The following is a 41,603-nucleotide window of genomic DNA, read 5'->3' on the forward strand; positions in this document are numbered from 1 at the left end:
AAATATTAATAAGCTAAAAACCAAAATTATTTAAAATGCACAACGGGTTAGATAACATATATTTTAAATATAAACCTCAACAGAAAACCTGTTGAGGTTTTTTTATGAACTAATATTTTAAAAATGTGGTTTATTTTTTAATAAAAACATCTATGCAAATAGACTGCACTGATGAGCTGTAAACTTGCAATAGAAATTAATTAGCGTTTAAAACTAAATTCACATAACGATGAAAAAAATTCTATCATTAGCTGTAGTTCTACTATCAATTAATATGTTGTATGCTCAAGAAAAAATCGAACAATTAACATATGAGAATACACAAGATATAAACTACTTTAATACCGTTAAAAATGGTACAGAAGTTACTCAATATATTACCAGTAGTAAAAATACTGTAAGTATTGGCGATACTTTAATTTTAGGTTCTCCTACGTCCGAAGAGATTAGAACAAAAACTGTAGCTGGTTCTTATGGTAATCAATTAAGAGGTGGTATAGGACAATCTAGAGGTGTTTCAAAAAAAACTTACGAATTTATACAAATGGGAAGACCTGCTGGTTTTGGTAATATAATGGCTGCAATGAATGGTGATGCTCCTAGTATGGCTGATAATAGTTTTAAAAATACGAAAGTCATTGTTAAAGAGATAAAAACGTTTCACAGAGGGAGTAAAAATAAACCTTTATATGTAGTAATGGTACTAGGTGAAATAAATGGAAGAGCATTTGGTGTTAATAAATATTTAAGTGTCATGGATTCAGAATTAGCAATAGAGTCTGGTGAAATACTATTAAAGAATAGAAAAATGACTCGTGAAGAAGCTATCGAAAAACTTAAAGAAGCTAAAGGATTAATGGAAATTGAAATGATGACGAAAGAAGAATTTGATCAATTAAAAGAAGAGTTAACTCCTATTATTAAACAATAAAAAATCATTACCAAACCTTAACTCCTTAGTTGAGGTTTTTTATTAATCCCCTAGTATAATTTTCATTCCCCATTAAAGAAATTTGTATCGAGAAGTAAGACGATAAACAGAATAAAATTATTTTTGAGTTATTTTATTGAGACAAAAAAAACCTCGAAAATAATTTTCGAGGTTTTGTATTTATTATTGAAATGATCTTCTTATTCTGCAATACTTGGAACTGAAATCAATTCGTTTGTATCAGCATCATAATCGATTTCATCAAAACTAAATCCAAACAATTGTAAGAACTCATCATGATAACCTTTGATATCAGAAATTTCTTTGATGTTCTCAGAAGTTACAATTTTCCATAAATCATCTACTTCTTTTTGTACATCTTCGCGCATTTCTAAATCATCGATACGAATACGTCCATTTTCATCCAAAGGAACTTCTCCATTTACAGTATACAAGCGCTCTGCAAACAAACGTTGCATTTGCTCTATTGTTCCTTCGTGAATTCCTTTTGCTTTCATTACTTTGTACAATAACGAAATATATAATGGCACAACTGGAATCGCAGAACTAGACTGTGTTACCAAAGCTTTGTTTACAGAAACGTAAGAAACACCATTCAAATCAGCTAATAATTCGTTGATAACAGGAACCGTTTTTTCTAAATCGTTTTTAGCCATACCAATCGATCCATCTTTGTAGATTCTATGCGTCAATTCTGGCCCTATGTATGAATAAGCAACAGTTTTTACGCCTTCAGCTAAAACACCAGCAGCTTTCAAATCTTCCATCCAAAATTTCCAATCCTCACCTCCCATTACAGCAATTGTATTATCAATTTCTTCTTGAGATTCAATCGGATCAATTGTAATATCGGTAACTTCTGCTGTATGAAAATCTACTGTTTTATTTGTAAATGGTTCACCAATTGGTTTAAGAACTGATGAATACGCAACACCTGTTTTTGGGTGTGTACGACGAGGCGAAGCTAAACTGTAAACTACTAAATCTACTTGACCTAAATCTTGTTTGATTAAATCAATCGTTTGTTGTTTAATCTCATCAGAAAAAGCATCTCCATTAATACTTTTTGCATACAAACCAGCTTCTTGTGCTTCTTTTTCAAAAGCAGCTGTGTTGTACCAACCCGCAGTCCCCGGTTTTCTTGGCGCAGCAGGTTTTTCAAAGAAAACACCTATTGTTGCAGCATTATATCCAAAAGCAGCTGTAATACGAGATGACAGACCAAAACCTGTCGAAGCTCCAATTACCAATACTTTTTTTGGTCCTTCGGCTGAAATATTTTTTGATTTTACGTACTCAATTTGATTGTGAACATTTTTTGCAGTTCCCTCAGGATGAGTCGTAATGCAAATAAAACCTCTTGTTCTTGGTTGAATAATCATTATACTTAATTTAGTCGCATAAATTTATAAAATAAATTCTATATAACGAAACGATCTTTTTGTACATAAAATCATTCTATTTTTGAGAAAATTAATAGAAATACAGATTTCGATTTACTACATTTACAACTACTCAAAACCTACTTACCTATGAAAGATATTCACATGGGCTATTTAATCAAAAAAAGAGTCGACGAACTTGGAATTGATATATCCCGTATCAAGGGCTTCTTCAAAACTTATTCTGAAAAGGAAATTAATGCCCAATATTTAAGCAAAAGTATACAAACAGACGATTTATTAAAATGGTCGAAGTTGTTGAAATATGATTTTTTTTAGAATTTATACACTGAAGAAAAAAAGAAATTTCTAATGAATACAATATCCCTAAAAACACTATTCATAATTGGATAAAAAACTCCTACCAAAAAATTAAATCTTATGATTTGAATTCTGTTCTAGAAATTTTAAAATTTCAGCAAAAAAATAATTATACCAATACGTATACTGCTGATAAGTTTAAAATCAGTCGAAACACTGTAGCTAAATGGCGTAAAATATATGAGTATAAAAAAACGGTTTCAAAAAGAAACCGTTTTTTTTATTTATCTATTATTTTTATCCTCTTTTATTACTTTATGTACCGCCAAAGTTGCAAACGGAATAAATGCGTACATCACATAAATAATAAAATCTTCATCGTCCCATTTATATATTCTTCTGACTCTAAAAAGTAAAATCAAATAAGCTGTAAACCAAAAACCGTGAAAACAACCAGCAAATGGCATTGGCAAAACATAACCGAATTGATATTTAATTGGCATTGTGACCAAAAATAAGAGCGTACAACTTATCGTTTCCCACACACATGATGTGCTAAACCATTTTTTTAACTTTTCGTCAGATACGTTTAACATTTTGCAAATTTAATCGTTTATTGATAGTAGAGGTATGATAATCATTAGTTAAAAAGTTTATTTTTACTCAATTATTGAAATAACTATTACTATTTATGATTATTAAACGTTATAATTATTACTATTCATGATAATTACACATAATAATTATCAATATTATTTATTAAATTTGTAAAAATCCAAAACCTTATAATTAATGCATGTAGATAATTTTATTTCAAAAAAATTCAATTTAGCTTTACCCTACTGGACAATTATCTGTCCCATTCTTGCCATTTTTTCATTAACAATAGCCGAAGGATTTAAAGATCAGATGTGGTTTTCTGGAGTCTTAGGAATCATTTTAATTTCAGCTGTTTTATCAGCTGTACATCACGCAGAAGTTGTAGCGCATAAAGTTGGTGAACCTTTCGGAACCATTATATTGGCTTTAGCTATTACAGTTATAGAAGTTTCGCTAATTGTTTCATTAATGATGTCCGAACCTACCGGCTTCCCTTCTGTTTTGGCAAGAGATACCGTTTTTGCTGCTGTAATGATTATTCTTACCGGAATTATCGGAATCTGTTTATTGGCTGGAGGAGTTCGTTATAGAGAACAGAACTTTATCAAACAAGGTGTTTCAACTGCTTTAATTACTTTAGTTGCAATATCTATATTGACCTTGGTTTTACCAAATTTTTTGACATCAGAAAAAGGAGGTGAATTCTCTTCTTCCCAGTTAATCTTTGTCGCAATTATTTCTCTTATTTTATATGGCGGATTTATTTCTGTCCAAACCATTCGTCATCGCGATTATTTCTTACCGCAAACTAGCAAAGATAATGTGACATCAGAATTACATGTCGAAAAACCAAATTTATTGACTACAATCTCGAGTTTAGTTTTATTATTAGTTGCTTTGTGTGCAGTTGTTTTATTATCAAAAAAATTATCGCCAACCATCGAAACAATTGTGATGGATTTAGGTGCTCCAAAATCATTGGTGGGAATTATAATTGCCGTAGTTATCTTATTACCAGAAGGTTTAGCCGCATATAAAGCCGCAAAACAAGACCGTTTACAAACAAGCCTTAACTTGGCTTTAGGCTCTGCTTTAGCATCAATTGGTTTAACAATTCCTGCGGTAGCAATTGTTTGTTATTTCACAGGATTAGAAGTCACATTAGGAATAGACGCAAAATCATCTATCTTATTAGTGTTATCCTTGTTCACCGTTTATTTATCATTAAATTCTGGTCGAACAAATATTCAGCAAGGAATTGTTTTATTAACACTTTTTGCGACATATTTATTTACAACAATAGTTCCTTAAAGGAAATTTAAAGACATAAAAAAACGACTCAAAATTTAATTTTGAGTCGTTTTTTCTATTATTTTTTTGGTAAAGAAACCATATTCGAATCTAACTTTTGATCTTTTTCTAAGAATATTTTTCCTCTCAAAATACTTTGAATTGTATTGATTAATTCTTTTTCGAAAGAATCTCTTAATTGAGATTGATGAAAAATTAACGAAACTTCGCGTGTTGGAACTGGTGACTCAAAGTTTTTGACAAATTTCTTATATTCTTGTGGCAAATCATCTGCAACCAAAGCAGGCAACAAAGTCATTCCGTATCCATCGTTCGCTAATTTAACTAAGGCTTCAAAACTTCCTGAATCTAACTTAATCGGACGATTTTTCAGATTAGAAGTATCACATAAAGCCAACACATTATTTCTGAAACAATGTCCTTCTTGCAAGATTAATAAATCAGAAGTGTTTAGATCATCTTCATTGATTTTATCTTTGTCAGATAAGCGATGCCCGTTTGGTACATAAGCCACCAATGGTTCATAATAAAGAGGTTTTTCGATAATTTGATCTTCGAAAAGTGGCGAAACCACAATACCAAAATCCAACGAACCATCTTTTATTCCTTTTATAATTTTATCCGTTTGCAATTCTTTGATAATAAGATTCGATTTCGGATTATTTTTCTGAAATGTTTTATAAAATAATGGTACCAAAGAAGGTAAAACAGTAGGAATAACACCAATAATGAAATCACCTTCTAACAAACCTTTTTCTTCGTTTACCAAGTGTTTCATTCGGTTAGCTTCCATTAAAATTGTTTTTGCTTGCGCAACAATTTTCTCTCCAATTTGAGTGATTTTGATTGGATGCGATGTTCTATCGAAAATATCAATATTCAATTCTTTTTCCAATTTCTGAATCTGCATACTCAATGTTGGTTGAGTTACAAAGGATTTATCAGCAGCAATTGTAAAGTTCTTATGCTCAGCCACTGCCAGCACATATTGTAATTGTACTAATGTCATATATAAAAATTGATATCTATAAATTTTTGTGATAAAGATATACATTATTATATTATCAATCTATATCTTAAATCATAATTTAATCCATAAAAAAAGCCCGAATAAATTCGAGCTTATCATTAAATATAAATTTAATTATTTGTTTAATTGTTTCTGAATTTCAGCTGTCCAATCTTGTAATTTTTTAGCATCTTCTGGTTTCAAAGTTTGAGTAAAACCTTGTAATTCTTTTTGAAAATCTACTGATTGTTTTGTCAATTCAGCTAATTTATTTGCATCACCAGCAGTTGCAGCTAATTTCATGTCAGCAGCCCATTTGTTGTATTTTCCAACAAATTCAGTAATTTTTGGATCAGAGAAAGTTGGTAAATCTTTTGCTACATCAGCAACTTTATCCATTGTCTCTTTTCCAGCTTCTACTTGCTCTTCTACTGTATTTGCTACATTTTCTTGCGTATTTTCTACTTTTGCATCTACTTTTTCTTTTTCAGATTTACAAGAAGATAAAGAAACTACACCTAATACTGCAGCAGCTAAAAATAATTTTTTCATTTTTAATTAGAGTTTTAAAGTTAATATTATTGATTGTTCAAGTTAAACAAATCTAACGATTTATTTCTGTTAAATTTTTAATTTTCTTTCGAGAATTGGACTTCATATAAATTGGCATAATAACCTTTCTGAGCCAACAATTCGCTATGTGTACCTTGCTCAACAATCATTCCATTATCCATCACAATAATTTTATCTGCATTTTGAATCGTCGCCAAACGATGTGCAATAATGATAGAAGTTCTACCTTGTGTTAGCTTATCCGTTGCTTTTTGTATCAATTCTTCCGACTCTGTATCAATAGAAGAAGTAGCCTCGTCCAACACCAAAATCTCTGGATTATAAATATATGCTCTCAAAAATGAAATCAATTGACGTTGACCTACAGAAAGTGTCGAACCACGCTCGCTTACCTCACTGTAATAGCCTTTTGGTAATGACATTATAAAATTATCAATTCCAATAATTTTCGCAGCATTTTGTACTTCTTCCAACGAAATATCTTTATTACCTAAAACAATATTGTCATAAATCGTTGTATTAAACAAGAAAACATCCTGCAAAACAACTGCAACGTGTTGACGTAAATTCTTCAATTCCATATCATGAATATTTACATCATCTATTTTAATTGTTCCAGAATCGATGTCATAAAAACGACTCAATAAATTAATTATAGTAGATTTTCCTGCACCTGTGGCACCTACAATTGCAATTTTTTCACCTGGTTTTGTCGAAAAAGAAATTCCTTTCAAAACCAAATTATTCGGAACATAAGAAAACTTCACATTTTCAAAATCGATTTTACCTTTTACATGATCCAATTTTATTGTTCCATTATCTGGCAAAGTTTGATCATCATCAATAATTTTGAACACACGATCCGCTCCTACCAACCCACGCTGAATCGTATTGAAACGCTCTGCAATTGCACGCATTGGCGCAGTTAACAACGTAACATATTGTGTAAAAGCAATCAAATCTCCGACAGAAACATCTCCATAAACAGCTGTTCTAAGCCCTCCAAACCAAATCAAACTTCCCGTTGCTAAAGCCGAAATAATATCGACAACAGGAAACATTAATGAAAAATAGAAAACTGTTTTTAGATAATTTTTCTTTAAATCATTATTAATCGAAACGAATTTATTGTATTCTGCTTGCTGACGATTAAAAACCTGAATAATATTCATTCCTGTTAATCGTTCTTGCACAAACGTATTTAATTTCGCCACAATTGTACGTTCTTCTTGGTAAACATTTTTCAATGCTTTTTGGAACAATCGTGTAATAATCATCATCAACGGAAGAATCACAATCACAACTGTTGCCAAAACCCAGTTCATCCAATACATCACAAAAACGATGAAAACGATTTTCAATACATCGCCTAACATCACTAAAATTCCGTCATTGAAAACCTCAGCAATCGTTTCAATATCAGAAACTGAACGTGTTACCAAAACTCCATTTGGCGTTTTATCGAAGTAACCAAGCTTGAATTTAATCAAATGATTATACAAACGAACGCGCAACAAACGGATAACTCGTTGTGCAACAACATTCGCTAAATAAACCATAAAAAAAGACAAAATTCCTTCGAAAACTAACACCAAAGATAGTTTCACGATTTGCATTTGAAGCCCTGGTAAATCTTTTGTCTGAATATAATCGTCGATGATATTTCCCGTTAAATACGGACGATAAACAGAAAAACACGCACTAAAAACCGCTACAAAAACCACCGACCAAAACATCACTTTGCTTTGTGCTCCGATTTGTAAAACACGTTTTAATCCATTAAAATCAAACGATGTATTCTCGTTATTTGAACTCATTTTTAAATAATTCTTTTGGATATTGAACATCTACCAAATACAATCCTTGCGCTGGTGCCGAAGCTCCTGCCGAAGAACGTTGTTTTTGTTCAATAATTTCTTCAAAATCGTGGATAGAAATTCTTCCTAATCCAACCTCAACCAATGTTCCAACAATTGCGCGCACCATATTTCGCAAAAAACGATCGGCAGTGATTTGAAAAACCAATTGTCCGTTTTCATTTTTGCGCCAAAACGCCTCTCTTACATCGCAAATATTTGTTTTCACATCGGTATGTAATTTAGCAAAACTTCCGAAATCTCCTTGCTTAATTAACAATTTTGCTGCTTCATTCATTTTTTCAATATCCAATTCTCGGTTAAAAATCCAAGCACTATCAAAAGCAAAAGGATCTTTGAAAGGTGAAATAAAATAATTGTACGAACGCGAAGTCGCATCAAAACGCGCATGCGCTTCATCATCCATCAAAAATAAACGATAAGCAGCGATGTCTTTTGGTAAAAAAGAATTTAATTTTTTGATTAAATCAACCGATAATTCATCTTCATAATCAAAATGAATAAACATCTTTTTCGCATGAACACCAGAGTCTGTACGCCCTGCACCGACAATCGAAATTTCTTTTCTTAAGATTTTAGACAATCTATCTTCAATAACTTCTTGAACCGAAATTTGATTGGGTTGAATTTGATAACCAAAATAATTTTTTCCGTTGTATGCTAATTCTAAAAAATATCGCAATTGTTGTAAATTTGAGCAACAAAAATACAACCTTTTGAAGAAAATTCTTTTACTTTCGGACACGCATTCTTATATCGACGATAGAATTTTGGAATATGCACAACAAGCAGACGAAATTTGGCATGCTGGAGATATTGGCGATATTTCTGTAACCGATAAATTGGCTGAAATAAAACCTTTGCGTGCTGTTTATGGAAATATTGATGATAATAAAGCTCGCGAAGAATTCCCGCTCAACAACAGATTTACGTTGGAAGGTGTTGATATTTGGATTACGCATATTGGCGGTTATCCAGGAAAATATAATCCTGCAATTCGAAAAGAAATCACAGAAAATCCTCCGAAATTATTTATTTGTGGACATTCACATATACTAAAAGTGATGCCTGATAAACAATTGGGTTTAATTCATATGAATCCTGGCGCAGTTGGTAAACACGGTTTTCAGAAAGTTCGTACGATGTTACGTTTTGAATTGAATAAAGGAAAAATTGAAAATTTAGAAGTGATTGAGTTTAAGAAATGATTTGCGAGGTTCGTAGCTCGAAATGCGAAATGCTGTAAGCGAAACTATAATTTTTTTGAATTATATTTAATGTAAAATGAATAAGCAAATTATTATAAACGGTTCTCACAATAGAGATGGTGACACAACGAAATTGATTCAAGAAATTTATCCTGAAATAGCTTGTTTAAAATTGATTGATTATACTATTGAACTTTATAATGATGATGAAACTTATTCTGACAAAGATCAATTCTTAGAAATCATTAATCAAATTATAGAATTTGAAGAAATAATTTTTGCGACACCGGTTTATTGGTATTCGATGAGTAGTTTGATGAAAATTTCTTTGATCGATTAATAAATTTAATTAGTTCTCAAGAAACAATTGGACGAAAATTAATGGGTAAAAAAGTACGTGTTATCACAAGTTCTATCGAAAATCATTTGGATGATAATTTCTTTTTACCTTTTATTGAAACTGCAAATTTTCTTCATTTAGAATATATTGGAAGAAAACATTATTTGAAGCAAAACAACGTATAATAACGAAGTTTGAATTACTATTTAGGAAATGAATAAGCGAAGTTCGCATTTCGAGTTTTGCACTTCTAACCTCCCTTTATTTGGCCAACTTGAATTCTTTCAGAATTGTAATAAACTTCGGATTAGTGATATATTCTCTAAATTCGTGCGAATCTTGTCCGGAAAAATCAGTTTCTTCTAAAAATGTATAATTTTTAGAAAGTTCATCAAACAAATCTTTTTTGTAACCAAAATCTGTCGCAATCAAACTTCGAGATAAAAATCCAATCTTTCCTTTCCCTAATACATAATCCGTGTCATTTATCGTGATATGCATACGTTTTAATTGAGGTGTAAACGTTTTTAATTGATTATTATCCAACGTAAAATCAACTTTTCCAATTGCAGGCGCCAACATAATACTATAAATTTTATTGTTATTTTCTAACAAAGTTTCTGCATTCGTAAAATCCACATGATGCGCATTTTCAGCACGTTTTATTTCACTTTCGCGTAACGAAGGATTCACAAGTGAACTCAAAACAACCGATGCGCCACGACTATGCGAAATCAAATAAACATCTTTGTTATGAATGACATTCAAAATTCTACGAAGTCCAAAAACGCCCGCCATTTGGCTATTTGTCGTTGCACTTACCCAAACTTTTGCTGCTCCAAAAAGACTTTCGTTCACCAATCCATCCCAATAAAAATTAATTACCTCATCATTCGAAGAATTAATATTCATATAAGTTTTGGCTTTGTTGTAATTTTTCAAGCTAAACATATAATCATTGTCAATTCCATGCACAAAAATGATGACACGTTTCTTATTTTTAACTCTTTTTTCGATATTTTTCAAACGCAAACTTTCATAAGAAGTTAATTGATTTTGAAAATTGCTTTCAGTCGCAATTTTCATTAATGAATAATCTCTACGACTTGCATTTTTAGGAGGTTTACCATACGATTTCAACCAATTATCTGGGTAAAAATTTCCGTTTTGATCCACAAAAGAACTTGTTGTATTTGGTTGAATAAAATTATTTGGATTCTGAGAGGTTGGCACATTATGTATTGCTGCACATGACGTTAAAAAACTAATCACGAAGATATAAAACAAGTTTTTCATATGATAAAAATTGGTATGCGAAGTAACTACAATTTTCTTTATTTCGCAATAGATTTTGTACCTTCAACCATAAGTTTAACAAGGTTTTAAGTGAAATATACAATCAAACAAATTTTAGCCGAAACAAATCATCGTGCTTGGCAATATCCTTCAAAATCGTGGAAATATTATCAAGAATGGAACAAAGCTTTATTTTTTCATTACAGAATTGACAAAGAAATTTTGAGAGAATTAGTTCCAAAAGATTTAGAAATTGATGAAATAAATGATTCTGCTTGGGTTTCGCTTGTCGCCTTTACAATGGAAAAAATTCGACCTCGCTTTTTTCCTGCATTCTCTCCTATTTCTGATTTTGACGAAATTAATTTGAGAACCTATGTGACAAAAGACGAAAAACCTGGCGTTTATTTTTTATCGATTGAAGCTGGAAAATTATTTTCTGCAATTTTAGCTAAATCATTATCAGGTTTACCATACGAAAAATCAAATATCAACAGAACCGAAAATTCTTATCAAGCCAATCATCCCAAACGAAATTTCTCTTTATTAACGGATTTCCATGTTGGAATGCAAGTAAAACACAAAACTGAATTGGATTTATTTTTGACTGAACGATATTGTTTGTATTTGGAAGATCACAATCAATTGTTTCGTTATGAAATTCAACATTTACCATGGAAAATCAATCAACTTGAATTAGATTTTTTAACGATTGATTACCAACTTCAAGATTTAAATATCCATTCGAGACCAGATTTAGTGCATTATTCAGAAGGTGTGCAAGTTGTCGCTTGGGAGAAAGAAAGAGTTTAACAATTAAATTTTCTTCTTCAACAAATGTTGCATTCCATTGAACCATTCACGTTGAGAACCGTCATCTATATAACCGACTTTTAGATACAAATCATATGCTGATTTATTGTTGAAATTAACCGCTAAAACCAATTCATCAATTGTAGGAAAATTATCTTTTACAAAATCATCCATCAAATTCATAGAAATTTTTCCGTAACCCTTTCCTTGAAATTCTGGATTTATCGATAAAGAACGCAACAACAACGAATTCGTATTATTCGTCATCTCCAATTTATCGTCACCATAATCTAACACAAAAAAACCAATTGGCACTTCATCTAACAAAATTGTAATTGGTTTTGCATGTCCATCTGTGCGTAATTTCAAACGCTCAAAAGTCTCGCTAGGCAAGGCTGTAAAAGGAATTTGGTCTTCTGGCAAATTGTATAACAAAGCATCGTGATGTTTGGTTTCTGTATGTTTGAGTTGAATTGTCGACATGCTAATTATTTTAATTAAAATTAATCAAAACATTCTAAATCTTATGTAAAAACAACAAGGTTTATCTATTAAATTTTAACGAATTATCAATAAAAATTTAAAATCATTCTAACTAAAATACTTTTTAAATTGTAGATAATTTCAATCTAAAATCTACAATTATGGATAATCAAAATAAGTTAAATATTCAAATCGGGACAACTCAAAATACAGATGGTATCTATGTAGAAGTCACAGAAAATGGACCTTATATCTTGCACGGAAAACCTAAAATTGTTCAGCAATTTATCGTTCCAAATCAGCAAGGAATTTCTATCAATTACCAAGAAGGAGAAGAATTTGAAGCAAAAGATGCAACTTATATTTGTCGTTGTGGATTATCCCAGCACAAACCTTATTGTGATGGTTCGCATAAAAAAGCAACAGAAAATGGTGTGGATTTAACTGAAAAAGCAACTTTCAATCCCGAATTATTAACTGCAGAAGTTATAGAAGGACCTGTTGTTTCGCTCACTGATGACGAAAAATTATGTGCTTTTGCTCGATTTTGTGACAATGGAAAACGTATTTGGAACCAAGTTGAAGATTCTACACAAAACTCTGTTGATTTGAGTGTTGAAATGGCACATCATTGTCCTTCTGGACGGTTGATTGTTTGGGATGAAAATAATCAACCAATTGAAGATGATAACACCTCAGCTTCTGTTGGAATTATTGAAGATGTTGCGAATGATTTGAGTGGTCCTTATGCATTATGGGGAGGAATTCCGCTAAAAAGTGCGAATGGCGAATATTACGAAGTGCGAAATCGACAAACAATTTGCCGTTGTGGACAATCTTCTAATAAGCCTTTTTGTGATGGAACACATGCTTCTATGAGATTTCAAGATGGATTACCAAAGCAACCAAAAGCAGACGGGAAAGTTTTTTAATAAAATGATATTAACATAAAAACGCTCAAGAAAATCCTGAGCGTTTTATGTTAATAATGATGTTTATATTTTTAATTATTAATAACACCAGAACCTAAAAGTTCGTCATCAACATACCACGCACAGAATTGACCTTCTGTAATTGCAGATTGAGGATTTTCGAACTCGACATACATTCCGTTTTCAGCTTTGTGTAAAATTGCTTTTTGCAAAGGTTGACGGTAACGAATACGCGCCATCACTTCCATTGTTTCGTCTGTTTTTAAAGTTAAATCTTCGCGAACCCAATGTACTTCTTCCTCTTTTATAAACAATGCTTTCTTCAACAAACCTGGGTGATTTGCACCTTGACCTGTGTAAACAACATTTGTCTCTACATCTGTATCAATAATAAACAAAGGTTCTACTTTTCCTCCAACTCCCAATCCTTTTCGTTGACCGCGAGTGAAATAATGTGCACCTTGATGTTTACCTACAATATCTCCGTCTTCTTGTTTATATGAGAAACCTTTTGCTTCGAAATCTAATGCTTCATATTTATTTGCAAAAGTTGGAATTTCTCTTTTATATCCGTTCCAATCTTTGGCTATTTCTACAATTACACCTTCTTTTGGTTTTAATTGTTGTTGCAAAAATTCGGGTAAACTAACTTTTCCAATAAAACATAAACCTTGCGAATCTTTCTTATTCGCTGTAACCAAGCCTTGCTCTTGCGCAATTCTTCTTACTTCTGGTTTTTCTATATCTCCAATTGGGAATAATGCTTTGCTTAATTGATCTTGCGACAATTGACACAAGAAATACGATTGATCTTTATTGTTATCATAACCTTTTAACAATTGAAAAATCTCTTTTCCATTTTCATCAATTGTAGAAGTTTTTCGTGCATAATGTCCTGTTGCAACGTAATCTGCTCCAAGTTCTAAAGCTGTTTTCAAAAACAAATCGAACTTAATTTCTCGGTTACACAACACATCAGGATTTGGTGTTCTTCCTTGCTCGTATTCATTGAACATATAATCTACAATACGTTCTTTGTACGAATCAGACATATCAATGACCTGAAAAGGAATATCTAATTTTTTAGCTACCAACAAAGCGTCTGCACTATCTTCTATCCATGGGCATTCATCTTCCAACGTTACTGATGCATCGTTCCAATTACGCATAAATAATCCGATCACATCATAGCCTTGCTCTTTTAGCAAATAGGCTGTAACACTTGAATCTACTCCTCCAGAAAGTCCTACGACAACTCTTTTCATCTTAAAAAATTTCAGTCTACAAAGTTATAAAATAATATTCGACGAATGACGATCCAACATCAATCTATTTTTTGAATGAGTTTGACTGAAAAAATAGGATAAAAATAAGGGTACAAATTCCAGTTAAAAATGGATAATATAAGTTTGATAAAACATCAACCGAAGAAACCTTTGTTCTACTTGAAATTGTATTTGCAGCAGCAACAGCAGCCAAAACTTGTGCACCATAAGGTAAGATTCCTTGTACAAAACATGAAACCGTATCCAAAATACTTGCCACACGTTTTCCCTCTAAATCATGATGATCAGAAATATCTTTTGCAATTTTACCACAAATCAAAATTGTAATCGTGTTATTTGCCAAACAAGCATTCGCCAAAGCTGTAAGCGATGCAATACTCATCTCAGCCTGACGTTTTGTTTTAATATTTTTGGTTAGATGATAAATGATAAAATCTAATCCGCCATTCAAACGAATAATTCCAACAATTCCACCAATAATTAAACAAATAATACTCAACTCAAACATTCCTTTAAAACCTTCATTAATAGAAGATACTAAGTCTAGTAAAGGAACACCAGAATAGAACAAACCAATTCCAAAAAACGAAAGAATTCCTACAATTAAAGCCCAAATCACATTAATTCCAGAGATTGCTAGTCCAAAAACTAATAGATAAGGTAAGATTAAAATCAAGTCAAAATCTAACTGTTTTCCTTGGAAATTGGTTGTGTCAAAATGTTGAGAAAGTGAAAAATATATAATCGTCGAAACAATAGCTGCTGGAACTACTATTCGAAAATTAGTTTTAAATTTAGATTTCATGGTCACTTCTTGCGTACGTGTTGCAGCAATTGTTGTATCAGAAATAAATGATAAATTATCGCCAAACATCGCTCCACCAACCACTGCACCTAACAAAATTGGCATAGAACCTGGGATCATTTTATCCATTTGCACTGCAATCGGAGCAACAGTTACAATTGTTCCAACCGATGTTCCCAAAGCAGTCGCAATAAAACAAGACAACAAAAAGAAACCTGCTACAATAAAGGAAGAAGGAAGATAATTCAAAAATAAATTCACTGTTGATTCTACAGCACCAATTGTAGATCCTAAACTTCCAAACGCTCCAGCGAGAAGAAAAATTAAAATCATCAACATAATTGTTTCTTCACCCGCATTCTTACAAAAAGCCTCGGCTTTCGTATGAAATGAAACCTTAGGGAATTGAACAAATGCAATTACGAGCGCCAACATGAAAACAACCAATGCTGGAACGGAGTAAAAATCGTTTAGATAAATAGATGCCGAAAAATAGACAAGTATGAAAATGATTAAAGGCAATAAAGCCCAAAAATTTCCTTTTTTTATGATCATATTACTAAAAATTCAGAAAAATATTCTGCAAATATCTATCGAAATTTTAAATCATGAAAATCAAATATTTATTGATTTATAAGTTTTTAGGACAGTAGAATAAAAAAAGGAACATCTTTCGAAAGATATTCCTTCATTTAGAAAAATTTTCTAAAAACTGTATTTTTATTTCGCAATTAATTTATTTGTTTGTGAAATTGCGCGCTCATTTTTTTCTTCAATCCAAGTTTTACCTTTTATTTTTCGCATCACATTATCGTATGTACGCATCAAAAATATGTTATAAATCGCTTCGGACAAATTTTTTGGTTTATGTGCCAACGAACGCAAACTCATCGAGAAACCTGGCGTCAAATATTTCATATAATGCCACCAACCTTCTGGCATATAAAGCATTTCTCCGTGTTTTAAGTCTGCTACCATCGGATTTATATTTTTCAGCGCTGGCCATTTATCAAAATCAGGATTATCAAAATCAATATCTTCTCGACAAATTACCGAATGCGGAATTTTGTACATGTATTTCGAATCCTTTGGCGGAACAATAATACAACGTTTTTTTCCTGCAAAATGAAAATGTAAAATATTCGCTAAATCGATATCATAATGCATAAAAACATTCGATCCTTCACCTCCAAAAAATAACATTGGCATCGATTTGAAAAGATTCAAACCCAAATCTGGCATTTTATAATCTTGTTGCAATTGCGGAACTTGACTCATCAAATTGTACAAAAATATACGCAAATCTGTCGGCTCACTTTGCAACAAATCTACATATTCAGACATTTTCATCTTTGCTATTGGTTCATTTACTTTCTTCGTATAATCAACCGGATCATTATTGTATAAAGGGACAACCTTGTTGCCTGCAACTTGTTTTATATACTCAAAATTCCACTTTTCGTACGCAGGCCAATCCTCTGTAATTCGCTCTACTACAACTGGTTTTTGAGGTTTAACGTAATATTTCTGAAAATCTTTTGCAGAAATACTTTCTACTCTTTCAACTTCTGTGAAATTAAAATTCATCTTTTATGTAAAATAAAGTGCAAATTTACTTAACTTTTTTGTTAAATCTGAACGATGCAATTATTAAACCAATCTTTTTTAAATATGATTTAATAATTATTTCTGATTTGATAATTTATTAAATATACATTGAACTTTACTATAACTGATGATAGAAAATACATCAATTCTTTCATTATCTTTACATTGAATTTTTAAAATCTATTCGTTGAACACAAAAAATCTTTTTTTTTCCTTTTTTTTTATTCTGCTGAATACATTTTGTTGTGCACAGCAAATTTATCCGTATTTGGAACTTCAAAATGAAGAAGATTTTGAAAAAATAGAAGCAATTTCTCTCGAAAATGACTATAATTTTCATCATTTATTGGGTAATTTGAGTCATAATTTTACATTTCAGAACAATTCTTCGGAAGATATTTTGGCTAAATTTATTTATCCTTATCAAGCTTCTCAAAATGTGTACGAATTAAAAGCTTTTGTAAATGATAAAGTTTTCGAAATTCAATCCAAATCTATTGTAGATATTCGAAAAGAGTTAAAAAATATTGATGCTTCAACTATTTTTAAAAATCAACAAAACAATCAAGTTTTACAATTAGATTTAGGAAAAATTCCTGCACATGCTACACTAAAAATTCAGCTAAAAGTTTCGAAAATTATTGAAGAAAATAGTTTGAATTATCAAGTTTCATTTTTAGAATTTATCGTGAAACGAACAGAATCTTTTACCCAAATTCATCGTTGGAACAATCAATTGAATGGTTACCCGAAAAACATAAATTCAGTTATTCATCTTTCGGGAAATTTTCCGATTTCAAAAATTGTTTCTGATTTAAAATTTTCAAAGGAAAATGATCGAAATTATGTTTCAAAAAATTTCGATAAAAAGATTCCAACTCTTCAATATGCTTATACAAAAAATGAACTACAAACAGGAATTGAAACGTTTACTGAAAATGGTTGCGATTATATTTTAGGAACAATTGAACCTGCAAATAATCCTTCTAAATACAATGCTCCGCGAGAATTTTTGTTTGTTTTAGATGCTTCTGGATCAATGATGAATCAACCAATTGAAACCACCAAAAAATTGATGAATCAACTTCTTCCAAATTTGAACGAAACAGATAAATTTAATGTGCTGATTTATTCGACAAAAAATGAATTAGTTTTTAAAGAATCTCAATTTTCAACCAAAGAAAACATCAATTTAGCTTTAAAAAAAATTAATTCTTTGAATGGAACTGGCGAAAAATTATTGGACGAAGCAATAGAGCAAATTCAGAAAAATCCTTTTGATAAAAACTATAAAAGAATCATCGCAATTATTTCTGATGGAGCGATAAATTTGAATGAAACGGTTTATAATTCACTCCGAAATTATGCAAAAGATACTCAATTTATAACATTAGGAATTGGAAAAGAATTGGATTATAGAGCGATGAATTTCATAAGTTTAGCAACAGGAACGCTTCCGATTACAGTCAATGAACCAAAAGAATTGAATCAAAAAACAGCTCAATTTCAGCAAGCTGTTTTGAATTCTTCTATTTATCACCTTAAAGTTCAATCATCCCAAATCAACCTCAACGAAACGTTTCCGAAGAATTTCAATACGTATTTAGCTCAAAATTCGGTCAATTTTGTTTCGCGTGATTGCAATCGTCGTTATCCAAAAAAAATCAAAATCATAGGTCTTCAATCCAACCAAAATTTCACTCAAAACTTTGAGATTAAACAACCAAATCCAAGTGAATTTACAGAAGCAATTAAATTTTATTGGGCAAAACAAAAGATCGATTATCTCTTAAAAGATGAAGAACGTTGCGGTGAAATGTGCAAAAAAGATGGACGATATCGAAAAGAAATTGAGAAAATTGGAACTGAATTTAACATTTCAACACCTTATAATTTATTGATTCAAAAAGGAAATATAGAAAATTACAACAATGATTATGATACAGATGCCGATGGCGTGATGGATATCGAAGATGAATGTCCGTATATAAAAGGAAATCGTTTTGGAAATGGTTGTCCTGAAAGTAATTTGAGTGATAAAAAGATTGGAAATTATGTTCAAGATTATTCAAATTATTTGATGGAGACCGTCGAATTTGATTTTAATAAAGCTGAAATCAGAGCGATTGATTATCCAAAATTGAATGAAGTTGTTGCAATTATGAAACGAAATCCATCGCTTCATTTTATCATCGAAGGTCACACAGACGCAGTTGGAACAGAATCTTACAATTTCGATTTATCACAACGAAGAGCAAATGCTGTATTGAATTATTTGGTAGAAAAAGGTCTGAATAAAAATCGATTTTCAATTTCTGCCAAAGGTTTTTCGGATTTGAAATACAAAGAATGTAATCCTGCCACAAATTGTATTGATTGGAAAAATTTTGAGAATAGACGAGTTAGATTTAGGATAAAATAATTATTGTAACAAAAAAAGACCAAGCTTTCACTTAGTCTTTTGTATCTTATAATAATTAACAGCTTAAGAAATTCTTTCAATCAAAGCCATGTAAAATCCATCATAATTAGTTTGAGATGGATAATGCATTTTGTCTGAAACCATTTTATAATTTGGATTATTTTTCAAGAATTTTTCTACTTGTTGTTCATTTTCTTGTGGTAAAATAGAACAAGTTGCATAAACCATCATTCCACCAACTTTAATGATTTTAGAATAATCAGCTAATATTTTTTCTTGTGTTGCTAATATTTCGTCAATAAATTCTGGTCTTAATTTCCATTTTGCATCAGGATTACGTTTCAAAACTCCCATTCCAGAACAAGGCGCATCAATCAACAAGCGGTCAGCAGAATTTTCCATACGCTTGATTGTTTTTGCTTCAATCACCTTTGTTTGTACATTTTGCACATTGTTACGTTTTGCACGACGTTTCAATTCTTTCAATTTCCAATCGTACAAATCCATTGCAATAATTTGCCCTTTGTTTTCCATCAAAGCAGCTAAATGCAATGTTTTTCCTCCTGCACCAGCACAAGCATCTACCACACGCATTCCTGGTTGAACACGTAAATATGGCGCAATCAATTGTGATCCTGCATCTTGAACTTCGAACCAACCATTCTGAAATTCATCTGTACGAAAAATATTTGTTTTCTCTTCTAGCTCTAAAGCATCTTGATATTTCGATAAAACTTTCGTTTTTATTCTACGCTCCTTCAACGCTTTTTGTAATGTTTTACGGTCTGTTTTCAAGGAATTCACACGTAAAACTGTTGGTGCTTGCGAGTTCATTGCATGCACTTCATCTAACCAACGATTTCCCAACGACTTCTCTCCTAACTCGAACATCCAATCTGGATATGATTCAGCAACCGCAATATTTTTAGACGAATTGTGATGTCTTTTCAAGACTTCTTTTGGATAGATTTTTTGAAATTCTTCCCATTTTGGTAACGTTTGCTCTGGATCTAAAGCAAACCAAGTTCCAACAAACTCCCAAATTGTATCAGGAGAAAGCGGACGGCTCATTGCCCCTTCAACCAAACGTTTCCAACGAACTAAATCGTAAACCGTTTCGGCAATAAAAGCACGATCGCGCGCTCCCCATTGCTTATTAGATTTCAATGTTCGCTCAACTTCTTTATCTGCATATTTTCCTTCGAAGAAAATTTGTTGCAAAGTGTCGGTAATTCCGACAAATAAATTTTTATATGGTAAAATCTTCATAACTCGGTGCAAATTTACAAAGACTTAAATGATTAGCGTAATTAATTTATAAGATTATACAAGTTCGAAAAGATCTTTTATCTTTTGAGGAACCTCAACCACTTTATTATGCTGATAATCGAAGGTAACCATTCCTGTTTTAGCTTTTGCAATTAATTTATCTTTTGTAGAAATTTTATAAATGATATCAAAACTAACGCGCGAAAAATCTTGCACACCAATTTCAATTAACAATTCATCGCCATAAAAAGCTTGATTTTTATATTCGATTGCAACATCACCCATAATCACACTTACACCTCCAAAATTTAATTCTGAATAACCATAATGTTGAAAAAACTGAATTCGCGCTTCATGTATAATGGACAATACTTTATCGTTTGCCAAATGATTCCCATAATTGAGATCAGTTATGCGTACTGGTATTATTGTTGAAAATAAAAAATTGTCTGAAAAATATAATTTTATACGAGCCATTCTGTAGATATATTTGCTCAAAGATAATAAAGTTGAATTAAAAAAAAACGGGTTTAAGCTCCTCAGCTTAAACCCAATTGATTTTTAAAAAAACTTAAACTTGTAAGTATAAATTTAACATTAAAAAAAATCAATCTTACTCTCTACTACCTGATTTCAAATTTAGAAATAATTTAATAAAAACCAAATTTTTTTAGAAAATTTTAATTATATTTTTTTATTTGAAATAAGACTGATATAAAAAACTCTAAATATTAGATTAATAAAAAACCAATATTCTATTTAATACGACCTGTATAAATAAAATATGCTATTTTTTATGTTTGTGAAAAATAGTAATTTGCAAAACCAAACTTTTAATATGAATTTGATTCAATACATTCATCAACATCTTAATTCTATTCCAGAAAAATCAATCAACAATACAGTAAATTGTTTGAATGAAGACAACACCATACCCTTTATTGCAAGATATAGAAAAGAGGTCACAGGAAATCTTGATGAGGTTCAAATTTCTTCTATAAAAAAACTTCAAAATCAATACAATGAAATTGTTTCTCGAAAAGAATTTATTTTAAAAACATTAGAAGAACAAAATCAATTGAATAATGAATTACAACAACGTATTCAGAAAAGTTTTGATTTGGTCCAATTAGAGGATTTATATCTTCCTTATAAAAAGAAGAAAAAAACACGTGCGACAATTGCGAAAGAAAAAGGTTTAGAGCCTTTGGCGAAAATCATCATGAAACAAAATAATATTCCTGATTTGGATGATTTAGCAAAAAAATATCTGAATGAAGATGTGACAAGTATCGAAGAAGCTTTTGCGGGGGTTCAAGATATTATTGCGGAATGGATCAATGAAAATGAGTATGTACGTCATCGATTACGAGATATTTTCAGAAAATCTGCTTTTATTGAAAGTAAATTGGTCAAATCTAAAATAGACGATGAAGATTCAACTAAATATTCAAATTATTTTGAATACGAAGAGCCTTTAAAAAAAATTGCTTCACATCGTTTATTGGCTATTTTAAGAGGTGAGAACGAAGGTTTTTTAAAAGTAAATGTATCAATTGATAAAAAAGAAGCCTTCAAATTTTTGGAATATACGTTGATAAAATCTATTCAACCAGAAGTTTCTTGGGTTATTGAAGAAGCCATAAAACATGCCTACAAACGACTTTTAGCTCCTTCAATTTCAAATGAAGTATTGAAAGAGGCAAAAGAAAAAGCAGATGAAACGTCAATCAATGTTTTTTCCAAAAATCTAAATCAACTGCTATTAGCACCACCTTTGGGAGAAAAAAGAATTTTGGCAATAGATCCTGGTTACAAATCGGGATGCAAAGTGGTTGTTTTAGATGAGCAAGGCGATTTGTTACACAACGAAAATATCTATCCTCATGCGCCACAAAATGAAAAAACTCAAGCTATCAAAAAATTAAAATCGCTTGTCAATGCTTATAATGTAGATGCAATTTCAATAGGAAATGGAACAGCTTCTCGCGAGACAGAATATTTGGTTCAGAATATTGCATTTGATCGTCCACTAAAAGTTTTTGTTGTAAATGAAGCTGGTGCTTCGGTTTATTCGGCTTCTAAAATTGCGCGCGACGAATTTCCAGATAAAGATGTTACCGTTCGTGGCGCTGTTTCTATAGGCCGCCGTTTACAAGATCCTTTGGCAGAATTAGTAAAAATAGAGCCAAAATCGATTGGAGTTGGTCAGTATCAACATGATGTCGATCAAACTTTATTGAAAAATGAGTTGGATGATGTTGTTTCTTTCTGTGTAAACAAAGTTGGTGTAAATCTGAACACAGCAAGCAAACATTTACTAAATTATGTTGCAGGAATTGGTGAAAAAATGGCTGAAAATATTGTAGAATATCGAAGCGAAAATGGTGCGTTTAATTCGAGAAAAGAGTTACTAAAAGTTCCTCGTTTGGGTGAAAAAGCATTCTTACAAGCTTCTGCTTTTTTACGAATTCCAAATGCAAAAAATCCGTTAGATAATTCTGCTGTTCACCCAGAATCGTATGCTCTTGTAGAGAAAATGGCGAAAGATTTGAAAGTTGATTTGAAAGATTTAATTCAGAATAAAGAATTGATTAATCAACTTGATTTGACCAAATATATTACAGAAAAAGTAGGTTTACCAACTTTAGAAGATATTAAAAAGGAACTCGAAAAACCTGGTTTAGATCCGCGTTCTACAGCCAAAGTTTTTAGTTTTGATCAACGATTAAAGAAATTCGAAGATTTGCAATTGGGCATGAAAGTTCCTGGAATTATTAATAATATTACCAATTTTGGCTGTTTTGTAGATATAGGAATTAAAGAAAATGGTTTAATTCATATTTCTAAAATTTCGAATGAATTTATTTCAGATGTAAATTCAAAAGTGCATTTAAGTCAACAAGTTGAAGTTACTGTAATTGGAATTGATACAGAAAAACGTAAAATTCAATTGTCTTTGATTGATTAAGGAAAATAATTTCAAAATAAAAAGGCAATCTAACAAAAGATTGCCTTTTTGATTTTATTATTTTCTGAGCAGAAACTAATCTTCAAATTTTACTTTATATTGTTTATCAAACTCTTTTTTCTGCGCATCAGTCATCTTACTACGCATATATTTTATTGTAAATCCACCAATCATTTTATCACCTTTATAATACATCCAATCCGATAATTTGGTCGGATCAATCACAACTGTATCATTGTGTTTCACCAATTTTGTGTATTGCGGAACGTTGTCTACAATTCCTTTTAATTGATCGTTATCCGAATATACATCACGAATCCAAATATGCTCTTTTTGTGTCGCATTCGGAATATCATACATTTGTTTGACAATAAAATTAGTTGTCGTTGTATCTTTCATCGACAACGCCAATTTGAAATCATCAAACGTTTGTTGCGCTTCCTTCCCAATACTATCCAAATCTTTTTGTTCTTGCTTTTGCTTATCCAAACCTTTATAAGCTTCTACTCCAGCATTTTCTTTGTTACCACAAGAAAATAATAAAACCGAAAAAGCTATTGCGAATAATGTATATTTCATAATTGTATTTCTTTGATTGTTGTCCTATAAAGTTACATAAATTTATTCAAAATAAGATAAATTCAACTCTTTTGGTGTTGGCTGAATCCATTTTTGATGACCAAAATAACTCCAAGTTGTATAAGCTAAATTGTAATTTGGATTTGTAAATTGATAATAATCGCTACCATTGACAGAAACTTTTGCATCCACAAAAACTTTGACATCTTTCACACCATTTTTCGCATAATCATATTTTACATAACGTGCAAATTGCCACATCATATCTGGGCTAACCGCCATTTTTGACATTTGTTTGAAGGTTAGATATTTTGTCAAATCTACTTTCTCGCGTTTCAAGAATTTACCTTTTTTCTGTGGATCTGGTTTCGAAACATATACCACAACTTCACCCGCTTTGTTACGCAACATCATTCGCCAAGCCATGCGATGACCTTCCTCTGTCCAAAAAACATTTCCTGGAATAAAATAATGACGAACAGGTAAATATATTTGCCAAATCACATAGAAAAACATCAAATAAGAGAACATGACACGACGTGTTGTCAATAAATTATCATCATCCGAACGATCCATCATAAATGATTTTTTAGGAAAAACAACTTCCTGAATCTTAACGGGATCATAAAAGAAAATTAACATTGCCAAAGCAAAGAAAGGAAATATTCCAATCCCGAAAACTGCAGAATTGAAAATATGAAAGGCTACAGCACATTTGAAAGCGATTCCACGCGTTCTATTCATCAACATTGCAGGAATAATCAATAAATCGAAAAAGAATCCGCCCCAAGCAAAAACTTGTGCAAACTCTAAACTACTTACAACTTTTCCTAATCCAATCAAATTATATTTTGTTGTTAATAAATCGCCATATTCGTGAAATTTCATTTGTAAAAAAACACCGTTAAACCAATCTGGATAAATCTTTGCAAAAGCCGCAAAAACATACACAATCAATAACTGGATAATGAATAATGTTGGTACCCAATTGCGCATGGTTAGACGTTTTATTTTCGGAAAAATTAAACTATCAATCGAAAAGAAATGATGCGCAGGAATTATCGTCATCATCCACGAAACTAGCATAAACAGATAATAATGGTTGTTGTAGCTTGTTTTTTGCATGAAATACGTCAACGACCATAAAATAGAAAATACGATAATTGAAAATCGATAAGCAAATCCAAACACGATAAACCAGCCTAAAATTCCCATGAGCAGGTACAAATAAATCATATTTTGTCCCAAGAAAACATTTGTCCACTCGAATCCGATGAACGAAAATGTAATGTGCGGTTCAACAAAATTTGTTTGTACCCAACCTGTAAAAATGGCTCCCCAACATTCTGCAACAATTAATAAACCAAAGATTATTCGGAAAATTACAAGTGGAGAATTATCAACTTTTCGGAATAAATATTCGCTAAACATGATTGATTGTTAATTTTGGCTAATTTAAAAATAACCTTTAGAGTTTAGCTACTTTTAGCGTATATTTATTGTATGAAAACGAGGAAAATTATTTTGTTTGATGGAATTTGCAATTTATGCAATCAATCTGTTCAGTTTGTGATTGAACATGACAATAAAAATCAATTTCAGTTTGCTTCATTACAATCTGATTTTGGACAAAATTTTTTGAAAGAAAATAATTTGGATGCCGCTCAATTTGATTCTATCGTTTTTATTGAAGATGATAAATTTTATACCAAATCATCTGCTGCGCTAAAAATTGCTAAATATTTGGACGGAATAACTTCGTGGTTGACTATTTTTATGATTGTTCCAAAGCCTTTGCGCGATGTGGTTTATAGTTTTATTGCGAAAAATCGTTATCGTTGGTTTGGAAAACAAGAAAGTTGTTGGTTACCTAGTCCAGAATTGAAGGCGAAGTTTTTAGATTAAGTTTTAAACTTCTTGATTCAAATAGTTTTTAATCTTCTTAAAAAGAATTACCCAAAAATAAAAAGTCAATAAAAGGTTTATTACTACAATTATCAAGAGAACAAAGTTTCCATTTAATATTGTTGAATCTATTTCTCCCATTTGAATTAAAAAAGCGAAAAATAAGCAAACAACAAATAAAATGATAATACTCTATATTTCCTTTTTGAAAGAATGCTAATGAATAAAAATAGTATTGTTATCAATCCTAAACTATAAATTGAAACTTCATCTTCACCTCCAGAAGATTGTAATTGGGAAGTATAATAAAAATCATTTCCTTGCATATAGCCTAATCCATCTGTGTATTTAATAAATAAAAAACAACAAATGACTTGAGCAAGATATAAAACTTCAAGGAATGAAAAATGTACTTTCATTTTATTAACCTCTGTTTAAATTATTTAATCTTCTACAACTATTTTTTCATTAATTTTTACAATAGCTTCATTGATTCCTTTAAAATACTTTTCCTCACTAAAGTTTGGAACAACTACCTCATCAATTAGCTTTTGAGAAAAATCGTCAGAAATTATATTTCGAGCAATATCATTCGTCGAAATTCTAACTTCTCTTGATTTTAAATTAAACACAATTATCATATTTCCCTTTTGAAATCGATCAGAACTATTGTTATTAAGGATTGAAAATGAATAATCTATTATATTTTCATTTGGAAAATAATCATCTGTAGAAATTATAAATAGCTGAAAACGATTGGTCTTTTGAATTTCCTTTAATTGTTTTTCAAGTTTTGCTAACTCTTCTCTATTAAAAACTTTTTCTAAATCAACAACATTTGAAAACGGAATCAAAGAATAATTTTCAATATAAGGAAATTCAGTACAATTTTTAATCAAATTCTTTTGTAGATTGAACTGAAAGATGTTTACATCTGATATTAAAAAGTCTACTGCATCAGTATTGAAATATTTATTAAAATCTAATAAATTTTTAGCTGGTTTTTTCTTTTTAAATGATTTACAGATTTCTTTGCTTATTTGATCATAATCTTGTGCATAAGAAAATGTAATATTTGTGAATAAAAGAACTGATAGAAGTATTTTTCTTATCATTACAACGAATTAAAATCTACTGATTTTTATATTTCTCAATTGCAGCTTTTATTTTTTCGCGACGATTAGATGGAGATGGATGCGTACTTTGAAATTCTGGAACTTGGCTTCCTCCCGAAGCTTCTTCCAAAATATCCATTACACCAATCAATGCTTCTGGATTATATCCTGCTTGAATCATAAATCGAACGCCCAAATCATCAGACTCCAATTCATCATCACGACCATATTTCATGTTCACCATATTTGCCACAACTTGCGCATAATAAGCCGAATTTGCGTCTCCAGCTGCAACACCTGCCGCTCCTGCAATTCCTTGCGAAAGTTCTTGTTTCGACATTTGTTCTGCACTATGACGCGCAATAACGTGACCAACTTCGTGTCCCAAAACTCCAGCCAATTGATCTTCGTTTTGCAAACGCGTCAACAAAGCTTCGGTAATAAAAATTGGGCCACCAGGCAATGCAAAAGCATTTACAGTTCGATTATCTGCCAACACATAAAACTGAAATGGATAATTCGTTTTATGCGCATCACTAGTATTGACCACTTTCGCGCCTACTCGTTTTACAAGTTCTTGGTATTGCACATTGCGAGATAGTCCACCAAACTCTTGAGCCATTTGCGGAGCCGAATTAATTCCCATCGCAATTTCGTCATCTTTGGTTAATGAAATATATTGCTTTTCGCCTGTAATTTCATTGACTTCCGAAGAAGAAAAATATTTTATAACAGAAAAAATAACAATTGCTGCGGCAATTATTAATTTCATCGACGTTCCGCCCTTTTGCATATCAATATAAGGTGTTAATTATTTTTTGTGCCTTTTCTTTAAAATCTCCAAAACATCTTTTAATTCAAAGCCACGAGCATGTAAAGCCATAAGGTAATAAAAGAAAACATCTGCCGATTCTTCCAAAAAGTTTTCGTCGTTATCTTGTTCCGAAGCAATCACCATTTCTACAGCTTCTTCCCCCATTTTTTTAGCGATTTGCGAATTACCTTTTTTATGAACACGTTTCATTTTAGATTTTTTCGCATCCTCTAATTTCGCCTCTTCCATCATTATTTCCAATTTCTTTAAGAATGGAAATTTTTTCTCTTTTTTGACTTCAGAAGTATTTTCATTAAGTTCCATAAAATCGTTTGTTTTCATAGATTTTTTTAAACGTAGAATAAATTTAAGAAATTCTACCGAATTATTTATCTCAATTCTATTGCCAATATTACTATTTTTTGAAAAAAAAGAAAGTTTTTATTCACATTTATTTCTAAAAAAATAAAATTCTAATCAATTCATTCAATTAATTTTTAAGATTGTTATTCACTTTTATTTTAAGATAAAAAAACGTATTTTTACGCGAAAATAAACATAGCGCAAACACAATGAACACAAACGATTTTTCCATTAGACATATTGGAAACAATGCGCAGCAAGCAGCTGAAATGCTTTCTGTTATTGGGAAAGATTCTATTGATTCTTTAATTGAGGCAACAGTTCCTCAGAACATTCGATTGAAAAATGCTTTGGATCTACCAGAAGCTTTATCAGAATTTGAAGCTATTAATCATTTAGCTGAAATCGCTTCAAAAAATAAAAAAGTAAAAAATTATCTTGGATATGGATATTATGGTACAATTTTACCAGCACCAATTCAACGTAATATATTAGAAAATGCTGGTTGGTACACAGCTTATACACCATACCAAGCGGAAATTGCGCAAGGACGTTTAGAAGCTTTATTAAATTTCCAAACTGTTATTTCTGATTTAACAGGTTTACCTATCGCAAATGCCTCTTTATTAGACGAAGGTACTGCATGTGGTGAAGCAATGCACATGTTATTTGAATCTCGTTCTCGTGATCAAAAGAAAAACAATGTCAACAAATTTTTTGTAGCAGACAACTTATTCCCTCAATCTGTAGCAGTTTTAGAAACGAAAGCACACGGTTTAGGAATTGAATTAGTTGTTGGAAACTTTGAAACAACTGAATTAACAGAAGAATTCTTCGGAGCGATTGTACAATACATCGGAAAAGGAGGACAAATCAATAATTATAAATCATTTGTAGAAAAAGCAAATGCGGTTAACGTAAAAGTTGCTGTTGCAACAGATTTATTAGCTTTAACATTGTTAACACCTCCAGGTGAATGGGGAGCTGATATCGCAATTGGTACTTCTCAACGTTTTGGTGTTCCAATGGGATACGGTGGACCACACGCAGCTTTCTTATCTTGTACAGAAGAATATAAGCGTGTAATTCCAGGACGTATTATTGGAGTTTCTCAAGATCGTTTAGGAAACTATGCATTGCGTATGGCTTTACAAACGCGTGAACAACATATCAAACGTGAAAAAGCAACTTCTAACATTTGTACTGCACAAGTATTGTTAGCAGTTATGGCTTCTTTCTACGCTGTTTATCACGGAAAAGATGGTTTACAATATATCGCTGATCAAATCCATACTAAAGCAGCTGTTTTACACGGAGGTTTAGAGCATTTAGGATTTAAATTAGTGAATACAAATTTCTTCGATACAATTCAAATTGAGGTTGAAAACTCTGACGAAATTGTGAAGATTTTTGCAGAAGAAGAAATTAATGTAAATGGATTCGAAAACGGAAAAATTTCAATCACAATTGATGAAATGACTTCTGAAGAAGATATTTTTGAAATTTTAAGTGTTTTTGCAACAATTAAAAACACAGAAGACGGTTTCGAATTTGAAGTAGATGATTCTTATTTACCTCAAGATTTAATCAGAACTTCTGATTTCTTAACACACGAAAACTTCAATTTATATCATACAGAAACAGAATTAATGCGTTACATCAAACGTTTAGAACGTAAAGATTTAGCGCTTAACCAATCGATGATTGCATTAGGTTCTTGTACAATGAAATTGAATGCTGCAACAGAATTATTGCATATGTCTTGGGAAAGAATGGGGAATGTACACCCTTTCACTCCAAAAGATCAAGTAGAAGGTTACCAAACATTAATCAAAAACTTAGAAGATTATTTAGCTGTAATTACAGGTTTTGATGCAACTTCTTTACAACCAAATTCTGGTGCACAAGGAGAATATGCAGGTTTAATGGTTATTCGTTCTTACTTTGAGGCAAAAGGAGAAGGACACAGAAATGTAGTGTTGATTCCACAATCTGCTCACGGAACTAACCCTGCTTCTGCTGCAATGGCTGGAATGCAAGTTGTTGTTGTGAAAAACTTAGAATCTGGTGAAACAGATTTAGTTGACTTGAAAGAAAAATGTGAAAAACATAAAGATAACTTAGCTGCATTGATGATTACTTATCCATCAACTTATGGCGCTTTTGATAGCAATATCGAAGAAGTTACTGAAATGATTCACGCATACGGAGGTCAAGTTTATATGGACGGTGCAAACATGAATGCGCAAGTTGGATTAACTTCTCCAGGAAATATTGGTGCAGACGTTTGTCACTTAAACTTACACAAAACATTCGCTATTCCTCACGGAGGTGGAGGACCTGGTGTAGGACCAATTTGTGTAAAAGCACATTTAGCTCCTTTCTTAGGATCTTCTCCATTAATCGAAACTGGAGGAAAAGAAGCGACAAATACATTTGCTGCAGCTCCTTATGGTTCTGCATTCATTTTACCTATTTCTTACTCTTACATTTTAATGTTAGGTGCAGAAGGTTTATTGAAAGCGACACAAGGTGCAATCTTGAATGCTAATTACATGAAAACTCGTTTAGAGAAACATTTTGATATCTTATATACAAATGGAAACAATGTAGTTGCGCACGAATTTATCTTAGATTGTCGTCCATTCAAAAAAGCAGGAATTGAAGTAACTGATATTGCAAAACGTTTGATTGATTACGGATTCCACGCACCAACAGTATCTTTCCCAGTTGCTGGAACATTGATGGTTGAGCCAACAGAATCTGAGAATAAAGCAGAATTAGATCGTTTTTGTGATGCATTAATTTCCATTCGTCAAGAAATCGACGAAGTTGCAAACGGAGATTATCCAGTTGACAACAATGTATTACACAACGCGCCTCACCCAATTCACTTGATTACAGCAGACGAGTGGGAATATCCTTACTCTCGTTCTAAAGCTGCATATCCAGCAGAATGGGTTCGCGAACGTAAATTCTTTGCATCTGTTTCTCGTATTGATGATGCTTACGGAGATCGTAACTTAATCTGTACGTGTGCTCCTATCGAAGCCTATATGGATTAATTATTCTAGAAAGAATATATTTTTAAATACAAATCGCTCTGAGAAATCGGAGCGATTTTTTTTATTGAAATAATTTAAATGTTTAAAATGTTTGTATTTCTTAATTTTTTTTTAAAATTCATTCTAACTAAACTTTTAATATTAAAACATTTATGAAAAATTATGCTGCCGAGTTTTTCGGTACTTTTTGGTTAGTTTTCGGAGGTTGTGGTAGTGCAATCTTTGCAGCTGGTATTCCCGAATTAGGAATTGGTTACGCTGGTGTTGCATTAGCATTTGGTCTTACTGTATTAACAATGGCTTATGCAGTTGGTCATATTTCTGGAGGACATTTCAACCCTGCTGTCTCTTTCGGATTATTTGCTGGAGGACGATTTGATGGAAAACAACTTATTCCTTATATTATTTCACAAGTACTCGGAGCAATTGCTGCAGCTGGTGTATTATACTTAATCTCATCTGGAAACTCAGATTTTGCAATTGACAATACCAAAGCTGGTGCATTCGCTTCCAATGGATATGGAGCCTTTTCTCCACATGGTTATAGCATGTTATCTGCTTTTCTAATTGAATTTGTCTTAACAGCCTTCTTCTTAATTGTTATTTTAGGTGCTACAGATAAATTTGCAAACGGAAAATTTGCTGGAATTGCAATTGGTTTGGCTTTAACATTAATTCATTTAATTTCTATTCCAATCACTAACACATCTGTAAATCCTGCCCGTTCTACATCACAAGCTATTTTTGTAGGCGGCGAACCTTTAACGCAATTATGGTTATTCTGGGTAGCACCAATCGCTGGAGCAATTGTAGGTGGATTAATTTATAAATTATTATTACAAAAAGACGAAAGTCAAGCATAAACTAAAAGCTCCGCATGAGCTTTTTTTAATTTATTATTAAATGATATTCTGGATACAATTCCTTTATTATTTCTTCGGAATGCTTAGGTAAATAATAGCACGAAACATATAAAATTAAAAATAATAGGGGTAACAATATAGCTGCACCTAAATTCAAATAAAAGAAATTAACATTAAAATGAAGAATTGACTGAATACCTAAATTAAATATTCCCGAAGCAGCTGAAATAGATATAAAATTTTTATAAATCGTTTCTACCAAAACTAATTTTATACCCAAATTTTTTGTTTTACGTTTATATTCCCTATTCAATCGTATAAGTTGAAAAATACTAAAACCATAAAAAAGTATTACTACAACAGCAAAAGTAATTTTTTCATCAATCAAAGTAAAAAGCATATAAACAAGAGCAAAAAGTAAAATCAATCCAATGTATTCTTTCGTTTTTAGATGATCTAAAATTGCTCTATTAATCAGTTTTTTATATTTCTTCTGAAGTTCTAATTTCCTGTTGTCAACAATATCTGAAAATCCAAATACACCAAATTTTTTAAACTCAATTTTTAAAGCATCTTCAAAAGAAATTGTTTCATCAAAATTCCATTGCTCTTCAATTCCACAAGCCAAATGATCAACTAACTCAATCTGTAAATCATAATATTCTACATAATGATTCTTAGTAAATTGAAATAATTTTTCAATTTCAATCTCATTTAATTTTCTCATAGATTAGACAATTTAGGATTAATTAAATTCTGTATTTGATCTATTGTTTCATTCAGTGACGCTAATCGATTGACAGTTTCTTCTTGTCCAATTTCGGTTAATTTGTAATACTTACGGATTCTTCCATTTATTTTTACTGCTTCAACTTCAATTACATTTTGGGTTTCGAGCTTATGTAAAATAGGATACAGAGCACCTTCTTTGATTTCAAATTGATTATTAGAAAGGATTTTTATTTTACTTATAATCTCGTAACCATACATTTTACCATTATCTTGTAATAATTTTAAGATAATTGGTTGTAAGGTTCCTTTATAAAATTGAACATCTATCATATACCTAATTTACTTATGTATAATAAAAATAATATTTTTTTTTAATTATTCTCCTCTTTCAGTAAAAAATCTGTAAAATAATATGTTAATTAAAATATAGGATTGTTCGAAGCTTCCTGTTACAATTCTATTCCTTTGTTTTGATGTTTTCTTTGTATACAAAATGTTTTAATAATCGCAATACAACATAAAGCACAATTAATACAATTCTATATTTGTATAATTTTTCTAATCCTTCGATTGGAAAGAAATTAACCGAAAGAATTAAAAATAACAAAATTGCAAGAATACAACAACTTAAAGGATTGATTAATTTACTCATTTAGATCATTTTCAATATTAGTTGATTTTTTAGATTACTTGTTACAAAATATGGTAAACAAAAATCCGTTCAAGTAGAACGGATTAAATTTTATTTTAAATATTTTGGTGCTTCATTATTCTTCATCATTTTATTTAAGCTACGTCCAATTCCTTTTGTGATTGTTGAAAGATTTTTAAAATTAATCACCGAAATTTCATCATTAACTTGATGATAATGATGTTGATTTTCCATATTGACCGATGAAAGTGAGTGAGAAACCACCTTATGATTGACAAAGTTTACATTATCTGAACGGAAAAACAATTGCTGTTGTAAATAAGGATCGTGCTCTACGTTAAACGTTTTGCAAGAATTTTTATTCATAATCTCCATCAAATCCGAACGATCACTTCCTGTCATATACACTTTACCTTCGCCAAAAGCAGATACCGTTCCAATCATTTCTAAATTCAACATCACTTTCATTTGCGGTAAATATTTTTGGAAATCCGGATTTTCAACCAACATTTTAGAACCAATTAATCCAATTTCTTCTGCATCAAAAGCCATAAACATCATGTTTTGCTTCACTTTCTTATTCTTAAAATAATCAGACAACGCCATTACAGCCGATGTTCCACTTGCATTGTCATCAGCACCATTAAAGATTTTATCTTCGCTTTTATCACTTGTTCCAACATGATCAAAATGTGCACCTACAGCATAAATATCAGTCGATTTACCTTCTTTGATTCCGCAAACATTTTGTCCTGTTTTCCCATTGTATTCAAATTCGATTAAATACGAATCACCAACACATGGTTTTAGATTATTTTCTTTGAACTTTTTTGCAATTAATTCAGCAGCCAATCGATTTTCTGGTGTTCCAAATTTTCGACCTTGCATAGCATCAGAAGCTAATTCTTCGACATATTTCTTTTGATTTTCTTTTGAATATTGCGCGTTTGCTTGATTGAAAGCAAGTAATCCAATTGCAAGTAAAGTATATTTTTTCATTTTTATATGTGTGATTAATTTGACGGAAGATACGAAAAATTAACTTTTCTTCTCAAACATCAATTCTTTTACTTTTTCTTTGTCTTCATTTTCATTCTTTAGGTCGAACATTGTTCCGAAAATACGATCCCAAAACGTATTGGAAACGCCAAAACCTAATTCTTCGTCTTTATAATGATGCAAATGATGATTACGCCAAAGTGGTTTCATAAACTTGAAAGGTGGTGCAATAGCATGAATCAAATAATGCATAGATGCATACAATAAATAGCCAATCATAAAACCAGGAAAGAAAGCAAAGGCATATTTCCCTAAAATTAAATATTGAATCAAGAAAATGATTGATGCCAAAAGAATACTTGGAACTGGAGGCATAAACAAACGTTGTTTATCGCGTGGATAATGATGATGATTTCCGTGAAAAATGTAAACAATTCGTTTTAGACTTGGTTGTTCGGCTGTCCAATGAAAAAGATAACGATGCGCAAAATATTCGAACAAGGTCCAAAATAGCATCGCACCAAAAAAAATTGAAATAACTGTTATTGTAGATAAGTCGTAGCTATAAATACCATAATAAATACAATAGGAAAGTAGAGGAATGTACATTCCCCAAATAACTGCGGGATGACCTTTTGTCAACATTTCGAGGTATTTGTTTTCAAAGATTTGCGCTTGACCTTTATTATGTATTTTCTCAAATTTCATGGTTACAAAATTTAATTTACTTAAAAATAAGGTTTTAACATATTTTAAACAAACAATCTCTAAAAATTAATTGTTAAAAAAAATCCGAAAATCAAAGTTTGATTTTCGGATTATATGATAAATAAGAAAATTCTTATCTGTTTTCAATTTCAACGTAATCACGTAATGGTGCTCCTGTGTATAATTGACGAGGGCGACCAATTGGTTGATTTGTTTCGCGCATTTCCATCCACTGTGCAATCCATCCTGGTAGACGTCCAACAGCAAACATAACTGTAAACATTTCAGTTGGGATATCTAACGCTTTGTAGATAATTCCTGAATAGAAATCTACGTTTGGATATAAGTTTCTTGATTTGAAATACTCGTCTTCTAAAGCAGCTTGCTCTAATTTTTTCGCAATATCTAAAATAGGATCATTGATTCCTAATTTCTCTAAAACGTTATCCGCAGCTACTTTGATGATTTTCGCACGAGGGTCAAAGTTTTTATAAACACGGTGTCCAAATCCCATTAAACGGAATGGATCGTTTTTATCTTTTGCTTTAGCTAAGTATTTTTCAACATCTCCACCATCATTTTTGATTGCTTCTAACATTTCTAATACTGCTTGGTTAGCACCTCCGTGTAATGGTCCCCATAATGCAGAAATACCTCCAGAGATAGAAGCAAATAAACCTGCATGAGAAGAACCTACTAAACGTACACTTGATGTAGAACAGTTTTGCTCGTGATCTGCGTGTAAGATTAATAATTTGTCAATTGCATCAATAATAACTGGATCTAAGTCTAATTCTTGACCTGGTTTTTTGAATAATAATTGATAAAAGTTTTCTACATAAGATAATTTGTCGTTAGAGTAGTTAACTGGTAATCCTTTAATTTTTCTTTGTGTCCAAGACGCTAATACTGGGAATTTACCTAATAAAGTAACTGCCGCTTTGTACATATCATCTGGAGAAGTAACATCAACAACTTTTGGGTTGAATGCTGATAAAGCAGCTGTTAAAGATGTTAATACTCCCATTGGGTGAGCAGAACTTGGGAATGCATCTAAGATTTTGATTAAATCTTCTGACACATAGTTATACTCATTAATATCAGCGATAAATTTATCTAATTCAGCTTGTGTAGGTAATTCTCCTTTGATTAACAAATACATTACTTCTACGAAAGAAGATTTCTCTGCTAATTGTTCAATAGGATATCCACGGTACATCAACTTACCTTCTTCACCATCTAAAAAAGTAATTTTAGATTCGCATGCCCCTGTATTTTTGTAACCTGGATCCATTGTGATTAATCCAGTAGCACTTCTTAACTTGGAAATATCAATAGATTTTTCATCCATTGTACCAGTTGTAACAGGTAGCTCCAACTCATTTCCGTTGTAATTTAATATTACCTTATCTGACATTTTATAGTTTATATTATTTATTGCGTAATTTACACTTTTTTTATTAATTTGAGACTGATAAATATCAGTCTCAAATTATTTTATCGCTTAACTTTAAAAGCCTTAAGCCCTGGAAAAATTGCAGTTTCTCCAAGAATCTCTTCAATACGTAATAGTTGGTTGTATTTCGCCATACGATCAGAGCGAGAAGCAGAACCAGTTTTGATTTGTCCTGTGTTCAAAGCAACAGCTAAATCTGCAATTGTAGCATCTTCTGTTTCTCCAGAACGATGAGACATAACTGCTGTATAACGTGCATTTTGTGCCATTTGTACTGCTTTGATCGTTTCTGTTAACGTACCAATTTGATTGAATTTTACTAAGATAGAATTTGCTGTTTCAGCATCAATTGCTTTTTCTAATTTAGTTACATTCGTTACCAGTAAATCATCTCCAACAATCTGAACACGTTTACCGATTTTATCTGTTAAGATTTTCCAACCTTCCCAATCGTTTTCATCCATACCATCTTCAATCGAAATAATTGGATATTTCTCTGTCAATTCTGCTAAATAAGCTGCTTGCTCTGCAGAAGTACGGATAGCTCCTTTCTCTCCTTCGAATTTTGTATAGTCATATTTTCCATCGTGATAGAATTCTGATGATGCACAATCTAGTGCAATCATAATTTCTTCACCTGCTTTGTAACCTGCTTTTTCTATTGCAGAAATTACAGTATCTAAAGCATCTTCTGTACCATCAAAAGTTGGTGCAAATCCACCTTCGTCACCTACTGCTGTAGATAAACCACGGTCGTGTAAAATTTTCTTTAATGCATGAAAAACTTCTGTTCCTTTGCGTAAAGCGTCAGAAAAAGATGCTGCCTGAACTGGCATAATCATGAATTCTTGGAACGCAATAGGCGCATCAGAGTGAGAACCTCCATTTACGATATTCATCATTGGAACTGGTAATGTGTTTGCATTAACTCCACCGATGTATCTAAACAATGGTAAACCTAATTCTTCTGCTGCAGCTTTTGCAACCGCCAAAGAAACACCCAAAATTGCATTAGCACCCAATTTAGCTTTGTTTTCAGTTCCGTCTAAATCAATCATTACTTGATCGATTAAATTTTGTTCAAAAACAGAAAAACCAATTAATTCTGGAGCAATCACTTCATTTACATTCTCGATAGCTTTCAAAACTCCTTTACCTAAGTACAAGTCTCCACCATCACGTAATTCTACTGCTTCATACTCTCCTGTAGATGCTCCTGATGGAACAGCTGCACGACCTAAAACACCTGATTCTGTATACACGTCTACTTCTACAGTTGGGTTACCACGAGAATCTAAAATTTGTCTTGCATGGATATGCGAAATAATGCTCATTATTAATATTTTTTAATTGATAAAATTTTGATTTACCAAAAATAATGGATTTGAGTAATCTTTACAACGAAATTATCTTTTTTTAAAAATAATTTAATTCAAAAACAATTCGAAAAACTTATGCATGCATAATAAAGAAGTATAATTTCGATGCCTGCAAAGATTATTATTTTTTGAGTGAATTAAAAAAACTTTAGATAAAAAATTTAATTTGTTATTGTAAGGGTTCCGTTGGAATTCACATAAACTTGGTATGTTCTTGGCGCTCTATTCGCTACTTTTGTAGGTTGTCCTGTTAAAAGTATCCACTCAGCACCATCTTCTTTACAAACAATCTTGATGTCATCTTCCACAAATAAAGTGGTCTTATCAGTTGGGCAAATATGTGGTGCATTACGATCATAAGCTTTATAGCCCGTAGCTGTTCGTACAACAATAAGTCCTCTTGTACCCGTCGCTGGTCCATCTACATACACCCAACCTCCAGGATTATTAAGATTAGAATATAATGGTAAATTGATATTGATTGATACATTCACAATTGTATTTGGCACACAACTTACTGTACCATCATCTGAATTGCAGCCTTGAAATAAGCCAGCAAAAACACAAACCAAAATAACCTTATTTAGAATCGTTTTAATAAATTGTTTCATTTTTAATTTGCTGTATTTTTTTTATTATCTTTGTAGTACAATAACTAAATAGTCCTGCGCATAGTATTACATATGTGTAGGATTATTTATTTTATAAGATCTATTTAATAAAAAATTAAACATTGTTGTTATGGCAAATATACAATATGTAACGAAAGAGGGATTAGAAAAGTTGCGTGAAGAGCTTCATCAGTTAGAAACTTTTGAGCGTCCAAAAATTTCGCAACAAATTGCTGATGCGCGTGATAAAGGAGATTTATCTGAAAATGCAGAATATGATGCTGCAAAAGAGGCTCAAGGAATGTTAGAGATGCAAATTGCTAAATTGAAAGAAGTTGTAGCATATGCACGCGTAATTGATGAATCTAAATTAGACCATTCTAAAGTATCAATATTATCAAAAGTTAAAATAAAAAATACAGCGAACGGACAAGAATTAGTGTACACTTTGGTACCTGAATCTGAAGCTGATTTAGCTAAAATGCGTATCTCTGTGAATACTCCAATCGCAAAAGGATTGTTAGGAAAATCACTTGGAGAAGTTGCAGAAATTACATTACCTAACGGAATGACTTTAAATTTTGAAATTTTAGAAATATCTTTGGACTAAGATTTCAAAAATTAAAAACATATGGCAAGCATTTTCACTAAAATTATAAACGGAGAAATACCATCATACAAAATTGCCGAAAACGATAAGTACATCGCTATTTTGGACGCTTTTCCTTTGGTAGAAGGTCATGTATTGGTTATCCCGAAAAAAGAAGTCGATAAAATCTTCGATTTAGACAAAGAAACCTATTTAGGTTTAATGGACTTTTCTTACGAAATTGCACAAGCTATAGAAAAAGCAATACCTTGTTTACGCGTTGGCGTAGCTGTTGTTGGTTTAGAGGTACCACATGTACATGTGCATTTGGTTCCTCTAAATACAATGCAAGATATCAATTTCTCAAATCCAAAACTTCAATTATCTGCCGAGAAAATGATCAAAATTGCAGATAATATCAAATCATATTTATAATCGATGAACAAATACATTAAATTAGTAATCGCCGCTGTATTAATCGCTTTAGCAATCTTTTTGTTTACCATTCGCGAATACGGTTGGGGATTTGTTTCGTTATTAGTCGCTGTATTTCCAATTTTATTCTATTTCAGAAACGAAAACATCTTGTTAGCTTTCTGGTTTTTACGTAAAGAGGATATGGCAAAAGCGAAAAAATGGTTACAAAAGATCAAAAATCCATCATCAGAATTAATTCCTAAACAAATGGGATATTACCACTACATGATGGGAATTACTGAAGCGCAGGACAATGTAGCGGTTTCAGAAAAATATATGAAAGAAGCCTTAAACTACGGTTTATCGTTTGATCATGACAGAGCAATGGCTAACTTATCTTTGGCTGGAGCTGCAATGTCAAAAGGTAAAAAGAAAGAAGCGGAAGGTTATATTAAAGAAGCGAAGAAAAACGATTCGAAAGGAATGTTTACAGATCAAATCAAAATGATGAATGATCAAATGAAACGTTTCAACGTAAGTAATTCGCAATTACAAAACCCACATATGCGTCACAAAGGACGTAAATTCTAAATGGATATATCAAAAATTACAGAAGAATCATCATCAAACACCAACAAGTGGAAACTGATTGAAGAATTCTTTCAACAAAATTTCACAGACGGTGAAAGACCAGATTTAGATACGATTCTTTTTTTGATCGGTGTTCAAGAATTAGGACAAGGAAAAAAACGATTCAAAAAAGATGATAAACTCAATTTATTACACATTGCAGTTTGTCGCGTGTTAGAACCTTTTGGTTTTTATCGTTTCGATGGATTAGATCCTGATGGTTGGCCACATTTTGAGTTGTTGGAAGATTTACCACCTCTCAAAACAAATGAACAAACCTTGTTAATGAAATACGCCGTTATACAGTATTTTGATGATCAAAAAATAATAAACTTCGAGTCTTAAGATTCGAAGTTTTCTTTTTTATACAAATCAACGACCACTTTATCCGCATCTAACGTAAATTTCTCCGCATTTAACTCTTCTTTGGATAACCATAACAATTCGTTGATATCTGCATCCAAAACTTTCAATTTATCCAATGCTTTCTCTGTAATTGTCGCTTTATAATAAATCAATAAAACCTGTTCTGTCGGATCAAAAGCATTCAGCACAAAAAAATCTTGTGTATAAAAATGTTCATGAACTTCTACTTTCAAATTCAATTCCTCTTTTATCTCTCTCCTTATACAATCTTTTGTTCCTTCACCAAACTCCAATCCACCGCCAGGAAACTTATAAATTAACTCTCCCTGAAACGGCTCGTGAATCACCAATACCTTTCCCTTGTGTTCCAATAACGCATATACACGCACATTAAATGGTTTCATATCCTGTTTACTTTAAAACCTAAATATATAAAAATTCTTCATTCAAATGCGTATTATTATAGCGTTCCCTTCGGTCGGGCTATCCGTTGCAATCTTTTGTTGAAGAAAATTGGAAGTGATTACAGGAAAATCCAATTTCTACAAAAGGATTTCCACTGCTATCCCTAACGCGGGTTGTAAGTTGTAAGTTTTGAGTGATAAGTTATAATTTATAAGACATAAGATTTAAGACTTACAGGAATAGAAGTAGAAGTTAAAATATCCACTTGAGGGAAATAGGGGCTTTTCGATTTATGAGTTGTAAGTTATAAAGGAAGCTTCCTTTTTATAAAGAAGAAGCTTCTTGTTGGATGAAAGCAAGCTTCTTATTAACTGACTAGAAGCTTCTCGTTTTATAGAACATAGTTTTGAGTTAGCGTAAAGCTTACAGTTCAGCTTAAAGCGAAATCCATAACCACAAAAAAAGCCTCAAGTTATTCACTTGAGGCTTTTAATAAA

At 31.6% G+C, this 41,603-nt stretch carries 45 protein-coding genes; 17 read left to right on the forward strand and 28 right to left on the reverse strand.

The window, feature by feature from the left end; genetic code table 11:
• Positions 1-229: 229 nt before the first annotated feature.
• On the forward strand, positions 230-931 hold the full coding sequence (locus B4L98_RS01955) for a hypothetical protein (protein ID WP_291077408.1): 702 nt from the start codon (positions 230-232) through the stop codon (positions 929-931).
• A gap of 200 nt (positions 932-1,131) precedes the next feature.
• On the opposite strand, the gene fabV is transcribed toward B4L98_RS01955, so the two are convergent.
• On the reverse strand, positions 1,132-2,334 hold the full coding sequence (gene fabV, locus B4L98_RS01960; RefSeq protein WP_291077410.1) for an enoyl-ACP reductase FabV: 1,203 nt from the start codon (positions 2,332-2,334) through the stop codon (positions 1,132-1,134).
• Positions 2,335-2,484: 150 nt separating this feature from the next.
• Between fabV and B4L98_RS01965 the strand changes: the two genes are divergently transcribed.
• Positions 2,485-2,673: a hypothetical protein gene (locus B4L98_RS01965; RefSeq protein ID WP_312350364.1), complete on the forward strand. Its 189-nt coding sequence runs from the start codon at positions 2,485-2,487 to the stop codon at positions 2,671-2,673.
• Positions 2,674-2,939: 266 nt separating this feature from the next.
• On the opposite strand, the gene B4L98_RS01970 is transcribed toward B4L98_RS01965, so the two are convergent.
• A complete protein-coding gene (locus B4L98_RS01970; protein WP_188319693.1) occupies positions 2,940-3,251 on the reverse strand; it encodes a DUF3817 domain-containing protein in 312 nt (103 codons plus the stop codon).
• 196 nt (positions 3,252-3,447) lie between these two features.
• Here B4L98_RS01970 and B4L98_RS01975 point away from each other — a divergent pair, with 196 nt between their 5' ends.
• The gene (locus B4L98_RS01975) at positions 3,448-4,566 is read left to right on the forward strand and encodes a calcium:proton antiporter (protein WP_284584058.1); all 1,119 of its coding nucleotides are present in this window, start codon (positions 3,448-3,450) and stop codon (positions 4,564-4,566) included.
• 58 nt (positions 4,567-4,624) lie between these two features.
• Here the strand turns inward: B4L98_RS01975 and B4L98_RS01980 are convergent, their stop codons facing one another.
• The 4 genes from B4L98_RS01980 to truA form a co-directional block, all read right to left on the reverse strand.
• Positions 4,625-5,575, reverse strand: coding sequence for a LysR substrate-binding domain-containing protein (locus tag B4L98_RS01980; RefSeq protein ID WP_038333906.1), 951 nt, complete (start codon positions 5,573-5,575; stop codon positions 4,625-4,627).
• Positions 5,576-5,710: 135 nt separating this feature from the next.
• Positions 5,711-6,127 carry a hypothetical protein gene (locus B4L98_RS01985; protein ID WP_280062513.1) on the reverse strand — a complete coding sequence of 139 codons (417 nt, stop codon included), beginning with the start codon at positions 6,125-6,127 and terminating at the stop codon, positions 5,711-5,713.
• A 77-nt stretch (positions 6,128-6,204) separates the two neighbouring features.
• Positions 6,205-7,965 carry an ABC transporter ATP-binding protein gene (locus B4L98_RS01990; protein WP_291077413.1) on the reverse strand — a complete coding sequence of 587 codons (1,761 nt, stop codon included), beginning with the start codon at positions 7,963-7,965 and terminating at the stop codon, positions 6,205-6,207.
• Positions 7,952-8,707: a tRNA pseudouridine(38-40) synthase TruA gene (gene truA, locus B4L98_RS01995; protein ID WP_219034551.1), complete on the reverse strand. Its 756-nt coding sequence runs from the start codon at positions 8,705-8,707 to the stop codon at positions 7,952-7,954. The genes B4L98_RS01990 and truA overlap by 14 nt, the downstream gene beginning before the upstream one ends.
• Before the next feature lie 34 nt (positions 8,708-8,741).
• On the opposite strand from truA, the gene B4L98_RS02000 reads away from it, so the two are divergent.
• The 3 genes from B4L98_RS02000 (at position 8,742) to B4L98_RS02010 (ending at position 9,758) form a co-directional block, all read left to right on the forward strand.
• Positions 8,742-9,233 (forward strand): metallophosphoesterase family protein, encoded by a 492-nt coding sequence (locus B4L98_RS02000; protein ID WP_291077415.1) that lies wholly within the window; start codon positions 8,742-8,744, stop codon positions 9,231-9,233.
• A gap of 76 nt (positions 9,234-9,309) precedes the next feature.
• A complete protein-coding gene (locus B4L98_RS02005; RefSeq protein WP_291059348.1) occupies positions 9,310-9,573 on the forward strand; it encodes a flavodoxin family protein in 264 nt (87 codons plus the stop codon).
• 41 nt (positions 9,574-9,614) lie between these two features.
• Positions 9,615-9,758, forward strand: coding sequence for a hypothetical protein (locus B4L98_RS02010; protein WP_286495393.1), 144 nt, complete (start codon positions 9,615-9,617; stop codon positions 9,756-9,758).
• Between the two features lie 76 nt (positions 9,759-9,834).
• Here the strand turns inward: B4L98_RS02010 and B4L98_RS02015 are convergent, their stop codons facing one another.
• Complete coding sequence (locus B4L98_RS02015) at positions 9,835-10,869, reverse strand: alpha/beta hydrolase (RefSeq protein ID WP_291077417.1); 1,035 nt, start codon at positions 10,867-10,869, stop codon at positions 9,835-9,837.
• A 90-nt stretch (positions 10,870-10,959) separates the two neighbouring features.
• On the opposite strand from B4L98_RS02015, the gene B4L98_RS02020 reads away from it, so the two are divergent.
• On the forward strand, positions 10,960-11,682 hold the full coding sequence (locus B4L98_RS02020; protein ID WP_291063211.1) for a YqjF family protein: 723 nt from the start codon (positions 10,960-10,962) through the stop codon (positions 11,680-11,682).
• Positions 11,683-11,685: 3 nt separating this feature from the next.
• Here the strand turns inward: B4L98_RS02020 and B4L98_RS02025 are convergent, their stop codons facing one another.
• Positions 11,686-12,165: a GNAT family N-acetyltransferase gene (locus tag B4L98_RS02025; RefSeq protein WP_291077418.1), complete on the reverse strand. Its 480-nt coding sequence runs from the start codon at positions 12,163-12,165 to the stop codon at positions 11,686-11,688.
• Positions 12,166-12,326: 161 nt separating this feature from the next.
• Here B4L98_RS02025 and B4L98_RS02030 point away from each other — a divergent pair, with 161 nt between their 5' ends.
• Positions 12,327-13,097 (forward strand): CDGSH iron-sulfur domain-containing protein, encoded by a 771-nt coding sequence (locus tag B4L98_RS02030; RefSeq protein WP_286495388.1) that lies wholly within the window; start codon positions 12,327-12,329, stop codon positions 13,095-13,097.
• Between the two features lie 71 nt (positions 13,098-13,168).
• On the opposite strand, the gene mnmA is transcribed toward B4L98_RS02030, so the two are convergent.
• The 3 genes from mnmA to B4L98_RS02045 form a co-directional block, all read right to left on the reverse strand.
• Positions 13,169-14,362, reverse strand: a complete 1,194-nt coding sequence (gene mnmA / locus B4L98_RS02035; protein ID WP_291077420.1) for a tRNA 2-thiouridine(34) synthase MnmA — start codon at positions 14,360-14,362, stop codon at positions 13,169-13,171.
• Between the two features lie 64 nt (positions 14,363-14,426).
• Complete coding sequence (locus tag B4L98_RS02040; RefSeq protein WP_291077421.1) at positions 14,427-15,743, reverse strand: Na+/H+ antiporter NhaC family protein; 1,317 nt, start codon at positions 15,741-15,743, stop codon at positions 14,427-14,429.
• A 165-nt stretch (positions 15,744-15,908) separates the two neighbouring features.
• A complete protein-coding gene (locus tag B4L98_RS02045; protein WP_291077423.1) occupies positions 15,909-16,775 on the reverse strand; it encodes a cupin-like domain-containing protein in 867 nt (288 codons plus the stop codon).
• 289 nt (positions 16,776-17,064) lie between these two features.
• Between B4L98_RS02045 and B4L98_RS02050 the strand changes: the two genes are divergently transcribed.
• Positions 17,065-19,218 carry an OmpA family protein gene (locus B4L98_RS02050; protein ID WP_291077425.1) on the forward strand — a complete coding sequence of 718 codons (2,154 nt, stop codon included), beginning with the start codon at positions 17,065-17,067 and terminating at the stop codon, positions 19,216-19,218.
• 63 nt (positions 19,219-19,281) lie between these two features.
• Here the strand turns inward: B4L98_RS02050 and B4L98_RS02055 are convergent, their stop codons facing one another.
• Both B4L98_RS02055 and B4L98_RS02060 read right to left on the reverse strand, forming a co-directional pair.
• Complete coding sequence (locus B4L98_RS02055; RefSeq protein WP_038333863.1) at positions 19,282-20,487, reverse strand: RsmB/NOP family class I SAM-dependent RNA methyltransferase; 1,206 nt, start codon at positions 20,485-20,487, stop codon at positions 19,282-19,284.
• 54 nt (positions 20,488-20,541) lie between these two features.
• Complete coding sequence (locus tag B4L98_RS02060) at positions 20,542-20,964, reverse strand: acyl-CoA thioesterase (RefSeq protein WP_291077448.1); 423 nt, start codon at positions 20,962-20,964, stop codon at positions 20,542-20,544.
• A 361-nt stretch (positions 20,965-21,325) separates the two neighbouring features.
• Between B4L98_RS02060 and B4L98_RS02065 the strand changes: the two genes are divergently transcribed.
• Complete coding sequence (locus B4L98_RS02065; protein WP_291077426.1) at positions 21,326-23,458, forward strand: Tex family protein; 2,133 nt, start codon at positions 21,326-21,328, stop codon at positions 23,456-23,458.
• Between the two features lie 75 nt (positions 23,459-23,533).
• Here the strand turns inward: B4L98_RS02065 and B4L98_RS02070 are convergent, their stop codons facing one another.
• Both B4L98_RS02070 and B4L98_RS02075 read right to left on the reverse strand, forming a co-directional pair.
• Positions 23,534-24,037, reverse strand: a complete 504-nt coding sequence (locus tag B4L98_RS02070) for a DUF2314 domain-containing protein (protein WP_221856682.1) — start codon at positions 24,035-24,037, stop codon at positions 23,534-23,536.
• Between the two features lie 42 nt (positions 24,038-24,079).
• Positions 24,080-25,468 carry an HTTM domain-containing protein gene (locus tag B4L98_RS02075; protein WP_291077429.1) on the reverse strand — a complete coding sequence of 463 codons (1,389 nt, stop codon included), beginning with the start codon at positions 25,466-25,468 and terminating at the stop codon, positions 24,080-24,082.
• A 72-nt stretch (positions 25,469-25,540) separates the two neighbouring features.
• Here B4L98_RS02075 and B4L98_RS02080 point away from each other — a divergent pair, with 72 nt between their 5' ends.
• Complete coding sequence (locus tag B4L98_RS02080; RefSeq protein ID WP_038333840.1) at positions 25,541-25,942, forward strand: thiol-disulfide oxidoreductase DCC family protein; 402 nt, start codon at positions 25,541-25,543, stop codon at positions 25,940-25,942.
• 146 nt (positions 25,943-26,088) lie between these two features.
• On the opposite strand, the gene B4L98_RS02085 is transcribed toward B4L98_RS02080, so the two are convergent.
• From B4L98_RS02085 to hisE, 4 genes are read right to left on the reverse strand one after another with little or no spacing between them, the layout of a single operon-like run.
• On the reverse strand, positions 26,089-26,361 hold the full coding sequence (locus tag B4L98_RS02085) for a hypothetical protein (RefSeq protein ID WP_038333836.1): 273 nt from the start codon (positions 26,359-26,361) through the stop codon (positions 26,089-26,091).
• Between the two features lie 24 nt (positions 26,362-26,385).
• Complete coding sequence (locus B4L98_RS02090) at positions 26,386-27,057, reverse strand: TPM domain-containing protein (protein ID WP_291077431.1); 672 nt, start codon at positions 27,055-27,057, stop codon at positions 26,386-26,388.
• 16 nt (positions 27,058-27,073) lie between these two features.
• Entirely contained in the window at positions 27,074-27,850 is a 777-nt protein-coding gene (locus tag B4L98_RS02095; protein ID WP_291077433.1) for a M48 family metalloprotease, read from the reverse strand.
• Between the two features lie 18 nt (positions 27,851-27,868).
• On the reverse strand, positions 27,869-28,213 hold the full coding sequence (hisE, locus tag B4L98_RS02100; RefSeq protein ID WP_125350653.1) for a phosphoribosyl-ATP diphosphatase: 345 nt from the start codon (positions 28,211-28,213) through the stop codon (positions 27,869-27,871).
• A gap of 230 nt (positions 28,214-28,443) precedes the next feature.
• Here hisE and gcvP point away from each other — a divergent pair, with 230 nt between their 5' ends.
• On the forward strand, positions 28,444-31,299 hold the full coding sequence (gcvP, locus tag B4L98_RS02105; RefSeq protein ID WP_286495377.1) for an aminomethyl-transferring glycine dehydrogenase: 2,856 nt from the start codon (positions 28,444-28,446) through the stop codon (positions 31,297-31,299).
• 152 nt (positions 31,300-31,451) lie between these two features.
• Entirely contained in the window at positions 31,452-32,162 is a 711-nt protein-coding gene (aqpZ, locus tag B4L98_RS02110; RefSeq protein WP_125350651.1) for an aquaporin Z, read from the forward strand.
• Between the two features lie 25 nt (positions 32,163-32,187).
• Here the strand turns inward: aqpZ and B4L98_RS02115 are convergent, their stop codons facing one another.
• The 8 genes from B4L98_RS02115 to B4L98_RS02150 all read right to left on the reverse strand — a co-directional run bounded on the left by B4L98_RS02115 (position 32,188) and on the right by B4L98_RS02150 (position 38,699).
• The gene (locus tag B4L98_RS02115) at positions 32,188-32,889 is read right to left on the reverse strand and encodes a hypothetical protein (RefSeq protein ID WP_291077435.1); all 702 of its coding nucleotides are present in this window, start codon (positions 32,887-32,889) and stop codon (positions 32,188-32,190) included.
• A complete protein-coding gene (locus B4L98_RS02120; RefSeq protein WP_291077437.1) occupies positions 32,886-33,224 on the reverse strand; it encodes a PadR family transcriptional regulator in 339 nt (112 codons plus the stop codon). The genes B4L98_RS02115 and B4L98_RS02120 overlap by 4 nt, the downstream gene beginning before the upstream one ends.
• Before the next feature lie 127 nt (positions 33,225-33,351).
• On the reverse strand, positions 33,352-33,546 hold the full coding sequence (locus tag B4L98_RS02125; protein WP_291077439.1) for a hypothetical protein: 195 nt from the start codon (positions 33,544-33,546) through the stop codon (positions 33,352-33,354).
• 90 nt (positions 33,547-33,636) lie between these two features.
• Positions 33,637-34,545: a M28 family metallopeptidase gene (locus B4L98_RS02130; RefSeq protein WP_291077441.1), complete on the reverse strand. Its 909-nt coding sequence runs from the start codon at positions 34,543-34,545 to the stop codon at positions 33,637-33,639.
• Positions 34,546-34,584: 39 nt separating this feature from the next.
• Positions 34,585-35,253, reverse strand: coding sequence for a sterol desaturase family protein (locus tag B4L98_RS02135; protein ID WP_291077443.1), 669 nt, complete (start codon positions 35,251-35,253; stop codon positions 34,585-34,587).
• Positions 35,254-35,386: 133 nt separating this feature from the next.
• Positions 35,387-36,670, reverse strand: coding sequence for a citrate synthase (locus B4L98_RS02140; protein WP_125350643.1), 1,284 nt, complete (start codon positions 36,668-36,670; stop codon positions 35,387-35,389).
• Between the two features lie 80 nt (positions 36,671-36,750).
• The gene (gene eno / locus B4L98_RS02145) at positions 36,751-38,043 is read right to left on the reverse strand and encodes a phosphopyruvate hydratase (protein WP_286496395.1); all 1,293 of its coding nucleotides are present in this window, start codon (positions 38,041-38,043) and stop codon (positions 36,751-36,753) included.
• Between the two features lie 206 nt (positions 38,044-38,249).
• Positions 38,250-38,699, reverse strand: a complete 450-nt coding sequence (locus B4L98_RS02150) for a hypothetical protein (protein ID WP_291077445.1) — start codon at positions 38,697-38,699, stop codon at positions 38,250-38,252.
• A 130-nt stretch (positions 38,700-38,829) separates the two neighbouring features.
• On the opposite strand from B4L98_RS02150, the gene greA reads away from it, so the two are divergent.
• From greA to B4L98_RS02170, 4 genes are read left to right on the forward strand one after another with little or no spacing between them, the layout of a single operon-like run.
• Positions 38,830-39,309, forward strand: a complete 480-nt coding sequence (gene greA, locus B4L98_RS02155) for a transcription elongation factor GreA (RefSeq protein WP_019976987.1) — start codon at positions 38,830-38,832, stop codon at positions 39,307-39,309.
• A gap of 21 nt (positions 39,310-39,330) precedes the next feature.
• Entirely contained in the window at positions 39,331-39,723 is a 393-nt protein-coding gene (locus tag B4L98_RS02160) for an HIT family protein (RefSeq protein WP_291077447.1), read from the forward strand.
• Between the two features lie 3 nt (positions 39,724-39,726).
• A complete protein-coding gene (locus B4L98_RS02165) occupies positions 39,727-40,296 on the forward strand; it encodes a tetratricopeptide repeat protein (RefSeq protein WP_038333778.1) in 570 nt (189 codons plus the stop codon).
• The gene (locus tag B4L98_RS02170) at positions 40,297-40,680 is read left to right on the forward strand and encodes a hypothetical protein (protein WP_219035367.1); all 384 of its coding nucleotides are present in this window, start codon (positions 40,297-40,299) and stop codon (positions 40,678-40,680) included.
• Here the strand turns inward: B4L98_RS02170 and B4L98_RS02175 are convergent.
• Positions 40,677-41,105: an NUDIX hydrolase gene (locus B4L98_RS02175; RefSeq protein ID WP_286496393.1), complete on the reverse strand. Its 429-nt coding sequence runs from the start codon at positions 41,103-41,105 to the stop codon at positions 40,677-40,679. The two genes, B4L98_RS02170 and B4L98_RS02175, sit on opposite strands and share 4 nt — an antisense overlap.
• Between the last annotated feature and the right edge of the window lie 498 nt (positions 41,106-41,603).

Source organism: Empedobacter sp. UBA5528, from assembly GCF_002426075.1.
Lineage (GTDB): Bacteria > Bacteroidota > Bacteroidia > Flavobacteriales > Weeksellaceae > Empedobacter > Empedobacter falsenii_B.

Coding starts and splice junctions, on each gene's coding strand:
- B4L98_RS01955 (WP_291077408.1), top strand. CDS start 230: ATGAAAAAAATTCTATCATTAGCTGTAGTTCTACTATCAATTAATATG.
- fabV (WP_291077410.1), bottom strand. CDS start 2,334: ATGATTATTCAACCAAGAACAAGAGGTTTTATTTGCATTACGACTCAT.
- B4L98_RS01965 (WP_312350364.1), top strand. CDS start 2,485: ATGAAAGATATTCACATGGGCTATTTAATCAAAAAAAGAGTCGACGAA.
- B4L98_RS01970 (WP_188319693.1), bottom strand. CDS start 3,251: ATGTTAAACGTATCTGACGAAAAGTTAAAAAAATGGTTTAGCACATCA.
- B4L98_RS01975 (WP_284584058.1), top strand. CDS start 3,448: ATGCATGTAGATAATTTTATTTCAAAAAAATTCAATTTAGCTTTACCC.
- B4L98_RS01980 (WP_038333906.1), bottom strand. CDS start 5,575: ATGACATTAGTACAATTACAATATGTGCTGGCAGTGGCTGAGCATAAG.
- B4L98_RS01985 (WP_280062513.1), bottom strand. CDS start 6,127: ATGAAAAAATTATTTTTAGCTGCTGCAGTATTAGGTGTAGTTTCTTTA.
- B4L98_RS01990 (WP_291077413.1), bottom strand. CDS start 7,965: ATGAGTTCAAATAACGAGAATACATCGTTTGATTTTAATGGATTAAAA.
- B4L98_RS02005 (WP_291059348.1), top strand. CDS start 9,310: ATGAATAAGCAAATTATTATAAACGGTTCTCACAATAGAGATGGTGAC.
- B4L98_RS02010 (WP_286495393.1), top strand. CDS start 9,615: ATGGGTAAAAAAGTACGTGTTATCACAAGTTCTATCGAAAATCATTTG.
- B4L98_RS02015 (WP_291077417.1), bottom strand. CDS start 10,869: ATGAAAAACTTGTTTTATATCTTCGTGATTAGTTTTTTAACGTCATGT.
- B4L98_RS02025 (WP_291077418.1), bottom strand. CDS start 12,165: ATGTCGACAATTCAACTCAAACATACAGAAACCAAACATCACGATGCT.
- B4L98_RS02030 (WP_286495388.1), top strand. CDS start 12,327: ATGGATAATCAAAATAAGTTAAATATTCAAATCGGGACAACTCAAAAT.
- mnmA (WP_291077420.1), bottom strand. CDS start 14,362: ATGAAAAGAGTTGTCGTAGGACTTTCTGGAGGAGTAGATTCAAGTGTT.
- B4L98_RS02040 (WP_291077421.1), bottom strand. CDS start 15,743: ATGATCATAAAAAAAGGAAATTTTTGGGCTTTATTGCCTTTAATCATT.
- B4L98_RS02045 (WP_291077423.1), bottom strand. CDS start 16,775: ATGAATTTTAATTTCACAGAAGTTGAAAGAGTAGAAAGTATTTCTGCA.
- B4L98_RS02055 (WP_038333863.1), bottom strand. CDS start 20,487: ATGAAGATTTTACCATATAAAAATTTATTTGTCGGAATTACCGACACT.
- B4L98_RS02060 (WP_291077448.1), bottom strand. CDS start 20,964: ATGGCTCGTATAAAATTATATTTTTCAGACAATTTTTTATTTTCAACA.
- B4L98_RS02065 (WP_291077426.1), top strand. CDS start 21,326: ATGAATTTGATTCAATACATTCATCAACATCTTAATTCTATTCCAGAA.
- B4L98_RS02070 (WP_221856682.1), bottom strand. CDS start 24,037: ATGAAATATACATTATTCGCAATAGCTTTTTCGGTTTTATTATTTTCT.
- B4L98_RS02075 (WP_291077429.1), bottom strand. CDS start 25,468: ATGTTTAGCGAATATTTATTCCGAAAAGTTGATAATTCTCCACTTGTA.
- B4L98_RS02080 (WP_038333840.1), top strand. CDS start 25,541: ATGAAAACGAGGAAAATTATTTTGTTTGATGGAATTTGCAATTTATGC.
- B4L98_RS02085 (WP_038333836.1), bottom strand. CDS start 26,361: ATGAAAGTACATTTTTCATTCCTTGAAGTTTTATATCTTGCTCAAGTC.
- B4L98_RS02090 (WP_291077431.1), bottom strand. CDS start 27,057: ATGATAAGAAAAATACTTCTATCAGTTCTTTTATTCACAAATATTACA.
- B4L98_RS02095 (WP_291077433.1), bottom strand. CDS start 27,850: ATGCAAAAGGGCGGAACGTCGATGAAATTAATAATTGCCGCAGCAATT.
- hisE (WP_125350653.1), bottom strand. CDS start 28,213: ATGAAAACAAACGATTTTATGGAACTTAATGAAAATACTTCTGAAGTC.
- gcvP (WP_286495377.1), top strand. CDS start 28,444: ATGAACACAAACGATTTTTCCATTAGACATATTGGAAACAATGCGCAG.
- aqpZ (WP_125350651.1), top strand. CDS start 31,452: ATGAAAAATTATGCTGCCGAGTTTTTCGGTACTTTTTGGTTAGTTTTC.
- B4L98_RS02115 (WP_291077435.1), bottom strand. CDS start 32,889: ATGAGAAAATTAAATGAGATTGAAATTGAAAAATTATTTCAATTTACT.
- B4L98_RS02120 (WP_291077437.1), bottom strand. CDS start 33,224: ATGATAGATGTTCAATTTTATAAAGGAACCTTACAACCAATTATCTTA.
- B4L98_RS02125 (WP_291077439.1), bottom strand. CDS start 33,546: ATGAGTAAATTAATCAATCCTTTAAGTTGTTGTATTCTTGCAATTTTG.
- B4L98_RS02130 (WP_291077441.1), bottom strand. CDS start 34,545: ATGAAAAAATATACTTTACTTGCAATTGGATTACTTGCTTTCAATCAA.
- B4L98_RS02135 (WP_291077443.1), bottom strand. CDS start 35,253: ATGAAATTTGAGAAAATACATAATAAAGGTCAAGCGCAAATCTTTGAA.
- B4L98_RS02140 (WP_125350643.1), bottom strand. CDS start 36,670: ATGTCAGATAAGGTAATATTAAATTACAACGGAAATGAGTTGGAGCTA.
- eno (WP_286496395.1), bottom strand. CDS start 38,043: ATGAGCATTATTTCGCATATCCATGCAAGACAAATTTTAGATTCTCGT.
- B4L98_RS02150 (WP_291077445.1), bottom strand. CDS start 38,699: ATGAAACAATTTATTAAAACGATTCTAAATAAGGTTATTTTGGTTTGT.
- greA (WP_019976987.1), top strand. CDS start 38,830: ATGGCAAATATACAATATGTAACGAAAGAGGGATTAGAAAAGTTGCGT.
- B4L98_RS02160 (WP_291077447.1), top strand. CDS start 39,331: ATGGCAAGCATTTTCACTAAAATTATAAACGGAGAAATACCATCATAC.
- B4L98_RS02165 (WP_038333778.1), top strand. CDS start 39,727: ATGAACAAATACATTAAATTAGTAATCGCCGCTGTATTAATCGCTTTA.
- B4L98_RS02170 (WP_219035367.1), top strand. CDS start 40,297: ATGGATATATCAAAAATTACAGAAGAATCATCATCAAACACCAACAAG.
- B4L98_RS02175 (WP_286496393.1), bottom strand. CDS start 41,105: ATGAAACCATTTAATGTGCGTGTATATGCGTTATTGGAACACAAGGGA.